The sequence below is a fragment of the Flavobacterium sp. W21_SRS_FM3 genome, assembly GCF_052113625.1.
In the GTDB taxonomy this organism is placed as follows: domain Bacteria; phylum Bacteroidota; class Bacteroidia; order Flavobacteriales; family Flavobacteriaceae; genus Flavobacterium.
Window position 1 is genome coordinate 115,344 of the sequence record NZ_JBGQOD010000003.1, and the last position, 57,671, is coordinate 173,014.

A 57,671-nucleotide genomic window follows, 5' to 3' on the forward strand; every position below is an offset into this window, starting at 1 on the left:
ACTAATGATCAAAAAAGTAGAATGGATGCATTATTTGTATCTGGAGGCGCTAGATCAGGTTTCGGTATCTAATAATAAAAAGCTTAAATAATCTAAAAACTCGCTACATGTTAGCGAGTTTTTTTATATTTATAACCTAAATATAAAAATGATGATTTCATCAAAAATAATATCTAATGGCATCTTAAGAGCCATTGCCACACTGGTTATTGTTAGCTTAGGTCTCTACCTCCTATATCAAATTCAATCTGTTTTAATTTATTTAATTGTATCGCTGATACTTACTCTTATAGGATATCCTATTTTAGATTTTTTAAAAAAACGTTTAAAATTCAACCATACCTTCGCAACTATTGTGACCGTCTTTCTGTTTGTAGTTATTATAGCAGGCTTTATAATGATGTTTGTGCCTTTAATAATAAATCAAGGAGCTAATCTCTCACTTCTTAACACAAGTGAAATAGAGCAAAATTCAATCCAATTAATTAATCAGATAAATAGCTTTTTTGAAAGTCATCATATCGATTCTTCAAAAATTTTAAAAGAAGCTGATATCACTTCCAAAATTAATTTTAAGCTAATTCCTAACTTCTTAAATGCGATTGTAGGAATGCTTAGTAGTTTTGGTATGGCCTTAGCTTCTATTCTATTCATAACCTTCTTCTTTCTTAAAGACCGCAAGTCTTTTATCAAAACAGCAAGGCAATTAATACCGGACAGTCATGAAGATCAAATATTAAATTCTATTGAAAAAATTAACCAATTACTATCACGCTATTTTATAGGTTTATTAATTCAGCTCTTTATTGTTTTCGTTTTATACTTAATCATATTACTTATTTTTGGCATCCCTAATCCTATAGTGATTGCATTTCTTTGTGCCGTTTTAAATATCATTCCTTACATAGGACCGCTAATCGCATCTTTACTAGCAGCTGCATTAACTATGCTAGCCAATTTAGGGAGTGATTTTCAAAGTGAAATTTTACCAACAACAATATATGTACTTATAGGATTCTGGATTGTGCAAATTATTGATAACAACTTATCACAGCCCATCATTTTTTCTAAAAGTGTCAGTTCACATCCACTAGAAATCTTTTTAGTAATTTTAATTGCGGGGTTTCTATTTGGCGTTTTAGGAATGATCGTTGCGGTACCTCTTTTTACGATGATAAAAGTTGTTGCCAAAGAATTCTTTCCAGAAAACAAAGTAATACAGTTACTCACAAAAAATATTTAATCTTGGATCAAAAGTTATTAGATAAGAAGGTACAGGAATTTATATCTGCACAGGTGACGACCCCTATTGCAAAATTAGCACTTCAAAAAAACCCTTTTCCTGATATTGAATGGGTAGCACTAGTAAAACAAATTGAAGCAAAAGCCAAAGCGAAAGATAAACTTCCGAGATGGTTCGAAACAGAAAATATTATTTACCCTTCAAAAATTTCGGTAGAACAAACTTCTTCTGAGAGGACAGCTGAATATAAAAGTACTCTAGTCAATGGTGAAAATTTAATTGATTTGACCGGTGGTTTTGGTGTTGATGATTACTACTTTTCTAAAGAAGTAAACCAAGTGGTTCATTGTGAAATAAACAGTGAATTATCGGCTATCGTTAAACATAATTTCGAGCAGTTAAAATGCCAAAACATTCAGTGTTATCAAGGAGATAGCATAGAGACACTCCAAAAATTAAATACAAAATGGGACTGGATTTACATTGATCCTTCAAGACGTAGCGACATAAAAGGCAAAGTGTTTCTTTTAAAGGACTGCTTGCCTAATGTACCTGAACATCTCGATACCTATTTTAAACATACCACATCTATACTGATAAAAACAGCCCCATTATTAGACATCGCTGCAGGCCTATCAGAATTAAAAAACGTAAAAACAGTTCATATTGTCGCCTTAGAAAACGAAGTCAAAGAACTTTTATGGGAGCTGCATAAAAATTATCAGGGTAAAGTTGAAATTAAGACTGCCAATATATTAAAAGATAAAATTGATTATTTTGATTTCACTATAACTACTGAAGAAAACATTCCTAGCTATTCTTTGCCTCAAAAATTTTTATACGAACCTAATAGTGCTATTATGAAATCAGGTGGTTTTAACGAAGTGGCAATACAATATCAATTAAGTAAATTACACAAACACTCCCATCTCTATACCTCTGATAATTTAGTATCATTTTCAGGTAGAGTTTTTGAAATCATAAATTGCTTTCCTTACACTAAGCCAGAAATGAAATCCTATTTAGAGAATGGTAAAGCAAATGTTACTACGCGAAATTTTCCAGAAACCGTAGAAAATATTCGAAAAAAATGGAAAATTAAAGACGGAGGAAATATATATTCTTTCTTTACAACTGATGAAAATAACAATAAAATAGTTTTAATTTGCAACAAAATATCCTAAAATGAAACAGCTTCTTATTATCGCCTTCCTTTTTATATCTAATTTAATTTTTTCACAAAAACCATGTGATTATAGTGTGAATATCAGTGACAGTCTGGGTACCTACAAAGTAACCAAAGAGTACATGATTTCTGAAAAACATTTTGCTGGAAACTCAAATTATATCTTTTTTTCTTTAGCATCTACTGATGGCCTGCCTACATTAAATGTTCAGTTTATTCAAAAAAGTAAAGAATTTATGAAGGCTAATTGCTTTGATAAAAACTCTAAATTATACTTACAGCTACAAAATGGAAAAGTAATTACGTTATTGCATATAGATCAAGAAAATTGCGGCAGCATGATTCGCGATGACAAAGGATTTGATAATAGAGTAATGACAGGAATATTTATGTTTGTAAAAGGTAGTTTTGAAGAACTTAAAAAATCACCTATTTCATTAATGAGAATAAAATCTTTGACAGAAAGTAACGATTACGTAATTCAAAAGGAGTTCACCTCTGAATTAAATAGTCAAGTGTACCACCCTGAAAATTATTTTATTGATGCTATAAACTGTATTGAATAGTTAGTTGCAGTTCCACTTTTCATTAGCTACTTTATCCTTTAATCCTACTTTTAAATTGTAGTGCCACCATTCTGAGTCAAATGAATTAAAACCAGACGACAGCATCACTGATTTCAATAACTGCCTATTAGATTTAATTTTTTTAGATAGATTAAGGTAATCATGGCTAGCTTCAATCCCGAAAAAGTCAAACGAGGTACCCATGTCTAGTTCTTTTCCAAAACGATCTACTAAAGTGATGTCAACAGCTCCTCCTCTATTGTGGATAGAACCTTTAGCAGGATCAGCTACATACTTAGGATTTGAAACTATTTCCCACATTTTTTTTTGAATATCCAGCGGGCGATAGCAATCATATATTTTGATTCGGTAGCCTTTTTTAGTAAATTTTTTATTTGCTTCAACAAAAGCTTTTACTGTTTTAAGACGTAAATAACATTCGGCACATTCATAGACTTTAGCCTTTAGAAAATTGTCCTCAGTGGCATATTTCATATCATAGACAAAATCATTACTGTAGTCCTTCAGATTGACAAAGGTGGTATCATTTACTGCTGCTGCAGTTTTTGTATTTGTGTTTAGACTTTGCTGGGCTTTACAAGACCAAAATACAGAACAACTCACTAAGAGTACAAAAATATTGCGATAGGTATTCATAACTAGTATTTTATTTTTAAAAGTAACTAAACTAAATAGTTTTTAAAAGAAATAGCTGTTTTTATTGTAACCAAGTCACTTTATCCTCGATTGCACCGGGAGTTCTATCGGGTGATGGCGTGTGATAATACCCCATATAGAAAAAGCCTAAACATTTTTCACCATCCTTAAAATCAAAAAAGCTTCCCATTTCATCAATTAAAGCAGGTGAACTCCAGTAGGAACCTATCTCTAAATCAGTAGCCACTAACCACATATTTTGAACAGCCATTGCTACCGCTGCTACTTCTTCCCATTCCGGTACCCTTTCTTTTGCATCTTTTTGCATACAAATTGCAATGATAGCTGCTGCTTTCTTAGGGTTCTCTTTTAGTTTGTTGTATTTAAATTCAGAAAATGTAGTTGCCGTCTCTTTGAATTTTTCAGCTAAAAACTCCCCCAATCTTGCTTTAGCGTCACCAGAAATCACTTTAAAACGCCAAGGTTCTGTTTTCTTGTGTGTAGGCGCCCAATTTGCCGCTGCTAAAATTTGATTAATTATATCTTTGGGTATTTCCTTATCAATATATTGATCGGGCATTACTGATCTTCTCGCCCTTATAAGCTTCTGTATTTCCATACTATTATAATCTATATTTTATTATGTATTTTATTTATTCAACCCCACCAAAACATAAATATTTAATCTCTTGGTAATCCTCCATTCCATACTTAGAACCTTCTCTTCCAAAACCGCTTTCTTTAATACCTCCAAAGGGAGCGACAGTTGTAGATATAAGTCCTGTATTTATACCCACCATTCCATATTCTAATGCTTCAGCTACTCGCCAAATTTTGGCATAATCTCTTCCGTAAAAATAAGATGCTAAGCCAAAAGGAGTATCATTGGCTTGGTCGATAACCTCTTCTTCGGTTTTGAATTTAAAAATGGAAGCTACAGGTCCAAAAATTTCTTCATGAAACAACAGCATATCCTTATTAACATTTGTCAAAATAGTAGGTTCAAATACAAGTGAGTCCGGAATTCTTTTCCCGCCAATTACTAAATTTGCACCTTTGCTTCGAGCATCTTTTACAATTTCTTCTACAAATGCAACCGCTTTTTCTTCTATTAATGGCCCTATAATAACATCTTTTTCAAACCCATTACCAATCTTCATTTCTTTGACCCTAGCCGTCAACTTTTTGACAAAACTGCCATAAACCGATTCTTGCACATAAAATCTATTTGTACATACACAGGTTTGGCCTGCATTTCTATATTTAGAAATCATCGCACCTTCTACAGCTGCATCAATATCAGCATCTTCAAAAACGATGAAAGGTGCATTTCCTCCTAGTTCCATAGAAACTTTCTTAACTGTCGCAGCGCATTGTGCTAACAATATTTTTCCAACAGCTGTTGAGCCTGTGAAAGATAATTTTTTTACAATTGTACTCTTACACAATTCTTTCCCTATCAAGCTAGAGTCGCTCCCTGTTACAATATTAATCACTCCAGCTGGAATTCCAGCCTCTTCTGCTAAAACTGCTAAAGCCAGCGCAGACAAAGGTGTTAACTTTGGAGGTTTAATAACGACAGTACAACCTGCAGCTAGAGCAGGTGCCACCTTTCTTGTAATCATTGCGTTTGGAAAATTCCAAGGCGTAATCAGAGCCACTACTCCAATGGGTTGTTTTAACGTTATAATTCTTTTATCTCTTTGATGTCCAGGGATAACGTCTCCATACCCTCTACGAGCTTCCTCAGAAAACCATTCTACAAAAGAAGCTCCGTATTTAATCTCTCCAATTGCTTCTTGTAATGGTTTACCTTGCTCCCAAGTCAGTATTTTACCTAAATCCTCAGCATGCTCAATCTGTAAATCAAACCATTTCCTTAGTAACCCAGCCCGTTCTGTTGCAGAGGTTTTTTTCCAGTCAATAAATGCAGTATTAGCCTTTTCTATAGCTTTTTGGACTTCGATAGCACTACAGTCAGCTACATTGGCAATCACTTCATTGTTAAAAGGATTTTTAACTTCAAAAGTTAATTGTGAGTTAGCTGCTACCCATTGACCATTAATAAATGCTTTGTCTCTAAGAAGTTTTGGATTATTTAATTTCATACGTAACCATTTAAAATAATTAATAGCAATAGAAGAAATGTTTATCTGGCCTAATTCAGCTAATTCCTCCTTTTATGTAAAAATAAATCCCTTTTGTTATTATAAATACTTTTAGCAGTTAAACTATTCCTAAAACTGCTTTACAGTATCTACACCATCAGAGCTTTTTCATTTGGACTAGTTACAAATTATTTAGAAAATTAATTTTCCCACTAGCCATTGTACAGTTACCAATTCTCCACTATTCCTTGTGAACAAAAAAAATATCATAATGCGGGAAACCGTATTCAAGCAACAATCGAAAGTAGTACTTTTGAAGCTCTAGATAGAACAACTTTAAGCCAATAGTTAATTTCTAAATAATAAAAGTAAAAAAATATAGTATATGTTTACAAAAGTGATAATTGCTGATGATATTGATTTTAATGATGTAGGCGCAGCTCAAGTACTGAAAGAACTTAACGTAGCCACAATCGATTATGCTAAATACTGTGATGAAGCCTTGTTAAAAATAAAAAAATCATTTATTGATAATGAACCATACGAGTTACTCATAACCGATTTATCGTTCAAAGCGGACCATCAAGTAAATAAACTGAATTCTGGAGAAGAGTTAATAGATGAAGTGAAAAAATTGTTTCCTTCTATAAAAATTATTGCATTCTCCATTGAAGACAGGCCTTATAAAATTAAACTTTTATTTGATCAGTTTCATATTGACGGCTATGTAATGAAAGGACGAAATACAATCTCTGAACTTAAAACTGCTATAACAAAAGCTTTTTTAAATGACACGCTTACTAAAACACCAGAACTCAATCATATCTTACAAGACAAGACTACAAACGAGATAAACGATTATGATGTGCAGATAATTAAACACCTGTCATGGGGAATTGCGCAGGAAAAAATGGAAGAAGAGTTTAAGAAAGCCGGAATTACTCCTCACAGTAAAAGCTCCATTGAAAAACACATTAACAAACTCAAGATATATTTTAAAGCTAATAACACAGTACATCTTGTAGCAATGGCAAAAGACTTAGGCATAATTTAAATAACCTCATACAAACTAAAAAACTCCTATGGGAGTTTTTTGTTTATTCATAACAGTACTTCTTTTCCAGTTTTCTAATTGTCATTGCTAATGCAAAAGTATAAAATACAAAAAACCCACTGAAAACAGTGGGTTTTTAAGTGAAGGCAGAAGGATTCGAACCTTCGACCGCCTGCTTAGAAGGCAGGTGCTCTATCCAGCTGAGCTATGCCTCCATTGCTCGTGTAAATAATCTAGTCGGGGTGGCAGGATTCGAACCTGCGGCCTCCTGCTCCCAAAGCAGGCGCGATAACCGAGCTACGCTACACCCCGAAAAACAAAACATTCTTTTTTAATATTTTACATCCCTATAAAATAATAAGCGGAGGGACAGGGACTCGAACCCTGGCACCGATCACTCGATGACAGTTTAGCAAACTGCTCCATTACCACTCTGGCACCCCTCCAAGCTCAGAGAACGTGTCTCGTTTTGCGGTTGCAAACTTAAGACATGTTTGAGTTTCTCACAACTATTTTTGCGATTTTTTTTAATGTTTTTGCACATTATTTTAAAAACTATTCACAATCAAACATATAGCAACAAATTAATTTTAGTTTTATTTTAATCAAAATATAATACGGCGATGAAAATCAGATTTTGTCCAAAAATGTTTAAATTTGCTACATAAACCAACATTATATAAGTTATGAACAAAAGAGTTGTTATCGTTTCTGCCGTTAGGACACCTATCGGAAGTTTTATGGGGGGATTATCTACAGTATCAGCACCAAAATTAGGGGCTATTGCTATTAAAGGAGCTTTAGATAAAATAAATTTAGATCCAAAATTAGTTGATGAAGTTTTTATGGGCAACGTAGTTCAGGCTGGTGTAGGACAAGCTCCTGCGCGTCAAGCAGCTATTTATGCTGGCTTAGCCGAAACTGTTGCTTGCACTACCATAAATAAAGTTTGCGCTTCTGGAATGAAGTCGGTTATGCATGCAGCACAAGCTATTCAATGTGGCGATGCTGAAATTGTTGTAGCAGGTGGTATGGAAAACATGAGTATGATTCCGCATTACATGCATTTACGTACAGCAACAAAATTTGGTCCAGCAACTATGGTTGATGGAATGCAAAAAGACGGACTTACAGATGCCTATGACAACAACGCAATGGGAGTTTGCGCTGACTTATGTGCTTCTGAATACAAGTTCAGTAGAGAAGATCAAGATAATTACGCTATTCAATCATACAACCGTTCGGCTACAGCTTGGGAAGCTGGGAAATTTGACAATGAAATCGTTCCCGTTGCCGTTCCACAAAGAAAAGGAGATCCTATAATCATCTCTAAAGATGAAGAATTTACCAATGTTAAAATTGACAGAATCCCTACACTTAACGCTGTTTTCACAAAAGAAGGAACAGTTACTGCAGCTAATGCCTCAACAATAAATGATGGTGCAGCAGCACTAATATTAATGAGCGAAGAAAAAGCATTAGAATTAGGTTTAAAACCTTTAGCTTATATAAAAAGTTATGCTGATGCGGCACAGGAACCAAAATGGTTTACAACAAGTCCATCAAAAGCATTACCAAAAGCACTAGACAAAGCTGGAATTTCAATCAACGATGTTGACTATTTTGAGTTTAACGAAGCTTTTGCTATTGTAGGTTTAGCCAATTCAAAAATCCTAGGATTAGATAATGATAAAGTAAACGTTAATGGTGGTGCTGTTTCATTGGGTCATCCTTTAGGATGCTCAGGAGCTAGAATCATTGTTACCTTATTAAATGTTCTAGAACAAAACAACGCTAAAGTTGGAGCCGCAGCCATTTGTAATGGAGGTGGAGGAGCTTCTGCTATTATTATTGAAAGAGCCTAAATAATTATAAATTTTCGGAGTAATGCTTTTGATACAATTAAATTTAAAGCATTGCTCCAAACTCATAAAGAAAGTTAAATGTTCGGAATTTGTAATCTGGCTATAATCCCACTTCGCTTCGAAGCAAGTGATAAAAGCGAAATTGTTTCTCAACTACTATTTGGAGAACATTTTAAAGTTATAGAACAATCAAAACAGTGGTATCGCATAAAAATGGGATATGATGGCTATGAAGGCTGGATTGACTCTAAACAATGCCAACTTATTTCTGAAACCAATTACAACTTACTATCTGAGGATACTATAATTTTGAATGCTGATTTGATCGAATACATCACCGGTCCATCAAATTTATTAATGCCTATTCCATTAGGTTCTTCATTATCCTTTTTAAACCATAGTGAAATCAATACGGCTAAATTTGATTTTGAAGGAACTAAGGTAAATGGAGTAAAAGAGAAGAAACACCTTATCAACACTTCTTTCTTATATCTAAATGCACCCTATTTATGGGGAGGCAAAACTCCTTTTGGAATTGACTGTTCTGGTTTCACACAAATGGTTTACAAACTTAATGGTTATAAGCTTTTAAGAGACGCATCAGAACAAGCAACTCAAGGAGAAGCTTTAAGTTTTATTGAAGAAAGTGAGCCTGGGGATTTGGCCTTTTTTGATAATGACGAAGGAAACATTATCCATGTAGGCATTATTATGGAGAACAACTACATCATTCACGCTAGTGGAAAAGTAAGAATCGACAGGCTAGATCATCTAGGAATCTACAATGCCGAAACTAATAAACACACGCACAAGCTTAGAGTTATTAAGAAAATAATTTAATCATAAAAAAAACCTATCTTATTCAGATAGGTTTTTTTTATATTCAATCAATTAGAACTATTGATTCATTTTAGCTTCTAATGCTTTTTTCTCAGCAGTCATTTCTAATGCACTGTAAACCCCTAAAAGAGTTCTTGATACATCTTCATTTTTTGGATCCACTTCTAGAGCTTTAACAAGGTAAGGTATCGCTCCTTTAAAAACATTTTGTCTTTGTGTTTTCAAAACAGCATAACGCTTCATGTCTTTATCAGAAGTTCCTAATTTATTCATTTCATCAATAATTGGCTTTTCGTTTTCTAACTTCAAAGCTGCCATATTAATATAAGCATTCAAATATTTAGGGTTAATTTCAATTGCTTTAGCATAATACTTTTCAGCATCAGCAGTATTTTTAGCATTTGCACTAAGTACACCTAAATTAAAGATCAAATCAGCATCGTTTGGATTTTGAACCAATACTTCGTTGATTAACTTTTTATATGTTTCATAATCTTTAGTCTCTAAATATAAATTAGCCTCTGTTAAAAGTAATGAAGAATCCTCAGGATTAGCTTTTCTAGCATCAGCAATCGCTTTTTTAGCCTCATCAATTTTACCGTTTTGAACCAAAATCAAAGCAATATTTTTATATATTTCTCCTCTTTTAGAAGGTAAAACCTCTGTTGTTGGCTTTTCGTGAGTTCCCATTTTCACCATTCTATCTCTCTCTTGAGCAGTTTTAAAAAGATCCTCTTCTCCAGACAGTTTATTTACTGCTAAATAATTAGTTCCTTTTCCAGAATAGTTCATTGTTTTTAACTCATTATACAACTTCAACGCATTATCATAATCTTGTGCATTAATGTAAGTAGATGCAGCGTAATACAAGTTTAAGGTGTCTTTTTTATCTAATAAATAAGCATCGTATAATTTCTTAGCACCTGTTGCATGCTTCTCCGCTTTTGAATCAGCAATAGCATTGTTAATCAATTTGTATTTGATTTTTGTAATAGAGTTAGCTGCCTCAGTTGAATACTTAGATTTACCTGAAGCTTTTTCAGCATCAATTAAATTCAAATAAGCTGCAGAAGCTAGCGACAAGTTTTTATCTGCTTCGATATTTTTATCAGCTAATTCTAAATAAGCATTTCCTTTTACAAAGAAAAACTGCGCTTTCTCAGAATCAGATGCATTTGCAATTAGCGATTCAGCCCCTTGTAAAATAGTTACAGCCTCTTTAGCTTCTCCTTTTTTAAGAGCTTTCTCAGCAGCTTTGATTTCATCTTTTTGAGCAAAAGTAGCTACTGATACCAATAAAGCTGATGCAAGTATTACATATTTACCTTTCATAATATTCCCTTTTTGTTTAAAATTATTCTTTTTTATTATTAATTATATTAAGCGTCATCGTCTGAATCGTCTTCCTCTTCATCGATTTCATCCTCTTCCACTTCGTCTTCTTCTGAATCATCATCATCGTCATCTGATCCTTCATCGACTAACTCTTCTAAAACAGGTTTAACTCTTTCTATTACCTCTACTTCGACAACATTACCATCTTCATCAACGATAACTTCTTCAACATCATCTTTCATTACCTTAGTTACAGCTGCAATAGAATCTTTACCTTTTAAGTTAATCAGTTTCACACCTTGAGTAGCGCGACCCATAACACGTAAGTCCTCAATAGCCATTCTAATTGTTAAACCTGATTTATTAATAATCATTAAATCATCAGCATCCGTTACAGCATTAATAGAAATCAATTGTCCCGTTTTCTCAGTAATGTTTAATGTTTTCACACCTTTACCTCCACGGTTTGTAATACGGTACACATCTTCTCCGTCTTCATCAACTAATTTAGTACGTTTTCCGTAACCGTTTTCTGTAACGACTAAAACTTGAGAATCATTTACTGCATCTTTATCTACAGTAACCATGCCAATCACTTCATCGTTATCATCCTTAAGCGAAATTCCACGTACTCCAGAAGCTGTTCTTCCCATTGGACGTGTCTTAGTTTCTTCAAAACGAACTAATTTCCCTGACTTAACAGCAAGGATGATTTGGCTTTCGCCATTCGTTAATTTTGCTTCTAATAACTCATCTCCTTCTTTAATAGTAATCGCAGCAACACCATTAACTCTCGGTTTAGAATATTTCTCTAAAGAAGTTTTCTTTACTTGACCTTTCTTAGTTACCATAACTAAGTTATGACTCTTAATATAATCTTGGTCTTTTAAATCTTGAGTACAGATAAATGCTTTTACTTTATCGTCGCTCTCAATATTAATAAGATTTTGAATTGCTCTACCTTTAGCTGTTTTATTTCCTTCTGGTATTTCATAAACACGCATCCAGAAACATTTTCCTTTTTGGGTAAAGAACATCATATATTGATGGTTAGTCGCCACAAACATGTGTTCTAAGAAATCTTGATCTCTTGTTCCTGCACTTTTTTGCCCTACTCCACCTCTATTTTGAGTTTTGTATTCAGATAAATTAGTACGTTTAATATATCCTGCATGCGAAATTGTAATTACAACATTTTCATCCGCAATTAAATCTTCGATACTTACATCTCCGCCCGAATATTCAATTATAGAACGACGCTCATCTCCGTATTTCTCTCTAATTTCTTCTAACTCTTCTTTGATTAAAGCAATTCTCAAATTAACATCAGCTAATAAAGCTCTTAAATGATCAATCAATTTCATGATCTCATCATACTCTGCTCTTAACTTGTCTTGTTCTAGACCCGTTAATTGACGCAAACGCATTTCTACGATTGCTCTAGCCTGAATATCAGATAATTTGAATCTCTCAATTAATTTCTCTCTAGCTTGCTCTGTGTTTTTAGATGCTTTGATTAACGCAATTACTTCATCAATATTATCCGATGCAATAATCAAGCCTTCTAATATATGAGCTCTTTCTTCTGCTTTGCGCAATTCAAACTGCGTTCTACGAGTTACCACATCGTGACGGTGCTCAACAAAATAATGAATCATATCTTTAAGATTCAACATTTGTGGACGACCTTTCACTAAGGCAATATTATTGACACTAAAAGAAGATTGTAATTGTGTGTATTTATATAAGGTATTTAAAACAACATTAGGAGTTGCATCACGTTTTAAGATATAAACGATACGCATACCATTTCTATCTGACTCATCACGAATATTCGCAATTCCTTCAATTTTTTTATCATTTACTAAGTCGGCAGTACGTTTGATCATATCTGCTTTATTCACTTGGTAAGGTATTTCTGTTACGATAATACATTCTCTACCATCCACTTCTTCAAAACCAACTTTGGCACGCATTACTACTCTACCTCTACCTGTTTTGAACGCTTCACGTACACCCTCATAACCATATATAACACCACCTGTAGGAAAATCTGGAGCTTTGATATGCGTCATCAACTCATCGATTTCAATATCATTGTTATCCATGTAAGCAAGTGTACCATTGATAACCTCTGTAAGATTGTGTGGTGGCATGTTAGTAGCCATACCAACAGCGATTCCTGTTGCACCATTAATTAATAAGGTAGGAACACGTGTGGGCATTACTTTTGGCTCATACAAAGTATCATCAAAGTTCAGTTGAAAATCAACAGTTTCCTTTTCGATATCAGCCATTATTTCTTCTGAAATCTTACGCATTCTAGCCTCAGTATAACGCATCGCAGCTGGGCTATCACCATCTACAGATCCAAAGTTACCTTGACCATCAACTAATAAATAACGCAAACTCCATTCTTGAGCCATACGAACCATGGCATCATAAACAGAGGTATCTCCGTGTGGGTGATACTTTCCTAAAACTTCTCCGACAATTCTAGCGGATTTTTTATGGGCTTTATTTGAAAAAACTCCTAAATCATACATTCCGTAAAGAACTCTTCGATGTACAGGTTTTAAACCATCTCTAACATCTGGAAGCGCTCTTGATACAATTACTGACATCGAATAATCAATGTAAGCTGATTTCATTTCATCTTCTATGTTAATAGGAATTAACTTTTCTCCTTCAGACATAAGTTGTTATATTAAAAAATTATATTAGTTTCAAAACGTGCCAATATACGGCTTTTTGAAATTTTTGAAAGCTTTTTGAACTACAAATTTAAATGATTTATTAACAAAATTATCCCTGCTTTTGTTTACTAATTTTAATCTTATATTAGCTTATTTCCTCTTTTTTTTGTCAATTAGCTGACAGATGATGTTAAGGAACGGTTTTTGTTTTTAAACTACTAATTCACTAAATTTACATTTACTAAATATATATTATGGATGATAATTTTTCACCAAGAGTAAAAGATGTTATTACCTACAGTAAAGAAGAAGCTTTACGACTGGGTCATGACTTCATTGGAACCGAACATTTAATGCTGGGCATTCTTAGGGATGGTAACGGCAAAGCAATACAAATACTTAATAACCTATCTGTAGACCTAGATCATTTGCGTAGAAAGGTAGAAATACTAAGCCCTGCAACACCAGGAACAGATATAAATTCAGAGAAAAAAAACCTACACTTAACACGTCAAGCAGAACGAGCACTTAAGACAACTTTTCTAGAAGCAAAAGTTTTTCAAAGTTCTTCTGTTAGCACTGCGCATTTATTGTTATGCATTTTAAGAAACGAAAACGATCCAACAACCAAGCTACTTAATAAACTTAAAATTGATTATGATGTAGCCAAAGAACAATATATAAATATGACACCTAACGAAGAAGAATTCTTGGAAAATTTACCAAGAGCAACAGACTCATATAACGATGACTTAGGACAAGATGACAGTCTTAAAGAAGGTAATTTTAATAATCCCGCCAATAAATCTAATAAGAAGTCCAAAACACCTGTTTTAGATAATTTTGGTCGTGATTTAACAGAAATGGCCGAGGAAGGAAAACTAGATCCAGTTGTAGGTCGTGAGAAAGAAATTGAACGTGTTTGCCAAATTCTAAGCAGACGTAAAAAGAACAATCCATTACTAATTGGAGAGCCTGGTGTGGGTAAATCTGCCATAGCCGAAGGTTTAGCGTTACGTATCATTCAAAAGAAAGTTTCTCGCATCTTATTCAATAAACGCGTAGTAACTCTTGATCTTGCCAGTTTAGTTGCTGGAACAAAATATAGAGGACAGTTTGAAGAACGCATGAAAGCGGTAATGAATGAATTAGAAAAAAATGATGATATCATTCTTTTTATTGACGAAATCCATACTATCGTAGGAGCTGGTGGAGCTACAGGTTCACTAGATGCATCTAATATGTTCAAGCCAGCATTAGCTAGAGGAGAAATTCAATGTATTGGTGCCACAACATTAGACGAATACAGACAGTATATTGAAAAAGATGGCGCGTTAGAGAGACGTTTCCAAAAAATTATTGTAGAACCAACTTCTGTTGAAGAAACGATAACAATATTAAACAACATAAAAAATAAATACGAAGATCACCACAATGTTATTTATTCACAAGAAGCAATTGAAGCTTGTGTTAAATTAACTGATCGTTATATGTCAGAACGCTTTTTACCAGACAAGGCTATTGATGCCTTAGACGAGGCAGGCTCTCGCGTTCACATTACTAATATTGAGGTTCCTAAAAAGATTCTCGATTTAGAACGTCAACTGGAAGAAATTCGTGAGTTAAAAAATGCTGTTGTTAAAAAGCAAAAATATGAAGAAGCGGCTAAACTTAGAGATGATGAAAAACGCATTGAAAAAGAACTAGCCATTGCCCAAGAACAATGGGAAGAAGATGCTAAAAACAATAGAATTCAAGTAACTGAAGATAATGTTGCTGATGTTGTTTCTATGATGACAGGGATTCCTGTGAATCGTATTGCACAAACAGAAAGCAACAAATTAGCCAAACTACCTGAGCTTATTGAAAGCAAAGTTGTAGGTCAAAAAGAAGCCGTTTTAAAAATTGCTCGTTCAATTCAAAGAAATAGAGCAGGTTTAAAAGACCCTAACAGACCTATTGGTTCATTTATCTTCTTGGGACAAACTGGAGTTGGTAAAACACAACTAGCTAAAGTTTTAGCCAAAGAATTATTCGACTCTGAAGATGCTTTAGTTCGTATTGACATGAGTGAATACATGGAGAAATTTGCCATTTCACGATTAGTGGGAGCGCCTCCAGGATATGTAGGTTATGAAGAAGGAGGACAATTAACTGAAAAAGTTAGAAGAAAGCCTTATGCAGTAGTACTACTGGATGAGATTGAAAAAGCACATCCAGATGTTTTCAACATGTTATTACAAGTGCTTGACGATGGTTATTTAACTGATAGTTTAGGTCGAAAAATTGACTTTAAAAACACGATTATCATCATGACTTCTAACGTAGGAGCGAGACAACTGAAAGACTTTGGTCAAGGGGTTGGTTTTGGAACTGCTGCCAAAGTTGCGCAAGCAGATGACAATTCGAAAAGTATCATTGAAAATGCTCTAAAGAAAACATTTGCTCCTGAATTTTTAAATAGAATTGATGATGTAATCGTATTTAATGCATTAGAGAAACATGATATTGATTTAATTATCGAAATTGAATTGAAAAAACTGTATGCTCGTATTGCTGAATTAGGTTACCAATTAAAATTATCTGATAAAGCAAAAGCATTTATTGCTGAGAAAGGTTTCGATAAGCAATTTGGCGCAAGACCACTTAAAAGAGCAATCCAGAAATACGTTGAAGATGCATTAGCTGAAGAAATTATAACTTCAAAAATTGCTTCTGGTGATGAAATATTTATGGATATTGAAGAAGGAGCTCAAGAATTAACCGTAAAAGTTCACAAAGCTGAAGAGCCTACAAACTTGCCTTAAAATAGAATTAAACAATTAATAACAAACCCGTTACGTTTTTATAAGCTAACGGGTTTATTCTTTACATAAATTCGCCTTATTTTTAAAAACAAATATTTACATTTGATTTTTATAAAACTGAATTAACAAAATCTATATATGTCTTTAAACAAAGTTATCCTGGGTAGTGAAGAGTGGTGTTCGTTTCCGGAATTAGGTATTCCAACGATAAAAGCTCGTGTAGATTCAGGTGCAAAAACATCTGCGCTGCATGCAATTAACATTGCTCCTTTTATTAAAAACGATACTAACTGGGTTAAGTTTGATATCAACCCGATACAAAACAATCTTAAAACCGTTATTCATTGCGAGGCTCCTTTAGTAGATAAAAGAATAGTAAAAAGCTCTAGTGGATTTAGAGAACAACGCTATGTTATCCAGACTTCCTTAGAAATTGGCGATTCTAAGTGGCCAATTGAAATGACACTTACCAATCGTGACTCGATGGGTTTTAGAATGCTTTTAGGTAGAGAAGCCATGAGCGGAAGAGTTCTTGTTGATCCTGAAAAGCAATATCTTTTAGGACAACCAACCACCGATAATTTAAAAGAATTATATAAAAATTCAGAGAAAGCCACTACGGGACTACGTATTGGAGTTTTGGCAAGTAATCCTGAATTATATAGTAACAAACGTATCATGGAAGCGGGAGAAATGCGTGGTCATGAAATGCACTTTTTGAATATCAAAGAATGTTATATGCGTTTAGATGCGCAAACTCCTGAAATTCATTATAGAGGCGGAATCATATTAAATCAATTTGATGCAATAATCCCTAGAATTAGACCAAGTATTACTTTTTACGGTTGTGCGTTAACACGTCAGTTTGAAGCATTAAAAGTATACAGTTTAAATTCAGCAAATGCGATTACACAGTCCAGAGATAAATTATTTTCACTTCAACTACTTTTAAATAGTGGTATTGGGATTCCTACTACAGGATTTGCAAACTCACCACTGGATACTAATGATTTGATTAAGATGGTTGGAGGTTCGCCTTTAATCGTGAAATTATTAGAAGGAACACAAGGAAAAGGTGTAGTTCTTGCTGAGACTAAAAAAGCTGCTGAGAGTGTGATTAATGCTTTCAAAAGCGTCAATGCTAACATCTTAGTGCAAGAGTTCATCAAAGAGGCTAATGGTAAAGATTTGCGTCTATTTGTAATTGATGGAAAAGTGGTGGCCACGATACAACGTGAGGCGATGCCTGGTGAATTTAGAGCAAATATTCATTTAGGTGGAACGGCTTCTGTTATTAAAGCCACTCCTGAAGAGAAAAAGATTGCTATCAAAGCAGCCAAAGCGATGGACTTAAAAGTTGCTGGAGTAGATATCATTCGTTCTTCAAAAGGGCCATTGCTATTAGAAGTGAATTCTTCTCCCGGTCTAGAAGGAATTGAAGGAGCAACTAATAAAGATATAGCTGGAGAAATGATCAAAGCCATTGAAAAAAACTTCAAAACAAGATTATAAATTATTCGATTTTATAAAATAATAGCAACAATCTAAACTTAAAAAAGTGGATCAATACCTCGATATTATTTTTCGCAGTGCTATGGTCTACTTTTTTATGGTTATAGCCTTACGCGTTTTTGGGAAGAAAGAATTATCCCAACTCAATACTACTGATGTCATTTTGATATTACTCATTAGTAATTCCGTTCAAAATGCCATGGTAGGTGCTAATGACAGTCTGTATGGCGGCCTTGTTGCAGCTACTGCCCTATTTACTATAAATTTTGCTTTGAAAAAGCTAATGTTTAGGTTTCCACAGCTTAATAGTTTTATTCAAAACAAACCTGAGATACTAGTTCACAACGGTACCTTAGAATTCAAAACCTTAAGCCGACTCAATATTACCTCTGAAGAGTTAAGGGAAGCCATGAGAGAACATGGCGTAGAACATTTTAAAGAAGTAAAATTAGCCATGTTAGAAGTAGATGGTAACATCAGTATTATTACTGGTAATGATCAATTAAAGCAAACCCATTATAAGCGAAAGAAAAAGGCCAAAAAAACCATACGTTAATAAATGGCTAGCGTATTTATTAGTTTTATAATAAAAAAAAAAGCATCCAAGTTTACTATAAAACTTGGATGCTTTTTTATTTTTAAAGTAGTAATGCTATCTAGATAAATACACTTAGTATATAATACACTAAAGCTGCTAACAGACCCGAAACTGGTATTGTCAAGACCCAAGCCCAAAGTAAACTTACCGTAACACCCCAACGCACAGCAGAGACACGTTTTGTCAAACCAACTCCAATGATTGATCCTGTAATGGTATGTGTTGTACTTACAGGCACCTTAAAATGCTCTGTAAAGTAAAGCGTCAAAGCTCCAGCTGTTTCAGCTGCTACACCTTCAAACGAGGTTACTTTTGTGATTTTAGAACCCATTGTTTTAACAATTTTCCATCCTCCACTTAGTGTTCCTACAGCAATTGCGGTATAACAAGCTAGCGGAATCCATTCTGGCATCACTCCTTTTATTCCTTTTTCATCATTAGGCAACACCACTTGTAACCATTCTGGCAGACTTATAATATCTACACCACTAGTTTTAATATAAACTGCTACAGCTGCAGCGATAATCCCCATTACTTTTTGCGAATCATTTCCACCATGCCCTAAACTAAAAGCTGCTGACGATAACAACTGCATTTTTTTCAATACAGCATCGGCTCTATGTAAATTTAAGCTACTAAATACTAATGCAAAAACTGACATCGATAAAATGATAAAAGCAACTAAAAACCATTTTATATTATGTGATTCAAATAGAACACTCCAAAAAACAGAGCTTGCAAATCTTGGGTTTTCTATTTTGTCGAAAGGAACCATTTGATTATAAACAAATACAATAGACGCAACCATTAAAGCGATAGTAAACAATTTTGGAAGAATTGTTTTCTTAGAAGCATTTAGCAACCAAATAGATATAAAATACGACATTACTGCTCCTAAAAGCGGCGCCAACACAATAAATGCAATGATAATAACAACTCCAGAAGGCATACCACCCTCTTTTCCTGCTTTGTACCAACTTACAATATTGTACCAATGTTTGATGTGTTCTACTCCATCTTCAACAATAACATAATCAGAAAAACCATGTACTGCAATAGCATGAGCAATAGCGGCTCCTGCAAATCCACCAATTAATGTGTGTGAAGAACTGGATGGAATTCCTTGCCACCAAGTAATTAAATTCCAAATGATTGCCGCAACAACTCCCGCAAGAATCACTGTCAAATTTATTTGACTAGCATCGGCTGTTTTTGCAACTGTATTAGCAACACCTAAACCAAAAACCCAATACGCCAAGAAGTTAAAAAAGGCGGCCCAAAGAACAGCTTGAAATGGCGAAAGTACTTTGGTGGCAACTACAGTAGCAATGGCATTTGCAGCATCGTGAAAACCATTGATGTAATCAAAAATCAAAGCCAATACTATAATAACTATAAGTAGAGTAAACATATTTTTAATTGAAAGATTGAGAAATTTTCGAAATTCTTAAGAATGTTTAACCGCAATTGATTCTAACACACTTGCAACACTTTTACATTTATCAGTAGCTGTTTCTAGAACAGATAATACTTCTTTGTACTTAATAATGTTTTTTGCATCTGTTTCGTTTTCGAAAATTTCAAAAACCGCTTTATTATAAACGGTATCTGACTTATTTTCTAATTTGCTAATTCTAGCACAAGCAGCAGTAATACTTGGAATGTTTTTTAAATTTCTCAATTCTTTTACTGCCGTATCGATATTTTGACAAGCTTCAAGATTGATTTCGGTTAATTTTCTAATTGATTTCGTAATTTTATCTACCTGGTACAAACGCATGATACTTGATGCTCCATGCAAACGATCGGCCACATTATCAATTGAAGTAATCAAGGAGTGAATATCTTCTCTATCAAAAGGAGTGATAAAATTTCTACTCAGCTCTAGATTAGTTTGGCGTGTTATATCCTCACCTCTTTGCTCTAATGTATCAATTTTAGCAAAAAGCTCTTCTCTTTCCTTCAATGGAAGATTAACTGCTTCGTGCAAATTAGAAGCTAATTCAATTAAATTACTTGATGCTTCTTCAAAAAGAGGAAAGAATTTTTTATCTTTCGGTACTAAAAACTGGAAAAGACTATTTAATGACATTTGTTATGTTTTTTTAAGGACGCAAATTTAGTTGATTTTTTTATTCGAAAACTAATCTAATTCAATAATTCATCTTCTATTTGAAAACTGTTTAAAAAGGCCACGGTTTTCTCTATGTCATAATGTAAGATTCTGTCTTCTTTAACTATAGCAACTTCTTCGCGATAAGCAGTTAAAAACATCTCTATAAAATCACTGGATTGCAAAGGTCTTCTGTAGTGAACCGCTTGAGAGGCATTCATTAATTCAATCGCTAAAATACGCTCTAAATTATCCATAACGCGCAACGCTTTTGTAGCGCCATTAGCTCCCATACTAACATGATCTTCTTGACCATTACTAGATACAATACTATCTACACTGGATGGTGTTGCTAATTGTTTGTTTTGACTAGCTATACTTGCAGCGGTGTATTGCGGAATCATAAAACCGGAATTCAAACCAGGATTATCCACTAAAAAGGCAGGCAGATTACGCAATCCTGATATTAATTGATAAGTTCTTCTTTCCGAAATACTTCCTAATTCTGCCAAAGCAATAGCCATAAAGTCTAGGGCTAAAGCCAAAGGTTGTCCGTGGAAATTACCACCCGAAATGATCTCATCGCTATCAATGAATATATTAGGATTGTCTGTAACCGAATTAATTTCTGTTTTAAATACTTTTTTCACATAATCAATCGCATCTTTTGAAGCGCCATGCACTTGAGGAATACATCTAAAAGAATATGGATCTTGGACATGCGTTTTTTCTTGAGCAATGATTTCGCTACCTTCTAAAAATTCTTTAACTCGATCTGCTGTCACAATTTGTCCTTTATGTGGTCTAATGAAATGAATCAACTCATGGAAAGGCTCTATTCTTCCGTCGAAACCTTCTAATGAGATCGCTCCAATTAAATCAGCCAAATAAGAGAATTTCTTCGCCTTCATTAAAATATGGGCGCCATAAGCACTCATAAATTGTGTCCCGTTCAATAAAGCCAAACCTTCTTTGGACTTTAACACAATAGGTTCCCAATTAAAATGTTGCATTACAACGCTGGTATGCACTTTTTTTCCTTCAAAATAGACTTCGCCTTCTCCTAACAATGGCAAAGATAAATGCGCTAATGGCGCTAAATCTCCTGAAGCTCCTAGAGATCCTTGTGTATAAATAACTGGTAAAACATCATTATTGTAAAAAGCGATTAGGCGTTCTACGGTTTGTGTTTGTATTCCTGAATGACCATAGCTTAACGACTGTATCTTTAACAACAACATTAATTTTACAATAGCCAGAGGCACTTCCTCCCCTGTTCCGCAGGAATGTGATTTTACAAGGTTTTCTTGTAGCTTAGAAAGGTTTTCATTCGAAATTTTGACATTACAAAGCGACCCAAAACCTGTGTTTATTCCATATATTGGAGCAGAATGTGATGCCATCTTTTGATCTAAATATTCACGACATTTTTGAATATTAACTTTAGCTTCTTCTGATAGTGCTAAACTTTTATGTTGACTAATAATTTCCTGAACGATTTCTAGCGAAAGAATTTCAGTACTTATATAATGTGTATTATCCATTAGGTTTTCCATTTTGAGTGCCAAAATTCAATAAATCAATATTAATAAACAACATATATTACTTATAATTTAAAATTCAGCTTGAAATAAAGCTCTTTTCTAAAATTCCTTCATTTATACTACAAAAAAATACAAACAGATTTAGTGTCTATAGTAGCATCATTTTTATCTCTAAAATCAGTAGCTATCGCTGCAACTAAATAGAGAACGTTTCAAATCATAGCTATTCAGGCAAGTATTTCAACACTACAAAATTGCCGAAAATTAGGATTTACAACCTATTTAAATAGTTGAGATAAGAGTTAAATTATCAATCGTCTTTATAAAATGCCTTTATTATAAGAAATATGGAACATGACAAAGATATAATGCTGATTTTTAAAATATTCGCAAAAAGGCCCCAACTGTTTTTTGCTCTTTATAAAAAGATGTATTTTTGAAAAACACAATGAAAAGCAATAGCACTACATATCACTCTTCGATAAAGACTCTAATTTTAGGGGGCACTGCTGTTACAACTACTTTTACTACAACTACTACTACCCCTTAGGGGTATACATTATTACATATAGTCCTATTTTATAGTTGTTTCTTTTAAGAAATAAAAATCCTTGGGTGAATAAAAAAAATCCCCTTTTTCAAAATCAAAATGCACAATATGAAAGTATTAAAATTTGGCGGAACTTCCGTAGCCAATGCCATAAATATAAAACTAGTCTTAAATATCGTACAACAGCAAGCGAAACAAGACCAATTAATCGTAGTGGTTTCTGCACTTAGTAAAGTAACCGACTTGCTGCAATTAGCCGCAACAATAGCGGCGTCAAATGACGAAAGTTATAAAGAAATCGTTGCCGAAATTGAGAAAAAACACATCGATACTCTTAAAGAGTTAATTCCTGTAAGTGAACAAAGTAGTTTATTAAGTCATGTAAAACGCATCATCAATCACCTGGAAACCTTATTAGATGGTTGTTTCTTATTAGGCGAATTATCAAATAGAACATCTGATACTATTTTAAGTTTTGGAGAATTACTTTCTTCCTATATTATTGCCGAAGCGCTGAAGCAAAACCTTAAAAGTAGCAGCTATAAAGACAGCCGCGAACTAATAAAAACGAATAACAACTTTGGAAAAGCGGCAGTCAATTTTGAAATTACTAACCAACTGATTGCTTATTTCTATGATGAAAATGATGCTCAAGTAGTAATTATGCCCGGTTTTGTAGCAGCGACACAAGAAGGAATCACAACTACCTTAGGTCGTGGTGGCTCTGATTACACAGCAGCAATTATAGCTGGAGCGCTAAATGCAACTGAATTAGAAATATGGACAGACGTAAACGGTATGTTCACTGCCAATCCAAAAGTGGTGAAGCAAGCGCAACCTATTGCTAACATTTCGTATCAAGAAGCGATGGAATTATCGCATTTTGGCGCCAAAGTGTTATACCCACCAACAATCCAACCTGTTTTAAGAAAAAACATTCCAATTCTAATTAAAAACACTTTTGAGCCAGAAGCCGAAGGAACTTTTATTTCGAATAATGCTGTTGCAAATGGCAATCCGGTAAAAGGAATCAGTCATATTGACAACATCACTTTGATTACGTTAGAAGGCCCTGGAATGATTGGTGTTTTAGGTTCTTCAAAAAGATTGTTTGAAACGTTATCACTGGCTAATGTCAATGTTATTTTTATTACCCAAGCCTCATCAGAACATTCTATCTGTATCGGAATTTTGAATTCAGATGCGCATGCCGCTGAAGAAGCCATCAATAAAGCCTTTGAAATTGAAATATTACAAAACAAAATCGAAGCTTGTATCGTAGAAAAAGATTTATGTATCATTGCTTTGGTTGGTGAAAACATGAAAAACCACCAAGGATTGAGCGGAAAAATGTTTAGTACGTTAGGTAAAAACAATGTGAATATTCGCGCGATTGCTCAAGGTGCTTCCGAAAGAAATATATCGGCAGTTATTAATGAGCGAGATGTGAAAAAAGCCTTGAACACACTTCACGAACGCTTTTTTGAAGACAATACTAAACAATTGAACCTCTTTGTAATGGGTGTGGGTAATGTAGGAGAAAAATTCATTGACCAAATCAACCAACAAAAGAAATATTTAAAAGACAACCTAAAAATAAACCTGAGAGTGATTGCCTTGGCTAATTCTAGAAAAATGCTTTTTGATGAAGAGGGTATTGATTTAAAATCTTGGCAAAACAACCTAGACCAAGCTGAAAAAGCAGATCCACAATTGTTCATCGAGCAGGTGAAGAACCTTAATTTACGTAACAGTATTTTTGTAGACATCACAGCAAACGAAAGCGTTTCTCAAACCTATGCTCAATATTTAAGAGAAAGTGTTGCCGTGGTAACTTGTAATAAAATTGCCTGTTCATCGGCGTTTGACAATTATAAAAACCTAAAAAGTTTATCTCGAAGATACAATGCTCCATTCTTGTTTGAAACGAATGTTGGTGCAGGATTACCGATTATTGATACGGTTAAAAACTTAGTAGCATCTGGTGATAAAGTGAATAAAATTCGAGCCGTTTTATCAGGTAGTTTGAACTTTATCTTCAACAATTTTGATGCAAATCATTCTTTTCATGATGTAGTAAAAGAAGCTGGTGTACAGGGATTTACTGAGCCTGATCCAAAGATTGATTTGAGCGGAATAGACGTTGCTAGAAAAATCCTGATTTTAATTCGCGAAAGCGGTTATAAAATGGAAATTGAAGAGATTGAAAATAAATCTTTCCTTCCTGTTGCCTGTATGGAAACTGTAAATAATGAAGAATTCTTTAAATCTTTGATTGAACATGCTGCTCATTTTGAAGGAATTTTGGCAGAGGCCAATGCCAAAGACAGCCGTTTAAAATTTGTTGCGCAATTTGAAGATGGAAAAGCTAGCGTTGGTTTACAATTCATCCCAAAAGACCATCCTTTTTACAACTTAGAAGGAAAAGACAATATCGTATTGTTTTACACTGATCGTTATGTCGACCAACCTTTATTGATAAAAGGTGCGGGTGCTGGAGCTGCAGTTACCGCTTCGGGGATTTTTGCAGATGTGATTAGGATTGGAAATATATAATTAGTCGTAAAGTCGAATGTCAGAAAGTCTGAAAGACACAAAAGGAACTTTTAGACAATTTATACGACTTTGCCACTTTAAGACTTTAGACTTTAGACTTTAAGACTCATAACATGAATAAAATAAAAATATTTTGCCCCGCAACCATTGCTAATCTCTCTTGTGGATTTGATGTCCTTGGATTGTGTTTAGACAATGTGGGTGACGAAATGATTATTCGAAAATCAGATCAAAAAGGAATTCGTATCACTAAATTAGTCGGTGCCGATTTGCCATTAGAAACCGAAAAAAATGTAGCTGGAGTTGCGGCATTAGCGATGCTAGAAGCGTTAAATTCAGATGCGGGATTTGATATCGAAATCTACAAAAACATCAAAGCCGGAAGCGGAATTGGGAGTAGCGCTGCCAGTTCAGCGGGTGCGGTTTTTGGAATCAATGAATTGTTAGGAAGACCTTTCGAAATTAAAGATTTGGTTCCCTTTGCGATGCAAGGCGAAAAACTAGCTTGTGGTAACGCTCATGCAGATAATGTTGCACCTGCTCTACTGGGCGGATTTACATTAGTAAGAAGTTATAGTCCGCTTGATATTATTAAAATCGAAAGTCCATCAGAATTATACGCCACAGTAGTGCATCCTCAAATAGAATTAAAAACATCCGATGCGCGCTCGGTTTTAAAACAAACGGTTTCCCTAAAAAGCGCTATCATGCAATGGGGAAACGTAGGCGGATTAATTGCTGGTTTGTATACTAAAGATTACGAATTGATTGGTCGCTCATTGCATGACGAAATTGTCGAGCCTTTGCGATCCGTACTGATTCCGGGATTTGATTTAATCAAACAAACTGCTTTAGAAAATGGAGCTTTGGGTTCTGGAATATCGGGTTCTGGGCCTTCTATTTTTGCTTTGAGCAAAGGAGAAACCACCGCAAATAAAATCGCCAAAGCCATGAGTGCTGTTTATGACGAGATGAAATTACCATATGAGATTCATGTTTCAAAAGTGAATCCCGATGGCGTGAGGATTTTATAATACCGAGTCAGATACCAAAATGGATCAGTGAAATAATAGCCGCAGATTCACTGATTTTTAAAAATTATTTTTAATCTGTGAATCTGCGGTAAAAGATTTAAGAAAATATAAGTTACAATGAAATACTACAGTTTAAACCATAACGCACCAAAAGTTTCTTTTCAAGAAGCAGTAATACAAGGATTAGCAAGCGATAAAGGATTGTACTTTCCGGAATCGATAACACCTTTACCTCAAGATTTTTTTGATACTATCGAAAATCTTAGTAACGAGGAAATTGCTTTTCAAGCAATTCGCCAATTTGTAGGCGATGAAATTGCGGAAAGCCAACTAAAAGAAATCATTGCCGAAACACTGTGTTTTGATTTCCCGATTGTAGAAGTGGAAAAAGGCATTTATTCCCTTGAATTATTTCATGGTCCTACAATGGCTTTTAAGGATGTGGGTGCCCGATTTATGTCGCGCTGTTTAGGCTACTTTAACAAAGATAAAAAAGACAGTAAAAATACCGTTTTGGTGGCAACCTCTGGAGATACAGGTGGAGCGGTTGCTAGCGGATTCCTAGGTGTTACTGGCGTTGAAGTCATTATTCTCTACCCTTCTGGGAAGGTGAGTGACATTCAAGAACGTCAATTGACCACTTTGGGACAAAATATTAGAGCACTAGAAGTAGACGGCGTTTTTGATGATTGCCAGGATATGGTTAAAAAAGCCTTCTTAGATGAAAGCTTAAAACATCACAATCTGACTTCGGCGAATTCAATTAATATTGCACGCTGGTTGCCACAGATGTTTTATTTCTTCTTTGCCTATAAAGCATTAAAAAAACAAAATAAACCGTTGGTTTTCTCTTGTCCAAGTGGGAATTTCGGAAATATTTGCGCTGGAATTATCGCCAAAAAAATGGGCTTGCCAGTAGCACATTTTGTAGCATCTACAAACGTAAATGACACCGTTCCTCGTTTCTTAGAAAACGGAATTTACGATCCTAAACCGTCCAAAGCAACGATTTCGAATGCGATGGATGTAGGAAATCCATCTAACTTCATTCGTATTCAGGAAATGTATCAAAATGATTTAGAGCAGTTCAAAAAGGATTTTTCTTCTTTTACCTTCTCAGATGCTGAAACTTTAGAAGCCATGAAAACCATTTACAATACTGACGGTTATATAGCAGAACCACATGGAGCTGTTGGTTATTTAGGATTGAAAAAAGAATTAGAAAACCACCCAAATGCACTTGGTATTTTCTTAGAAACCGCGCATCCAATCAAGTTTTTGGATACGGTAGAACCCACATTAAACGTAAAGCTGCCTATTCCTGCACAAATAGAAAGTGTTATGAACAAGGAAAAAGTAAGTACTAAGATTAAAACCTACGAGCAGTTTAAAGCGTTTTTAGGATAAGACTTAAATAACATTTAAATATACAAACGACTGGAGAGTGATTTTCAGTCGTTTTTTTATGATTTATTTGGGCATGCCGCTACTTCCACTCCGTTGCAGTAGCGTCGGGCTGTACGTTGCAATCTCCCGAAGAAAAATCGGGAGGATTTCCACTGCCATCCCTCATGCGAAAAAAGAGCAACTACAATTATATCAAGAATATCATGCAGTACAGGAACAGCCCATTAAAGCCTATTTGAGGCCCAGATACAGTGCAAAAAATTAGATCAATTTAGTGGATCAAACTTACTCAGTTAAATCTTATTGGAATAAAGAATCCTTTAGCTATTTATTTAACATATAATGAGATTTTATACTGAAAATACATCTTATAAAGCGAGATATATTATCTCTATATTTGTTTAGAAACGGCAACTCAGTAGCGACAATCTACCTCCAAGTGGGTGGATTGTCGCTATTTTATAGACACTATAAATAGGTTATGGGTAAGGCGGCCAAAATTGCGCTGAAACCTCAGCTCCCCAAAATGTAGCACGCTGCGAAAATGTCTCTAACGTTGAGAAATTTAAAAGTTTTATTGTATCCGAAATTGTCAAAAAAATCTTCTGACTTTTACAAACAAAACATACTTCCTAAGTGTCTATACATTACCCAGCCATGCTAGCTGCTCTATATCCAAAATTGTCTGCAACGTTTAATCAGCAACAAAAGTCAGGAGACTTAGATAGCTTCTTATATACTAGTAAAATTTTAAAATTTTGCAAATTTAGGAGGCATTGCGAAGCGGAGCAATGATAATTGGTGAAACAGTAATAAGATTCGAAAAAAATAAGGACTAAAAACTGTTTTAAGCTAGCGGAAATTTAGGGGAATTACCGTTTTTTTATCGTATTTTGGTTCAGCCGAAAATAATCGTATGCGTAAGTTTCAAACATTTAGAACCGCGAGAACGTCGGCGACAATTTTGAGAAAAACGAGATAATATAATATTTTAAAAGTATAAATTATGCTGAAATTTTGGTTAATTGCTATTTTGATTTTTATTGTTTCAACATATATATTGTCGAAATTTACGTTGAAATCAAACAGAGAAGAAACTGGTGAACGAATTTGGAGATTTGGGAATGGAAGGTCTGTTTATTGGCGCATACTTACTTTGTGCAGTTTTGGAATAACTGTTGTTATAATGCTTATTATGCATTGGATTGGAATTCCTATTATTTAAAATAAGTGATTTAAGAGTAAATAAATGCAGACATTCTTTTCTTGAAAATAAAACTAAATAAAACTACCACCAACATACGTTGATTCCGATTGCAGAATATTGTAGAATTGCAGTTTTAATACGTATTATCTTTTCACCAAAAATACTCGTCTTCGAAGTCAGCAACAATCGCAAGCGCGGGAAGGTTGGCACGAATAAGTATTCGAGGCAAAAAATAAAAATCCCGTTTTGGGAACTTTTTTTATTATCTTTGAAAAAAATTAATTCATTTGAGAGTAATCGCTAAAAAAATATTACAAGATTTTTGGGAGATACACGGTGATTGTGAACAACAATTAAAATCATGGTTTCAGGAAGCAAGTACCGCTGAATGGAAAAACCCAAATCAAATAAAATTAGATTATCCTAGCGCTAGTATATTAAATGAAAATAGAATAGTTTTCAATATTAAAGGAAATAATTATAGATTGATTGTTAAGGTAACTTATGAATATCAAATGATTTGGATTAGATTTATTGGAACACATGCAGAATATGACAAGGTTAATGCAGATGAAATTTAAATAATATGGAAATCAAACCTATAAAAACAGAAAACGATTACAATCAAGCTTTACAAAGACTTGAAGTAATCTTCGATGCAAAAAATGGCTCTGCCGAAGGAGACGAACTTGAGGTGCTCGGTATTTTAATTGACAAATATGAAAATGAAAAATTTCCTATCAGCTTACCAGATCCCATTGAAGCAATTAAATTTAGAATGGAACAAATGGGTTACAATCAAAATGATTTAGCAAATATTGTAGGTTTGAAAAGTCGTGCAAGCGAAATTTTAAACCGAAAAAGAAAGCTTTCCTTGGAAATGATAAGAAAATTACACGAAAGTCTACATATACCAACTGACGTTTTAATTCAATCTTATTAAAAGTACTTCACTAAAATACGACTGTAGGGAGTTATGAATTTAGGGTAATTACCCAGCTCTTCAAAGAGTTGCATACTACGCAAACATCTCTGACTATGCGCAATTTAAATGTTTTTATTTAAACTGAAATCATCAAAAAAGTCTCATGACTTTTACAAACAAAACATACTTTCTAACTATCTATACATTACTCAGCCAGTCGGGAAGTTTTGTGAAGCGATGAAGCCCTAGTTGTTCAATCAAAAACTTTCATTATACAACAAATAGGCTAGGGAAACTTAGTCAGAATTTTTATTCAATACGGGAATGGAAGTAGGAATTGCGTGAGGGATAGCAGCTAGCTACCGAAGTAGCGTGTATAGCCCGACAGTATTGCTACAAGGGGCTTTATCAACGCAAAGCTAAGTAAGCCCCTTGATGGAATGCTGGCACGCCCAAATAATTCATTTTAGAATTGAAAAACTATTTTTTTAAGTCCATTGTTAACGATAGCACCTCTACTTTCCTTTGAATGAATTTAATGATTTTTTAGCTAATGCAAAGTATAGGTGAGCAGCCCGCTTGTGAACACAAACAAAAGCGAATAAACATGATCTAAAAAAGCACGGGCAAGATGCTCATCCAGCTCCGTAAATATCATAAACGCTATTCCCTTCCTTATAGAACTGCTTTTTTCTTTGCAAAATGAAGTGTATTATCCGAGGTTATCGCCTACTTGTTTTTTTGCCCTCATAACTTTTCTTATATTTGAAATACGATTGACGTCACGCTATAAATAATTAGGTTTTTCAACATCTTAGACGCTAATCTTTCATAAACCTAAATCCGTTTTTACAAGCGGTAAATTATTTACACTACTAATTTATTTTAGAAGTAATAAAAACGTTTATTAGGAATAATACAACTCCGTAATTAACTACTATGCAGCAAAAAAACGATTCCCATACAAGTCCAGAATACGCTCTTTCCTTTCAAAAAAAGGTATGGATTACAACCGCAATAATTGCTTTTACAGTTTGTTTATTATTAATTTTTAAAGCGACTTTCAGTGTTTTTATATTAATACTAGCGGGAACGCTGATATCCATCTTTTTTAGAGGAGTAAGCGACTTTATAAAACGCAAAACAAAATGGAAAGAGAAAGTCTGCGTCATCATTTCGATTTTGGGAACCTTACTCATAGTGGCAGGATTATTTTGGTTAATTGGCGCGAAGGTGCAGACACAAGTCAATGATCTAGTGGAAACTTTGCCTAAAACTATCGAGAATGTGCAACAGAAAATGAACAATAGTGCACTAGGGGAAGCAATCATTGATAAACTATCTACTAAAAAATCAACAGATAAATTTCAGGTTTTTGCAGGCCAGTTTTTTCAATCTACTTTTGGCGTATTTGCAGATGTCTATGTAATTCTGTTTATTGCCATATTCTTTACCGTAGCACCACAAACGTACATTAATGGCTTAGTACAATTAATTCCTGTAAAGGGACAAAAGAAAGCAAATGAGGTCATTGATAAATTAAGCAGGCAGTTGCGCAACTGGTTAAAAGGAAAATTATTCTCAATGTTTATCGTCTTTGTACTTACAGCGATAGGATTAGCTGTCATCGGTATACCGCTTTGGCTGGTATTAGCGCTTTTGGCAGGTCTAATAAGTTTTATACCTAACTTCGGACCGTTACTGGCTTTAATACCCGCTGTCTTGGTGGCACTGATGCAAAGTCCACAAACGGCGCTCCTAGTTGTGGGATTGTATGCGTTTATTCAATTTGTTGAAAGTAACTTTATTACTACGCTGGTGCAACAAAAATTACTAGACCTCCCTCCAGCACTAATCATCATTGCACAGCTGCTGATGGGAGCCTTAACTGGTGGCTGGGGTTTAATTCTAGCAACACCCATAATCGTTATTGTCATTGTATTAGTTCAAGAATTGTACATCAAAGAACGAGAACAGTAAAAGCTGTATTTAAAATTTCTATTTCAGAATATGGATAATAGAATGCTGCTGTTATTTTGATTTTCTTATTGAACTTCTAAAAAATGGGAAAAGTTGGTTGTTCGAAAGCTACTTATACTCCTATAAACTCAAATCAAAAGCCAATAATCGTATTTAACGGCGCTATTCCTATAATAATGATTAATTTTACAATAAACATTAAATACACAATAGCACGATGAAAAAACTAAAACTAATTGCTCTTGCAATGATCATGGTTAGCGCAGTAAGCTGTAAAGATGCTAACAAGAGTACTGAGGAGACTACTACTGATATCCAAACTACTGAAACAACCACCGCTGGAAATTATAGTGTCATAAATGACTCTACCAAAGTGAGTTTTGTTGCTTACAAAACCACTGATAAAGTAGCTGTAGGAGGAAAGTTTAAAGAAATTAACCTAACAGATACAAAGCAAGGAAAAACAGCATTAGAAGCTTTGAATGGTACAAAATTTAGTATTCCGGTAAGTAGTTTATTTACTAATGATGCGTCAGGAACTAGAGATCCTAAAATTTTAAAATTCTTTTTTGGAGTGATGAAAAATAGCGAACTTATCTCTGGGGAGTTTAAAGTTGCTGGCGATAATAGCTGTTCGATTGATGTGACCTTAAACGGACAAACAGCAAACATTCCTTTACAATATACTACTACTAGTGATACTAAATTGTCTTTTGACGGTGTTATGAATTTAGAAAAATGGGATGGTTTAGCGGCTGTTGCTTCAATTAACAAAGCCTGTGAAGCCTTGCACACGGGTACAGATGGTGTCAGTAAAACTTGGAGCGAAGTAGCGGTTCACGCCGATGTTGTATTCAACAAGATGTAAAAATATATAGTTTATGCTATAAAAAAAGCTCCTCACATTTTACTAATTGAGGAGCTTTTTTATTTTTTATCGAATTTGAATTACATGCCTTTGAAATCAAATTTTTGTCCACCAATAGAGGCTTCATACATCAGTCCGCCTTTTTGCATAGTAAAAACCATCACGCCATCAGTATATTTTACGTTTGCAGAAGCACCTTCAGTGGCAGCAACTGCAGAGGCTTGTGCTGAAAATTCAAAACGACTCGCTTTGAAACGCTCTAACTCTGATTTGCTTTCAAAAAAGATGACTTCACGATAGGCTTGTCCTCCGGCTTGAAAACCAATACTTAGCTGAGACAACTTTGCCATTCCAACTATGGCACCATCTTCGTAAACCACTCCGTTACCAGCAGCAGCACCAATACCTAAACCTCCTTTTCCTACATTTGGAAAAATAACATATCCAGCTGCATTGTCAAACAGACTCTGCATCAGGGCATCGCTTTTTATAAATTCTACTTTCGCTGCCTTACTATCCGCTATAATTTTTGCTTTTTTAGAACTTGATTGTCCGAACATAGGGCTAATTGTTAGCATTAAAGCCACCATAATCAACCCGATACTATTTAATTTTTTCATGATTATTTTTTATTTAGGATTACTCTTTTTTTACTTTACTCAAAGATAAAACATTTATAGCTTTTAAGGGCAAACTATCTGAATAACAATGTTATAACATTGTAATCTAGTGTTACACTCTAGTCACCTAATTCCTTCTAAAACACTAATTTTCCGTTCGTTACTGCGTTTTTGTTTTTTCAAAACGGCGTAAGGGATTGCGGCGATATCCTTTATTTTTTTTAAATAAAGATTAAGCCAAAAGCCCGACCCCAAAGCTGTAGTGATTCTCTTTAATGTGTTATCTTTCTGCTTTGGGGTTACGCCCAAAACAGCGCACTACTACAGTTTTTACTACAGTTATCCATCAGGTAATCAATGCCCCTGATCTGATTAGTAAACTGTCAAAATAATTATTAAGTTTGATTGAGAATTTAAAACTACTATGAACAACACGAGCAAATCCTTTTATGTAGGTAGCCGAATACTAACTATTGATGACCCTAAAAATGGTCTTTCGTTTGCTGCTGTACTGCACTACCCTGCGCTAGAAAAAAGTACAACAGTTCGCTTTGGTCCCTACTTAATGGATGTATCAGTTGATGCTATAATTGCTCCAGGCGTGTTTCCAGTAGTAATCGTCTCTCACGGTAATAGCGGATCTCCTTTTGTATATCGAACAATCAGTACGCATTTAGCCGCTCGAGGATATATCGTGGCGATGATTGAACATTACGGTAATAACCGCAACGACAATACACTGGCCGACAGTCTTAAAAATCTCGAATACAGACCACTGCATCTCAGTTTCACAATTGATGGGCTAATAAATGACAGTGAAATCAAACCACATTGTGATACTGATAAAATTGCGGTTATAGGACATTCTTTTGGTGGGTATACTGCATTAGCAGCTGCTGGCGGTTCACCTTATGCCAGGACAGGCGAATTGATTAGCACCAAAAAAGACTCCCGAATTAAAGCCTTAATCTTGATGGCTCCCGCAGCTGGGTATTTTAGTCCTGAAAAGGCATTGCAAGAAGTCAACATCCCTATATTGCTGTACACTGCTTCTGAAGATATTTATACTCCTAAACAGTGGACTTCAGCTGTGATCCTAAAAGGTGTTCCAAACACCGAAAATGTAATAGTTAAAGAAATAAAGAACGCAGGACACTTCTCATTTCTTAGTCCGTTTCCAGAGGCAATGGCGAATCCTAATTTCCTGCCAGCAACAGATCCTGAGGGATTTGACAGAGCGGCTTTTCACCAGGAACTTCCTGTAGCTATTTTACATTTTTTAAATGAAAAATTAGGTATCGAATAATGGCTCTTTTTTTATCTTTGAAAAATTAAATTCAGCATTCACTATAGCGCAAAACTTACTAATGATTACAAAAGCAACACTACAAGACGTTTCTCCATTAACTATTTTGATAAACTCAGCGTATCGCGGAGAAACTTCTAAAAAAGGTTGGACTACCGAAGCCAACTTACTAGAAGGCAAGCGTACAGATGAGCAGGAGTTAACCGAAATTCTACAAGATGAAAAAAGCACTATTCTAAAATTCACAGAAGACAAGCAAATTTTAGGTTGTGTCTTGCTGATTGAAAAAGAATCGAAACTCTATTTAGGAATGCTTACTGTAAATCCTGAACTGCAAAATAGCGGCATTGGTAAAAAATTGTTGGCCGAAGCAGATCTACACGCCCACAAACTAGGATTATCCAAGATTGTAATGACAGTGATATCGGCAAGGGAAGAGCTGATTGCTTGGTACGAGCGTCATGGTTTTGAAGATACTGGAGAACGAGAAGCATTCCCAGTGAGTGACATTCATATTCCGATTGTAGATCAAAAATTAGAGTTTATGGTTTTAGAGAAAACTATCGGATAAAAAATAAGGCGACAAAATGCATTGGCCGCCTTTACTCTTGCATTTTAAAGCACTAGTTCTTCAAATAAGCGCTGGACTGTTTGATCTAAATCATCACAAATTCCCGGATGTGGCCTGGAAGTTTGGATGACCGAACTACGCAAGGCGGTTAACCAACGAAAGCGCGACGGAATATCCATCATAGCTATTGGTCCGCCCTCTTTACTACCATGAGCCACTTTCTCGAAAGCGTTGATATTAGCTTGAATTTGCACTACATCAGCCTCCGCATCTAGAGCTATAATTTTTTCTAGCGGCACTAAATGCTTAACTTTTATAAATTTGGCTTTTTTGCAAAATAGAATAATCCCTACATTCAGGAATTCTTCGCGTTCTACCCTAGGCACAACCCGAATGACAGCATACTCATATAAGTTTTTCTCTTGCATTTTGTGCTTCCTTTATAAAAATTTCTGAATGGTTTAATCTAGTTAATAGGAACTGCAGATAGACATTTCGCAATTCAGTTGGAGTGGCTTCAACATCTTCCCACTGCAACCACTCTTCTGGAATTAAATCTACAATAGCAGTTAATACTTCTGTGCTTAGTAATTTCCTGAATGCCGCATCGGTTGCTTCTAATGCAATTGCTTGAGGCAACAACACATGGTCTTTGATTAGTGCAAACGGGCTTTGCGCATGCTTTTCCCAGTTGGTCCAGGAATGATGAAAATAGAGACTCGCACCGTGATCAATAAGCCATAATTCCTTATGCCATATCAACATATTGGTATTTCTAAATGTCCTGTCAACATTAGTGATATAGGCATCCAGCCATACAATTTGTGAAGCCAGTACGGGATCAACAACGGTAACAACGGGATCGAAATTAATAGCACCTGATAGAAAATGAAGCGCCAGATTCATTCCTTGACTTCCTTGCAGTAAATCTTGAATTTCCTCATCGGCCTCCGTTCGTCCAAAAGCTTCGTCTAGATTAGCAAAAACCAATTCGGGCATTTTCATTCCCAAAGCACGGGCAATCTCTCCACCAATTAACTCGGCGATTAAGGCTTTGACACCATGACCGGCACCTCTAAATTTAAGGACATATTTAAAATCATCATCGGCTTCCGCCAAAGCAGGCAAAGAGCCGCCTTCGCGCAAAGGCGTGATGTACCGCGTAACATTTACGGTTCGAAGATTGAAGTTGGTTTTCATATTCGGAATTTACTGAAGTACAAACTTACAAATAAGTTGAGTTGATTACCTACTTCAGTTAAAATTACTGTTGCATTTCTAAACTTAAAATATTGTTATGTAAAAGCCTCCATTATTTCGAAGAATATAAATAGAATGAAATTACAATTGTGAGTATTATTCCACATTAGCTAGATAATTAATTTATTAATAAGAATTTCCTTTATATTTGATTAACCTTAAAAATCAACCGATGAAGAAGAGTATTTATTTATTGCTACTTTTAGTTTTTGCCTCGTTTACCACTTCAAATGAGATAATAACACTCTCAGGAAAAATCACAAATACAGAGAATGGCCAAATTACCATTAAAGGACAATCGTTTGAGAAAGAAATCAAGTTAAAAGCTGACGGGACTTTTTCAGAAAATATAAGGATTGCATACGATGGAATTTACAGTCTTGAAACTGGTAAAAACAGCATGCCGATCTATTTCTCAAAAGGAACAAAATTAAATCTTATCGCTGACGATAAGGCTTTTAATACAACCTTAAAATATACCGGAACAGGAAGTATAGAGAATCAATATATTGCCGAAAAATCTATTATAACTTCTCAAATTTCAGATGAAGAATTGTATAAACTAGATGAACCAGAGTTCTTAAAAAAAGTCAATGAAATTAAAACTGCTATTTCAGCATTGTATAATAAAACTAAATTCTCTAATACTTATTTTAAAGAAAAAGAGGTTGCAGACATTCATTATTTAGAGCAGAAACACTTTTTAAATTACAAATATTTACATGCTTATCATGCCCATTTGAATGGATTTGAAGTTTCTGATAAATTTCCAGAATTTGACGAGAAAATAGATTTGGACAATGATGCTGATTTTTTGTTTTCAAATTACTATAAAGAAATTACCTTCCGTAAATTCTTCGAAAATATTAAAGGTGATGGTAAAAGCTTTTTTGTTTCTCTTAAGGATGCAATTCCAGAAATCAAAGCACTTAAAAGTCAAAACATAAAAAACAGTTTAATTGAATATAATATAAATGATATTAATATTGAAAATTCGAACTACGAACAACTATATAACGAATATATTTCTATTACAAATGATCCAAAATTAATTGAGAAACTAACCTTTTATTTTAATAATGTAAATGCATTAGTGCCTGGCAAACCGTCTCCAAAATTCGATTATGAAAACCAAAAAGGTGGAAAAACCTCTTTAGAAAGCCTAAAAGGAAAATATATTTATATTGATGTTTGGGCGACCTGGTGTGGCCCTTGTCTTCAAGAAGTACCATTCCTGCAAAAAGTGGAAGAACAATATCGTGGTAAAAATATTGAGTTCGTCAGCATTTCAGTTGACAACATAAAAGACCAGGAAAAATGGAGTAATCTTGTAAACACAAAACATTTGGGAGGCATTCAATTATTGGCAGATAAGGACTTAAGTTCTGACTTTATTAAACAATATGGTATTTTAGCAATTCCCAGATTTATTCTTATTGATCCAAATGGTAATATCGTAAATCACGATGCTCCTAGACCATCAGATTCTAGTTTAATTGATCTTTTCAACGAATTGAAAATATAAGATTTACTAAAGCCCTTTTATAAGGGCTTTTAATTTGTAATACTCAAAAATGCTTTCCCAAGATACTTAATAATATCTGAAGCAATGAAAGACTGATAGCCCGTTTCAGGCAGAGCAATATCTGCGGTTAAACCATGAAGATAAACTCCTAAAATGGCAGCATCCAATGGTTCATAAGCTTGTGCCAATAAACTGCAGATTATCCCAGTAAGTACATCACCACTACCCGCAGTTGCCAAGGCAGCATTTCCGGTTGTGTTTTTATAAACATTTTCCCCATCAATAATATGTGTGGGGGCTCCTTTCATGACGATAATCAAATTATATTGTTTAGAAAAGGCAATTGTTTTATCGAATTTATCTTCTTCTGAATGCCATTTACCTATTAAACGTTCTAATTCTTTGGGATGTGGCGTTAGGATTGTTTTGGGTTGTAATAATACCAACAACTCTTTGTTATTTGACAAAATATTCAACGCATCAGCATCGATTACTAAAGGCACTGTATTGGTTTTTAAGAAATTATGAACAGCTTTTTGAGTTTCACTTTCTTGTCCTAAACCTGGACCAATCGCAATGGCTTGTGGTTTTATGTCGAATGTGATATTCGAAATGTATTCCTCACTTTCATCAGTAAGCGTCATTACTTCAGGATTTGAAATTTGCAAAATTTCGTAACCACATTCAGGAACGTAGGCCGTTACTAGTCCGCAACCCGTTTTGAGACAGGATTTTGACGCTAGAACAGCCGCTCCTATCTTCCCATAACTTCCAGCTATAATTAATGCGTGCCCTTGGATCCCTTTGTGCGTATGAGAATCAATTGGTTTATAACGTTTTTGGATTTCACTTTTATTGATAAAAATGGGTTGTCTCATTTTTGAATTATTTATTTAAAAATACAAAATAAATTAGGAAACGAAAGTCCCTAGCCCAGATTGAAATGGAAATCCTTTTTATTTTTTCTTTAAAAATAAAAAGATTATAATGTAAAGCTGGAAATAGCTCCTAAACGCTACTGAATTTACATATTTGATGCCTTAAATATGATAATTTTTCAATAAATTAGCCACTTCAAATTTTATAACCATACACAATGAAAAATACTGCGCTTACGCACATACATGAAAGTTTGGGAGCAAAAATGCTTCCGTTTGCTGGATACAATATGCCAATTACTTACGAAGGGATTAATGCTGAACATGAAACGGTACGAAATGACGTAGGGGTTTTTGATGTTTCGCACATGGGAGAATTTTTACTTACTGGTCCAAACGCTTTGGCTTTGATCCAAAAAGTAACTTCAAATGATGCGTCAGTATTGACTGTAGGTAGAGCGCAATATTCTTGTTTACCAAACAATGACGGTGGTGTCGTAGATGATTTAATTATCTATAAAATGAAAGAAGAGCAGTATTTATTAGTTGTAAATGCTTCTAATATTGAAAAAGACTGGAACTGGATTTCATCTCATAATGACTTAGGAGTGGACATGAAAGATCTTTCGGAAGATTACTCTTTACTAGCCATTCAGGGACCAAAAGCAGTTGAAGCGATGCAATCGTTGTCTTCAATAGATCTTTCTGCTATCAAATATTATCATTTTGAAGTGGCTGATTTTGCTGGAATTGACAATGTAATTATCTCTGCAACTGGTTATACAGGTTCAGGTGGATTTGAAATTTACTGTAAAAATAGTGAAGTAGAACAAATATGGAACAAAGTTTTTGAGGCTGGAGCAGCTTTCGCAATCAAACCTATTGGTTTGGCAGCGAGAGATACGTTGCGTCTTGAAATGGGTTTCTGTTTGTACGGAAATGATATTAGCGACACGACTTCTCCGCTTGAAGCAGGATTGGGCTGGATTACTAAATTCACTAAAGAATTCACCAATTCTGAAAACTTGAAAAAGCAAAAAGAAGAAGGACTTACTAGAAAATTAGTGGCTTTTGAAATGCAAGAACGTGCCGTACCAAGACATGATTACGAAATTGTAGATGGAACTGGAGCTGTGATTGGGATTGTAACTTCCGGAACAATGTCGCCTTCCATGAATAAAGGTATTGGTCTTGGTTATGTAACTGTCGCTAATAGCGCCCTGGATAACGATATTTATATCCGTATTAGAAAAAAAGATGTACCAGCAAAAGTGGTGAAATTGCCATTTTACAAGAAATAAAATAAATAATTAGCTGTACCGCTAAAACACTAGTTCACCTTTTTACCCATTTTGGGTATTAACTATGAACTAGCGTTTTAGCGGTTTTTTATTGGGTATAGCTTTATAATCTGTATAAACAGTAGCTGCTTTATACCGCTTTGTGTAACTTTAGGGTTAAATTAAATAATCTCTCTACTTTTTTAATCCACGGTGTCGAAATGAATAAATTTTCACTTGTCTTTTTACTAACTACATTTTCGCTATTTGCTCAAAATGAAGTTAAAACATGCGAAATACTTTCTCAGATACATACGTTAATTCAAAAAGAACACCTCAATCCTAAGGCTGTAGATGACAGCCTATCAGTTTATGTTTTTGACGGTTTCATTGATTATTTAGATCCTTTGAGGGTGATTTTCCTAAAATCAGAATACGATTTACTTTCTCAAAAGTACCGTTTAAACATTGATAATGCTATCAATACTCACAACTGCCATTTTATAACAGATATAGTTTCTATCTATAGGAATGACCTGCTAAGAAACCAAGCAACTTTAGAGAAAATAGACGTTAATCCTATCGATTATGATTTTAAGGATACTGTGCGATTCTACAAAAAGATATTTCCAATCTACCTTTTAGAAAACAGTGTCGAAAAGGTGCTGAAGAAAAAAATAAGGTATGAAATTCTAGAAGAAATTGCTTCAACCACTAAGAATGTAGATTCTATTAATTTTCTTTTTACTAAAATGGAACGGCAGACCAAAAATAAAATCATAGAAAATGAAATTTGTAAAATAAATACTCTTTTACAAAGCGACACGGCATTAACGCAGGCATTTTACAATCTTTTTTGTAGTTATTTTGATCCACATACCGCGTTTTTTAGTACTGATTCTAAGTCCACTTTCTTAGCTTCCTTATCCAAAGAGCATCTTTCTTTAGGGCTCAATATGATGCTAAATGAAAACAACGAAATTATTATTTACGATGTGGACCCAAACGGCCCGGCTTTTCGAACTGGAAAAATTCAAAAGGGTGATCAAATAATTGCTGTTTCTAATTTTAATGAATCTGTACAAGTATCCTGTGCGACATTAGAGTCTATCGCTACTTTAATACAGTCCGAAAACAATGCTAAGATCCTGTTGACACTTAGGCGGAATTCTGGAAAAAACTTTGAAGTTTTAGTCGAAAAGCAAACCATCAGAGATGAAGGGAATACCGTTTATAGCTTTGTTGTAGAACAAAACAAGAATAAATACGGTTATATAAAAATTCCTAGTTTTTATGGAGATATTGAAGGAGACAGCGGAAAAGGCTGTGCCGAAGATACTGCCTTAGAAATTATAAAGCTACAAAAAGATGCTGTAAAAGGAATTGTAATTGATCTGGTGGACAACGGAGGAGGTTCTATGGAAGAGGCCATTAAACTCGCAGGAATGTTTATTGACGCTGGACCTATATCTATCGTTATTGATAATAAATTGACCAATAACATTATCTATGCTCCTTATAAAGGAATGCTTTACAAAGCGCCTATCGTCATTCTTGTTAACAGTAACTCGGCTTCTGCTAGTGAATTTTTCACTGCCATCATGCAGGATTACAAAAGAGGACTAGTTTTAGGGAGTAGAACAGTCGGTAAAGCGACAATGCAAAGCATTTTTCCCTTAAGCACCATTAATAATGAAAACTTTATTAAAGTAACCATCAATAAATTTTACAGCATTACGGGCAAAAGCCATCAAGGAGTCGGAATTACTCCTGATGTTCTACTACCAGAATTGTACGAAAATATTATACCTAAAGAGGATAGTTTTCCCACGGCTTTTAAAAATGATAGCATCACTACATTTACAAAACCTAATCCTTATTTAAAAGAAAAACAATTTAATGAAATTGTAAAAAACTGTCAGAACAGAATAGCGATAAATCCCTATTTCACGCAGCTAAAACAGTTAAATCAGAAAATAGCGCTGTCATTAAAACAAACACGATTAGCAGTTCCCATTACCATCACCAATGTGTTTGATGAGCAGCTTGCCGTTAACAAAGTCTGGGATGAAATTAATTCGCTACAAAACGCGGTGAATAATTTCAAGATTTACAATTCTACCATTAATAGCTATCTTTTATCCCTTTATCCCAATCAAAAAAACAGCAACAACCTACAATTAGACAACTTAAAAAAGAATCCTTATTTGAATGAGGCCATATCAATACTAGAAGAATTTAATTCTTATAAAAAATACGCAAATTAAGTTAATTTCTTAAAAAAGAAGACTACTTGATTTTGGTTAAAATAACTAATAACTGTATTTTTGCAGTTCAAAATAATAAACTTAGAAATGGGAAGAGCGTTTGAATTCAGAAAAGGTAGAAAAATGAAACGTTGGTCAGCAATGGCTAAAGCATTTACCAGAATTGGAAAAGACATTGTAATGGCCGTTAAGGAGGGTGGACCCAATCCTGAAGCCAACTCAAGATTAAGAGCCGTTATTCAAAATTCAAAGGCAGCAAATATGCCTAAAGAAAATGTGGAACGTGCAATCAAAAAAGCAACTGATAAAGATACAGCCAACTATAAAGAAGTTTTGTTTGAAGGCTATGCTCCTCATGGAATAGCGATTCTTGTGGAAACGGCTACTGATAATAACAATAGAACAGTTGCTAATGTCAGAAGTTATTTTAACAAATGCAACGGGACCATGGGAACACAAGGTTCAGTTGAATTTATGTTTGACCATACTTGTAATTTTAGAATTCCTGCTGAAGGACTTGATGCTGAGGAATTAGAATTAGAATTAATTGATTTTGGAGCAGAAGAAGTTTTTGAAGATGAGGACGGAATTTTAATTTATGCACCTTTCACTAGCTTTGGAACCATCCAAAAAGAATTAGAAAATCGCAATATCGAAATCCTTTCTTCTGGATTTGAAAGAATTCCTCAAATCACTAAAAAGCTATCAGAAGCTGAAATGGCTGATGTAGAAAAATTGATTGAAAAAATGGAAGAAGACGATGACGTTATGAACGTGTATCATACTATGGAAGAAGCATAATACTTCTTTCTTACAATAGATAAAACTCTAGCTTCGGCTGGAGTTTTTTGTTTGAAATTATTTAAAATTTTAAAATCAATTCGCATGTTATTTCTTCTATTAAGTATATTATGTAGCGTTACAGTAGGCGTTATCTTTAAAGTTGCTCGAAAATATACCATTAGTACGACCCAAATCGTAGCTTGGAATTATTCCTTTGCTTTATTGCTTAGTTATGCCTTTTTTAGTTCTAATTTACAAGCTATAGATACAACAGCGCCTTGGGGTATTTATATTCCATTAGGTATTTTATTACCAACTATTTTTTTGTTCTTAGCTGCTTCTATTAAATATATGGGAATTGTAAAAACAGATGCTGCGCAACGGCTTTCGCTCTTTATTCCTATCTTAGCCGCTTGGTTGCTATTTAATGAAGAATTCAATAGCATGAAGCTTATTGCCTTTATTATTGCACTACCCGCTTTACTGCTTATTCTTTCCAAAAAAACAGATAATACTAGTAATAAATGGATTTATCCAACGGTAGTTTTATTTGGTTTTGGAGCGATTGATATTTTGTTTAAGCAAATCGCATTAACCACAAGATTGCCATTTACGAGTTCGTTATTTGTTGTATTTGCAATTTCGTTAGTCATTATGATTGCTGTCATTCTTTATGAATTAGCCGTTAAAAAAGTAAAAATAAATAGTATCAATTTGCTATTGGGAGCTTTAGTGGGTGTTTTTAATTTTGGGAATATTTTATTTTATCTCAAGGCACATCAGGCTTTCGCCAAAAATCCATCTACCGTATTTGCTGCAATGAATATGGGTGTGATTATAGTGGGAAGTCTCGTCGGAATTTTAATTTTTAAAGAGAAAGTTAGCCGTTATAATTATATTGGCTTACTATTAGCTATAATTGCAATAGTGCTTATCACCCTTTCTCAGCTAGTGAATTAATAAACAAAGATGGATTACATCATCTTTATAAGTAGTATATTACCTGCCTAATTGTTTCATAAGTAAGTAAATTGATTCTCACAAAGCAAAGATGGAACTGTGATAGATGAGTATTGTTTTATATTTTTTTACATCATTGCAAGTTCATTATATTTGCTGCTTCTCCGATAAATGAAACAATAAAGAAATGGCAAAATTGCAAGCCATTCACAGGATAATTTTAAAAAAGAGAATTCAGTCTCTTAACATACAGAATACCAAAGGGAAAACGAGCTTTTAAGTCGGTTTTCCAAAGACTATCGTTCTACAGAACGTTTTAAATTATAGCATATATGACAAACAATATTCTAATTGAAAATCAATATAAAAGAAGCAGTTTATTTGAAAAAGAAAATGTTAACTACTTAGTTCGCATTTTAAAGAGATTTAATACCGTCCCAAAAATTAATAACATCAATATTATTACCTCAACAAGTAATCCTACTGTTTTTAAGATTGTACCCAACAAATCGATCATAATTGGCTCCTCATTTTTAGACAAACCCATATTAGCATTAGTATATTTAAGATATGGTATTGAATGGCAGTTGTGGTATAAAGCGTTAAATAACGAAAAAAAAGATGCTGTTTTATGTGATATAGCAGCACTAGAAGTGACTCGTATATTTTATAATTTACTTCCCAAAAACGATAAAGAAAAATTAGAAAATCTTGATTATATTTTAATAAATTTAATCAAAAATGATACTGAATTTAAGACCGAAACTTTGCTAAAACACGAAGAGCTGCAATCTTTCCACGGTTTAGAGACTTCAAACACCCCACTTAAAGAATCTTGGAGACCTATTGTCGAAAATCTAGCAAAACCCACAGAATACTTATTAATGTCTGGAGGAGATCTCAGACTGAATATTGACGAAATTCATTTGCTAAACAAATACGGGTGTCGTCCATTTCCAAGACCTGATGCCTTTACATTTGCTTCATCAACAGCATCCAGCGTTTCTAACTTTGCTTTTGACAAAACAGATAAAGTGAGAAGTATATTAATTAGAAACAGCTTGAAAAATGGTTTTAAAACTACTACAGCAGAATTTTCTGAATTACTAAAAAGCAACCTTAGAAAAATTTTCAAATTGAATGAGGAATGTGAAATTATTTTTTCACCGTCAGGTACTGATTCTTCTCTTCAAATTGCAGCGATTACACAGATTGCTTCTGATAAAGAAATTACACATATTTTAGTAGCCTCTGATGAAACGGGTAGCGGTGTGGCATCTGCATTAAAAGGCTGTCATTTTGAAAACACTACTGCACTTAATTTCCCTATAAAAAAGGGAGATAGAATCGAAGGTTTTAGAGATGTTGATTTAATTAAAATTCCATTCAGAGATGAAAATGGTGCGTTAAAATCGGCTAAGCAATTAGATGAAGAAGTATTTACTGCTGTTTTAAAAACCAAAGATCAAGGCAGACATGTAGTGTTGCATACTATGGATCAGTCAAAATTAGGTTATCAAGCGCCTAGTGACGCCTTTATTAAAAAGCTAAATACGCTCGAAGATTTGTCTATTCAAATAATTGTAGATGGCTCCCAGCTAAGATTAGATCCAAAAGACATACAAAATTATTTAAACAAAGGATATATTGTTACCGTAACAGGTAGTAAATTTTTCACAGGCCCTCCGTATTGTGGCGCCTTAATTCTTCCTAAAAATGTGAATAAATTAATTCACTCTATAAAGAATACATTACCTAAAGGTTTAACCCAATATTACAATCATTCTGACTGGCCTGCTTCTTGGTTCTGTTCCAGTGATTTGTCTGACGGTTATAACTATGGTTCTTATATGCGCTGGAATGCTGCCGTGGTGGAAATGGACCGATATTACAAAACCCCCATTTTATATCGAAATATGGGAATTGAAATGTTTTGCAATTTTGTTGAAGATTCTATACAAGACGCTAGTTTTTTACAGCCTATTTATGGTAACGAAGCTAAAACGAATAGTTATAATAGTAAAGAGTTTGGAATAAGAAACATTCGCACCATTTTTCCTTTCTTCATTCTAAAAGACAATCAGGCGTTATCAGTTGATAAAGTAAAGAAATTATATACTTTATTGAATTCTGATTTGTCCAAACAGTTTGAAGATTCTTCTATAGAAATCATTCGGCTTGCTGCCCAAAAATGCCATATCGGTCAAGCGGTTAATGTAAAATACACTAATGAAATCGAAAGTGCTATATTAAGAATTAGTCTGGGTTCAAGAGTAATTTCTGAAAGTTGGGTCAATAGAGATATTAGTCTCTTTTTTAGAAATATAGAACTGCAAATGAACCAAATCACCATCACTATTAAAAAGATAGAATTAATACTTAGTAATCCTGAATTGTTAGATTAAGTCGCTAAAAATAACCTTTAATAGTCAATAAAAAGCCCCATTTGCACTAGCAAATAGGGCTTTTAAATATATTACTTTAATATTATTTGATCATTTCGATTTTCTGAGCTTCTTCTTCGTTAACACTATCAAAGAAACCTTGTTCGTTCATCCAATCATCGCTAAACACTTTACTCATATAACGAGAACCATGATCTGGGAAAATGGCAATAACATTACTGTTTGCATCAAATTCTCCTTCTTCTGCATACTGCTTGATAGCTTGCATTACTGCTCCAGAAGTATAACCAACAAACAATCCTTCTTTACGAGTAATTTCTCTTGCTGTATGGGCGCTCTCTTCATCAGTTACTTTCATGAACTTATCGATCATGTCAAAATCAGTAGCCGATGGAATCAAGTTTTTACCTAGACCTTCAATTCTGTAAGGATAGATTTCGTCGTTGTCAAATTCTCTTGTTTCATGGTATTTTTTCAATACAGAACCAAATGCGTCAACTCCAAGAATTTTAATATCAGGATTTTGCTCTTTTAAGTATTTTGCCGTTCCAGAGATCGTTCCACCAGTACCACTACAAGCTACTAAATGTGTGATTTTACCGTTTGTTTGTTTCCAAATTTCAGGTCCCGTAGAATTGTAATGCGCGTCAATATTCAATTGATTAAAATACTGATTGATGTAAACAGATCCTTTAGTTTCTTCGTGTAATCTTTTAGCAACATTATAATAAGAACGTTCATCATCTGCAGAAACGTGAGCTGGACATACATATACTTTAGCACCTAAGCTACGTAACATATCGATCTTATCTTTGGATGATTTTGAACTTACAGCAAGAATACAATTGTAGCCTTTGATGATACTTACCATTGCTAAACTAAATCCAGTGTTTCCAGATGTAGTTTCAATGATGGTATCTCCTGGAGATAAAATTCCTTTTTTCTCGGCCTCTTCAATAATATATAACGCGATTCTGTCTTTAGAGGAATGCCCCGGATTAAAAGCTTCTACTTTAGCATAGAAATTACCTTCTAACTTTTCGGTGACTTTGTTTAATTTAATAAGTGGTGTATTACCTATTAATTCTAAAACATTGTTATAAGCATTTATTTCTTCTTTCATAAAAAAATAGTTAATCAAGGCAAATTTTATTCAACCCCGAAACGTTGCAAATTTAACAAAAAATTTTGAATTAGTTTTTAATTTTCTCTAAATCTAATAAAAAGCTGAATTCTTTGGCCAGTTCTTTCAGTGCTTCAAACCTACCTGAAGCCCCACCATGACCTGCATCCATATTGGTATCAAGATACAAAACAGTATCGTCTTTTTTTAGTGTTCGCATCTTTGCCACCCACTTTGCTGGTTCCCAATACTGCACTTGAGAGTCATGTAGACCAGTAGATACATAGATATTTGGGAATTTCTGTTCTTTTAAGTTATCATAAGGCGAGTAAGACTTCATGTACTTATAGTATTTTTTAACATTTGGATTTCCCCATTCATCATATTCACCAGTAGTTAGTGGTATCGAATCATCCAGCATAGTGGTAACAACGTCTACAAAAGGAACTTGCGCAATAACTCCGTTGTATAATTGAGGTGCCATATTAATTATTGCTCCCATCAATAAACCTCCAGCCGAACCACCTTCTGCATACAGATGTTCTGGAGAAGTATATTTATGTTCGATTACATACTTAGAGCAATCTATAAAGTCAGTAAACGTATTTTTCTTTTTAGCTAATTTTCCACCTTCATACCATGGTCTTCCTAAATCTTCTCCTCCTCTAATATGGGCAATTGCATAAACAAATCCTCTATCTAACAAAGAAAGTCGAGTTGATGAAAAATAAGCATCCATAGAATGTCCATAAGAACCATAAGCATACAATAGCAACGGATTTTTCCCATCTTTTTTCAAGCCTTTCCTGTATATCATAGAAATCGGAATTTTAGTTCCGTCTTTGGCTGTAGCCCAAACTCTTTCTTCGTGGTAATTGTTTTTATCAAATTTTCCACCAAGTACTTCTTGTTCTTTCTTGACTTCTTTAACTTTAGTTTTCATGTTGAAATCAATCACTGACGAAGGAGTTGCCAAAGACTGGTAGCCATAACGAAGAATATCAGTATCAAAATCTACATTAGCTGTGGTATACGCGGTATAAGTTTCACTTTCAAAAGGCAAGAAATATTCGGCATCGCCATTCCATGGCATAATTCGGATTCGGTTCAAGCCATTACTTCGTTCAGAAACCACTAAAAAGTCTTTAAAGATGTCTATATCTTCTAGTAATACGTCTTCGCGGTGCATAATAACCTCTACCCAATTTTTTCTATTGGTAGCCTTTTCCGGCGTCTTCATTAGTTTAAAGTTGGTTGCCTTGTCCTTATTTGTTACAATGTAAAAACTTCCTCCATAATAAGAGATACTGTATTCAAGACCGCGCACTCTTTTTTGGAAAACTTTAAATTTCCCGTCAGGGTTATCAGCTAATAAAGTTCTGAACTCTGTAGTTAACGTACTAGAAGCACTTATTAAAATATATTTTTTTGATTTCTCTTTCCCTACTGCTACATCAAACGTATCATCTTCTTCAAAATAAACCAATTCATCTAAAGCAGTTTCTGTACCCAACTTATGTTTCAATACTTTATCTGATCGTAAGGTTTTTGCATCTTGATTAGTATAAAACATTGTTTTATTATCATTTGCCCAAGTTGAGTTCCCAGTAGTATTCTCTATCTTATCTTTTAATACTTCTCCCGTAGTAAGATTCTTAACATGCAAAGTATAAATACGTCTTCCTACTGTATCAATAGCATATGCAGCCATTTCATTGTCAATACTAATGCTTAGACCACTTAACTGAAAGTATTTATGTCCTTGAGCCAAAACATTACAATCAAACATTATTTCTTCTTTTGCCGAAAGGCTTCCTTTTTTTCTAGAATAAATAGGATAATCTTTTCCTTTTTCAAAACGGGTGATGTAGTAATACCCATTGTACAAATAAGGAACTGACTCGTCGTCTTCCTTAATTCGAGCTTTCATCTCTTCAAATAGATCTTTTTGAAAATCTTTAGTATGAGCCGTCATTGCCTCATAATATTCATTTTCTTTAGTAAGGTAATCAATGACTTCAGGATTTTCCCTATCCTTTATCCAGAAATAATTATCGGTTCGTATGTCTCCAAATTTTTCTAAAAGGGTTGGTATTTTCTTTGCAACGGGTGGTTGTATCTTTTCTATCATCTGTAGTAATTTCCTAATTTAAATATTGTTGCAAAAATAAGACAAAGCCAGCGGATAATGTCAGCATCTTTCATCTAATTTGCATTGCTTATTACTGTAAAAATAGTAATTTCGTATTTCAATAACTTTAAAAAAGAGCAAAAATGGATTTAATGGGAATGATGGGAAAACTAAAGGAAACCCAAAATAAAATTGAAGAAACAAAAAAGCGTTTGGATTCTGTTCTTGTTGATGAACAAAGTACTGACGGTTTATTAAAAGTAACAATTACAGCGAATAGAAAAATAAAATCATTAACCATTGCTGATGAATTGTTAGAAGACAAAGAACAACTAGAAGATTACATGATTCTAGTAATGAATAAAGCCATCGAAAAAGCAACTAAGGTAAACGAGGCTGAACTAGATGCTGTTGCCAAAATGGACATGCCAATGATTCCAGGTATGGACAATTTATTTAAATAGTCTAATAAAATAAGTGGTGAATTAGGAGTCTTAGCATCTAGACACATAATTCACCACTCTTTCTTTATAATTTTGACAAAGTTTCCAATACATAAGTATGCATCACTTCTCTGTAATCAAGATGTGTTACCATTCTCAACTTCCCCTGACCCATCGAACTGATTGATATGTTTTTTTGTTTCAATTTTTCAACCAAATCTTTCTCACTGTAATTACTCTTCAAAGTAAAAATTAAAATATTAGTTTCTACAGGTTCTACTTTGGCTACCCATTCTCTAGTACTTAATATTTCTCCAAGCTCTTTGGCTCTTCTATGATCTTCAGCTAGACGACTAATGTTATGATCTAAGGCATATAATCCGGCTGCCGCCAAATAACCAACTTGGCGCATACCGCCACCTAATATCTTACGAATTCTCAATGCTCTGTGAATCGTTGCCTTGTCTCCTAATAAAACAGAACCTATTGGTGCACCTAATCCTTTTGATAAACAGACAGAAATAGTATCAAATAGTTTTCCAAAAGATTTAGGATCTTGCTTTTTGGCAATTAGTGCATTCCAAATTCGGGCACCATCAAGGTGGAATTTTAAATTATTAGCATCACATACAGCCTTTATTTTTTGCAAATCTTCGATTTCATAACAAGCGCCTCCTCCTTTGTTCGTTGTATTTTCCACACAAACTAAGCTCGTTAACGGACTGTGGTAAAATTCAGGATCGTTGATGGCAGCTGCTACTTGCTCTGCTGTTATCATACCGCGATCACCATCTAATAAAGCAAAAGAAACACCGCTGTTAAACGAAGCCCCTCCCCCTTCATACAGATAAACATGAGCATATTTATCAGCAATAATTTGCTCGCCCGGTTGTGTGTGTAGTTTTAAAGCTGCTTGATTAGCCATGGTCCCCGATGGAAAAAATAATCCCGCCTCCATACCAAAAATTTGCGCGATCGTATCTTCTAATTCAATAACAGTTGGATCTTGTTTGTACACATCATCACCTACTTCGGCATTAAACATGTACTGTAACATTTCATATGTGGGCTTAGTAATCGTATCGCTAACTAAATTTATTTCCATATAACCATTTTATATTTATTTAAAAAGACAAGTCACGACTTGCCTCTTCTTAAATTTTCTTATTTTTGTCCAACAAAATTACACAATTTATGACAACTACCGAACAAATAAAAGGTATTGTAGAGCGCCTTGGTGCGTTGAGGAGGTATCTTTGACGTTGATGCCAAACTTATTGAAATTTCTAACGAAGAAGAAAAGACTTTTGCCCCTGATTTCTGGAATAACGCTAAAGAAGCCGAAGCTATTGTAAAGAACCTTCGAAATAAGAAAAAATGGATCGAAGATTACGATAAAGCAGTCGAAATGACTGATGAATTGCAACTTGCTTATGAATTTTATCGCGAAGGCGAACTAACAGCTGAAGAGCTTGACGAGCAATACCATCTTATTGAACAACATCTGGATGCCATTGAGTTCAAAAACATGCTTTCTGACGAAGGGGATACACTAAGCGCTGTGGTACAAATTACCGCTGGTGCTGGTGGAACTGAAAGTTGTGACTGGGCCGAAATGCTCATGCGTATGTACATGATGTGGGGAGAAAAATACGGTTATAAAATAAAAGAACTGAACTTTCAAAAAGGAGATGCTGCTGGAATTAAAACGGTAACACTTGAGTTTGAAGGAGAATATTCTTTTGGGTATCTTAAAGGTGAAAATGGTGTGCATCGATTAGTGCGCATTTCTCCTTTTGACAGCAATGCAAAGAGACATACTTCCTTTGTATCTGTATATGTATATCCTTTGGTTGATGACAGTATCGAAATTGATATTAATCCTGCAGATATCGAAATAACGACATCGCGCTCTAGCGGTGCGGGAGGACAAAATGTGAATAAGGTAGAAACTAAAGTACAGCTTTTTCATAAGCCAACAGGAATTCAGATACAATGTTCTGAGACTAGATCACAGCAAGACAATAGACAGCGTGCTATGCAAATGTTGCGTTCTCAGTTATACGAGATTGAATTAAAAAAGCAACTGGCACAACGCGCCGATATCGAAGCGGGAAAAATGAAAATTGAATGGGGTTCACAAATAAGAAATTATGTGATGCAACCTTATAAATTAGTAAAAGACGTACGTACAGGTTATGAAACCAGTAATGTTGACGGTGTAATGAATGGTGAAATAGACGGATTTTTGAAAGCTTATTTAATGATGATGGGCCAGCGAGAAGAAGAGTAACCAGAAACTGTAATACATATTAAATTTAAAATCCTCTTACATTCATTTAGTGAAAAGTAAGAGGATTTTTATTTTGCAAACAATCACAAGCCATCTATTAATTCCTGCAAATTGCCCATAATAATAACTGGGTTTTGTTTAGGGTCCAGCCAACTAATTACTGTTTTCATGTTTTCCTCATCAATCGCAACACAACCCGCAGTATAAGAAGGTTTTTTTGTAGCCAAATGAAAAAAGATGGCACTTCCTTTTCCTTTTATGACAGGATCTGTATTGTATTCAATCACCATGCAGTATTTATAAGCATCATTCTTTAATAGTAAATTCTCGTAGGATTTAGCATCCGTAGATCCATTTACATAGGTGTTGTATTGATCTGAATTGGGATCATCAATCCACTTATCTTCGGCAGTAGTTTGCTGATTTTCTAAAAGTGTCTTGGTTTGTTTCTCATATGAAAACAGTTTTCCTAATCGAAATATACCTGTTGGTGACTTTCCGTCGCCCTCTCTTTTTTCTGAAGATCTTGCAAAACCTTTTTTACCAATTCCAGCCGAAACTGGTCCTTGCTTTAAACGCCAAAGACCGTCTTTTTTCTCTAAGGCGACAAATTGCGCCGAATAACTTTCTATTTGATTATTATAAACAACTAACAGCTGCTTACTATTTTCTAACTTATTGCTATTGCTTGCTGCAATCAATAAAGCGTTTTCTATCATAGGCTTAGTTATTTGTCCTTGTAGCATACCATATAACAACATACCCGAAAAGAACAAGAATCGATTTAAAAACTTCATAAGCTACTGGGATTTATTTTGATTATTTAACAGCACATTAGTATGCTCTACTACTTTACAAAAATACTACTTTTATCAGTTAAAGCTTTAGGCTTTATTTATATTGCTGGCAACATCTTACAATCCTAATTTAGCAATAGTAGCGTTACACTACCTTAATTTTATTTAAAAACAACTGTTTTCTGTAGGATTTTTTTGTTTATTTTTGGTCTACTTAATTATTACATTTTATGAAAAAATCGCTAGTACTAATTGTTCTATTTTTATCATTAACATTCTACGGACAAAAGAAAGTATATTTTACAGAGGATTTTAAAGAGTTAGCTTCCCCAGATGGAGCCATGTTTTACAGTACTTACAAAGACAGCTTAAAAGGTGTACAGAGAGATACATACTATATGAATGGAGTAAAAAGAAATAGCATCTATTTTACAAATTATAAAAAACGATTAATTGACGGTGTTTCTTATGAATGGAACAGTGACGGTACTTTAATTAAAAAAGAAACTTGGGAAAAGGGTAAACAACAGGGTGTATCGCAAACGTATTATGCTAACGGTCAACTAAAGCGCACAGAAACTTACGATAATAATAAGTTTGTAGATGGTCATTGTTATAATGATGAGGGACAAGAAATTGAATTTTATCCATATTATATAAAACCTGATTTTCCTGGAGGAATAAAGGAGTTTTATAAATATGTGGCAAAAAACTTCAAATCTCCGAATGCTTCAAAAGGCAAAATAATAGTAGGTTTCGTAGTTGAATTAGATGGCTCTTTAAAAGATTTTAACATAATACAAGGATTTAATCGCGATATGAATATTGAAGCGTTGCGAGTTTTAGTTCACAGTCCATCATGGATTCCTGGGAAAATTGATGGTAAAGACGCTCGAGTTAAATTTACTATTCCAATAACTATAAAATAATTCGTACCAAAGAATCTACCAAAGAACTTTATTTACTGAAATAAAGTTCTTTTATTTTACAACCATTCGATCAGTGAAACACCAACTCCAATAGTAGTTTGCTTATTATTATAGTCTACTAATGTTTCTCCATATCCTTGAGAGATCAAAAGGTGACCTTTTAAATTACCTTGTATAGGATAAGACCAGGAGAAAGTAGCACTCCCTTTAGAATTTGAATTAAAGTTTAAATTATGATTGCCTTTAAATGAAAATACATTACCGTTTTTAGCATAAATAATATTTAGATCACCTCTGCCTATATACTCAGCAATATCTGGATTATCATCTTTGGAAGCTCTTAAACGGAACCAAGGCCTAATATAAACACTCCAGTTGTCTTTTTCAAATCCTGCATGAAAAATTACTCTATTCCAACTTCTCGAGAGGGGCAAACTTTTCCCATTAGATTCATGATTAAAAGCTACACCAGCCATTTTCATTTTGAAACCAAATAATTTAAAATTCATCGGAAAATTGAGAATGACTTCAGGTTCATAGTTAATTTCTCTAAAAGGTCTGGAAAGACTATTATTATAAATTTGCCAATGTGATACTTGTGTATAAGCTACCCATAAATCACCTTGTCCCCAGAATATATCTTGCATTACTTTAGTTTTAAAACTAAGCTGAAAACGAGCTTCGATATTATTATAATCTACACCATCCTCAGCAACATAGTCAGGATTTAAGTTTCCTGATTGTGGTTGCTCATTCGGTTTATTAGACCACCGCACTGGCAAAACATATATTGGTTTATAAGGAGTTACTAAAAATGTTCCTCTAACAGAGCTACTGTCTAATTCCCATCTTTCTGACATGGTTCTCAGCTGAGTCTTATTATTAAACAAAGCTTGTACTTGAGCACTAGCATGATTGCAAAAAAAGAAAAGTAGTAAATAGGCGGCTTTTATGGAGATGGATTTCATACTGTTCAATAAAATTATTTTGCAAAAGTAAACCATCAAATAATATCAAAGTTATATTATTAAGCTCTTAAGTTGTAGCTCTATCATTTTTAAAGCTGTTAAAGAACCCGCAAATATTAGGAATTATAACACTAAATTGTTTTATTTGAAAACTATTAACAGCTAATCCCAAATATATTTAATGAAATCCTATTCAATACAAGAAATAAATGATATTTTAAAAGGAGTAATTGTGGGCAACACCTCCCAAAATATAACAGCACCAGAACAACTTGAAGTAGCTTCAAATACTGAAATCACATTTATTGGTAACAAAAAATATGAAAAACTTTGGGCTGATTCTAATGCCGCCGTTGCAGTTGTAAATGAAGATATTTCTATAGAACCTGGAGCTAATAGAGCTTTCATTAAAGTTAAAAATGCCGACTTAGCTATGTCTCAAGTCTTATCCCTTTTTGCCCCACCTACACCTTTATTTAATAGCACAATCCACCCTACAGCGGTGATAGATGTGACGGCATCTATTGGTAATGGATCAAGAATTGGTGCTGGATGTTATATAGGACCAAATGTAAAAATTACTGAAAATGTAACGGTATATCCTAATGTTACTATTTTAGACGAATGTACTATTGGTGACAATACAGTAATTTGGTCAGGCACCGTAATAAGAGAGCGTTGTCATATTGGTTCAGACTGTATTATTCATCCTAATGCTACTATCGGAGCCGATGGTTTTGGTTTTCGACCTTGTGCCGAAAGAGGTTTGGTCAAAATTCCGCAAATTGGAAATGTTATTATAGGAAATAGTGTCGAAATTGGAGCTAATAGTTGCGTCGATAGAGGTAAATTTAGTTCTACTATTTTAGGTGATGGTTGTAAAATTGATAATCTAGTTCAAATAGGACACAATAGTAAACTAGGACGTTTTTGTATCATGGCTGGAAACAGCGGACTTGCAGGTTCTGTAACTTTAGGTGATGGTGTTATCATCGGTGGAAGCGCTTCTATAAAAGACCACACAACCATAGGTAGCGGAGCAATCGTAGGCGCAGGCTCAGGTGTTACAGGAGATATTGCTGCTGGAAAAACCATGCTTGGTTATCCTGCTGTAGAAGCTCGTGACGCATTAAAACAATGGGCAATCTTAAAAAGATTAGTCAATGAATCCAAAAAATAAACACTGCATTTAGCCGACTATTTTTAGTAAATAAATACCCTAAATGGGAATTATAATATCAAAAAAGAAAACAGATTTTAAATTTGTTTTCTTTTTTGCATTTATAGCAATAGAAATCATTTATTTCAATGATTTTTGTATTTTAGCTGATAAAATTCCTTCAAAAAATTACAATCTCATGGATTTAAACTTCAATAAAAACGAAGATCATAATAAACTTTTATTATCCCAATTAAAACAGCAATACACTAAAGTAAAATTAGGTGGTGGAGAGAAAAGAATTCAGAAACTTCATACTGAAGGAAAGATGACTGCAAGGGAGCGTATCGATTATTTACTGGACAACAAGGCAAAATCAATAGAGATAGGTGCCTTTGTTGGTGAAGGTATGTATAAGGAACATGGAGGCTGCCCCTCTGGAGGAGTTGTTGTCAAAATAGGGTATATAAAAGGCAAGCAATGCATTGTTGTTGCTAATGATGCTACTGTTAAAGCAGGTGCTTGGTTTCCTATTACCGCAAAGAAAAATCTAAGAGCACAAGAAATTGCAATGGAAAATAGGCTGCCCATTATCTACCTTGTGGATAGCGCAGGTGTTTATTTGCCTATGCAAGATGAAATTTTCCCTGACAAAGAGCATTTTGGACGTATATTTAGAAATAACGCTCAAATGAGTAGTATGGGAATTACGCAAATATCGGCAATTATGGGAAGCTGTGTTGCTGGTGGTGCTTATTTACCTATAATGAGTGACGAAGCTATCATTGTAGACAAAACAGGAAGTATTTTCTTAGCGGGTAGTTACTTAGTAAAAGCGGCTATTGGTGAAACCATCGACAATGAAAGTTTAGGTGGTGCCACGACGCATTGTGAAATTTCTGGTGTGACAGATTATAAGGCTAAGGACGACAAAGATGCATTAGATAAAATTAAAAATATTGTCGATAAAATTGGTGATTACGATAAAGCAGGATTTAGCCGTATAAAAGCACTAAAACCAGCATTAGACGAAAAAGAAATTTACGGGATTTTACCTAAAGCAAGAAACGAACAATACGACATGATGGACATCATCAATCGTTTAGTAGACAACTCGGAGTTTGAAGCTTATAAAGAGGGCTATGGTCAAACTATTATTACAGGCTATGCCAGAATTGATGGCTGGGCAGTAGGTATTGTTGCCAATCAAAGAAAAGTGGTTAAAACTAAAAAAGGCGAAATGCAATTTGGTGGTGTTATCTACTCTGATAGTGCCGATAAAGCGACTCGCTTTATCGCTAATTGCAATCAGAAAAAAATTC

The 57,671-nt window shown here is 34.3% G+C and carries 47 protein-coding genes and 3 tRNA genes (2 of these 50 cut by a window edge); 30 read left to right on the forward strand and 20 right to left on the reverse strand.

All coding sequences use genetic code 11. The features are described from left to right. The 4 genes from ACEN2K_RS06765 to ACEN2K_RS06780 form a co-directional block, all read left to right on the forward strand. A protein-coding gene (locus ACEN2K_RS06765) for a zinc metalloprotease (RefSeq protein ID WP_441758570.1) crosses the window boundary here: on the forward strand, positions 1-72 show its final stretch. Its footprint begins 879 nt before the window's first position; the window shows 72 of its 951 coding nt (coding positions 880-951); its start codon lies off the left edge, out of view; it ends in the stop codon at positions 70-72. A gap of 79 nt (positions 73-151) precedes the next feature. Then, complete coding sequence (locus tag ACEN2K_RS06770; protein ID WP_441758801.1) at positions 152-1,243, forward strand: AI-2E family transporter; 1,092 nt, start codon at positions 152-154, stop codon at positions 1,241-1,243. A gap of 2 nt (positions 1,244-1,245) precedes the next feature. After that, the gene (locus ACEN2K_RS06775) at positions 1,246-2,427 is read left to right on the forward strand and encodes a THUMP-like domain-containing protein (protein ID WP_441758571.1); all 1,182 of its coding nucleotides are present in this window, start codon (positions 1,246-1,248) and stop codon (positions 2,425-2,427) included. A 1-nt stretch (position 2,428) separates the two neighbouring features. Beyond that, positions 2,429-2,995 (forward strand): hypothetical protein, encoded by a 567-nt coding sequence (locus ACEN2K_RS06780; protein WP_441758572.1) that lies wholly within the window; start codon positions 2,429-2,431, stop codon positions 2,993-2,995. On the opposite strand, the gene ACEN2K_RS06785 is transcribed toward ACEN2K_RS06780, so the two are convergent. The 3 genes from ACEN2K_RS06785 to ACEN2K_RS06795 all read right to left on the reverse strand — a co-directional run bounded on the left by ACEN2K_RS06785 (position 2,996) and on the right by ACEN2K_RS06795 (position 5,760). Continuing rightward, a complete protein-coding gene (locus ACEN2K_RS06785; RefSeq protein WP_441758573.1) occupies positions 2,996-3,652 on the reverse strand; it encodes a M15 family metallopeptidase in 657 nt (218 codons plus the stop codon). A gap of 61 nt (positions 3,653-3,713) precedes the next feature. After that, positions 3,714-4,271 carry a nitroreductase family protein gene (locus tag ACEN2K_RS06790; RefSeq protein ID WP_441758574.1) on the reverse strand — a complete coding sequence of 186 codons (558 nt, stop codon included), beginning with the start codon at positions 4,269-4,271 and terminating at the stop codon, positions 3,714-3,716. A gap of 34 nt (positions 4,272-4,305) precedes the next feature. After that, positions 4,306-5,760, reverse strand: coding sequence for an NAD-dependent succinate-semialdehyde dehydrogenase (locus tag ACEN2K_RS06795; RefSeq protein WP_441758575.1), 1,455 nt, complete (start codon positions 5,758-5,760; stop codon positions 4,306-4,308). Positions 5,761-6,145: 385 nt separating this feature from the next. On the opposite strand from ACEN2K_RS06795, the gene ACEN2K_RS06800 reads away from it, so the two are divergent. Continuing rightward, the gene (locus tag ACEN2K_RS06800; RefSeq protein ID WP_441758576.1) at positions 6,146-6,814 is read left to right on the forward strand and encodes a response regulator; all 669 of its coding nucleotides are present in this window, start codon (positions 6,146-6,148) and stop codon (positions 6,812-6,814) included. Between the two features lie 141 nt (positions 6,815-6,955). Here ACEN2K_RS06800 and ACEN2K_RS06805 read toward each other — a convergent pair. The 3 genes from ACEN2K_RS06805 to ACEN2K_RS06815 form a co-directional block, all read right to left on the reverse strand. Further along, a tRNA-Arg gene (locus ACEN2K_RS06805) sits at positions 6,956-7,029 on the reverse strand. Between the two features lie 22 nt (positions 7,030-7,051). Further along, positions 7,052-7,126: transfer RNA gene (locus tag ACEN2K_RS06810), tRNA-Pro, on the reverse strand. Positions 7,127-7,176: 50 nt separating this feature from the next. Further along, positions 7,177-7,260, reverse strand: a tRNA-Ser gene (locus tag ACEN2K_RS06815). Between the two features lie 240 nt (positions 7,261-7,500). Here ACEN2K_RS06815 and ACEN2K_RS06820 point away from each other — a divergent pair. Both ACEN2K_RS06820 and ACEN2K_RS06825 read left to right on the forward strand, forming a co-directional pair. After that, complete coding sequence (locus ACEN2K_RS06820; protein WP_441758577.1) at positions 7,501-8,679, forward strand: acetyl-CoA C-acyltransferase; 1,179 nt, start codon at positions 7,501-7,503, stop codon at positions 8,677-8,679. Positions 8,680-8,757: 78 nt separating this feature from the next. Then, positions 8,758-9,519: a C40 family peptidase gene (locus ACEN2K_RS06825; RefSeq protein ID WP_441758578.1), complete on the forward strand. Its 762-nt coding sequence runs from the start codon at positions 8,758-8,760 to the stop codon at positions 9,517-9,519. Between the two features lie 57 nt (positions 9,520-9,576). Here the strand turns inward: ACEN2K_RS06825 and ACEN2K_RS06830 are convergent, their stop codons facing one another. Continuing rightward, a complete protein-coding gene (locus tag ACEN2K_RS06830; RefSeq protein ID WP_441758579.1) occupies positions 9,577-10,851 on the reverse strand; it encodes a tetratricopeptide repeat protein in 1,275 nt (424 codons plus the stop codon). Positions 10,852-10,898: 47 nt separating this feature from the next. Continuing rightward, positions 10,899-13,550: a DNA gyrase subunit A gene (gene gyrA / locus ACEN2K_RS06835; protein WP_441758580.1), complete on the reverse strand. Its 2,652-nt coding sequence runs from the start codon at positions 13,548-13,550 to the stop codon at positions 10,899-10,901. A 254-nt stretch (positions 13,551-13,804) separates the two neighbouring features. On the opposite strand from gyrA, the gene ACEN2K_RS06840 reads away from it, so the two are divergent. The 3 genes from ACEN2K_RS06840 (at position 13,805) to ACEN2K_RS06850 (ending at position 18,425) form a co-directional block, all read left to right on the forward strand. After that, on the forward strand, positions 13,805-16,357 hold the full coding sequence (locus ACEN2K_RS06840; protein WP_441758581.1) for an ATP-dependent Clp protease ATP-binding subunit: 2,553 nt from the start codon (positions 13,805-13,807) through the stop codon (positions 16,355-16,357). A 138-nt stretch (positions 16,358-16,495) separates the two neighbouring features. Further along, positions 16,496-17,869 (forward strand): 30S ribosomal protein S6--L-glutamate ligase, encoded by a 1,374-nt coding sequence (gene rimK / locus ACEN2K_RS06845; protein ID WP_441758582.1) that lies wholly within the window; start codon positions 16,496-16,498, stop codon positions 17,867-17,869. 46 nt (positions 17,870-17,915) lie between these two features. Then, complete coding sequence (locus ACEN2K_RS06850; protein ID WP_441758583.1) at positions 17,916-18,425, forward strand: DUF421 domain-containing protein; 510 nt, start codon at positions 17,916-17,918, stop codon at positions 18,423-18,425. 100 nt (positions 18,426-18,525) lie between these two features. On the opposite strand, the gene ACEN2K_RS06855 is transcribed toward ACEN2K_RS06850, so the two are convergent. From ACEN2K_RS06855 to hutH, 3 genes are read right to left on the reverse strand one after another with little or no spacing between them, the layout of a single operon-like run. Then, positions 18,526-19,878 (reverse strand): anion permease, encoded by a 1,353-nt coding sequence (locus ACEN2K_RS06855; RefSeq protein WP_441758584.1) that lies wholly within the window; start codon positions 19,876-19,878, stop codon positions 18,526-18,528. Positions 19,879-19,914: 36 nt separating this feature from the next. Further along, the gene (locus tag ACEN2K_RS06860) at positions 19,915-20,559 is read right to left on the reverse strand and encodes a DUF47 domain-containing protein (protein ID WP_441758585.1); all 645 of its coding nucleotides are present in this window, start codon (positions 20,557-20,559) and stop codon (positions 19,915-19,917) included. Between the two features lie 56 nt (positions 20,560-20,615). Further along, positions 20,616-22,124: a histidine ammonia-lyase gene (gene hutH / locus ACEN2K_RS06865; protein WP_441758586.1), complete on the reverse strand. Its 1,509-nt coding sequence runs from the start codon at positions 22,122-22,124 to the stop codon at positions 20,616-20,618. Positions 22,125-22,782: 658 nt separating this feature from the next. Between hutH and thrA the strand changes: the two genes are divergently transcribed. The 7 genes from thrA (at position 22,783) to ACEN2K_RS06900 (ending at position 32,651) form a co-directional block, all read left to right on the forward strand. Then, positions 22,783-25,230, forward strand: a complete 2,448-nt coding sequence (gene thrA, locus ACEN2K_RS06870) for a bifunctional aspartate kinase/homoserine dehydrogenase I (protein WP_441758587.1) — start codon at positions 22,783-22,785, stop codon at positions 25,228-25,230. 113 nt (positions 25,231-25,343) lie between these two features. Beyond that, a complete protein-coding gene (locus tag ACEN2K_RS06875) occupies positions 25,344-26,264 on the forward strand; it encodes a homoserine kinase (protein WP_441758588.1) in 921 nt (306 codons plus the stop codon). A 117-nt stretch (positions 26,265-26,381) separates the two neighbouring features. Continuing rightward, positions 26,382-27,671 (forward strand): threonine synthase, encoded by a 1,290-nt coding sequence (gene thrC, locus ACEN2K_RS06880; protein ID WP_441758589.1) that lies wholly within the window; start codon positions 26,382-26,384, stop codon positions 27,669-27,671. Positions 27,672-29,165: 1,494 nt separating this feature from the next. Beyond that, positions 29,166-29,459, forward strand: a complete 294-nt coding sequence (locus ACEN2K_RS06885; protein WP_441758590.1) for a type II toxin-antitoxin system HigB family toxin — start codon at positions 29,166-29,168, stop codon at positions 29,457-29,459. A 5-nt stretch (positions 29,460-29,464) separates the two neighbouring features. Beyond that, positions 29,465-29,821, forward strand: coding sequence for a helix-turn-helix domain-containing protein (locus ACEN2K_RS06890; protein WP_441758591.1), 357 nt, complete (start codon positions 29,465-29,467; stop codon positions 29,819-29,821). 921 nt (positions 29,822-30,742) lie between these two features. After that, entirely contained in the window at positions 30,743-31,783 is a 1,041-nt protein-coding gene (locus ACEN2K_RS06895; protein ID WP_441758592.1) for an AI-2E family transporter, read from the forward strand. A 217-nt stretch (positions 31,784-32,000) separates the two neighbouring features. Then, positions 32,001-32,651: a hypothetical protein gene (locus ACEN2K_RS06900; protein WP_441758593.1), complete on the forward strand. Its 651-nt coding sequence runs from the start codon at positions 32,001-32,003 to the stop codon at positions 32,649-32,651. A gap of 80 nt (positions 32,652-32,731) precedes the next feature. On the opposite strand, the gene ACEN2K_RS06905 is transcribed toward ACEN2K_RS06900, so the two are convergent. Then, a complete protein-coding gene (locus ACEN2K_RS06905) occupies positions 32,732-33,271 on the reverse strand; it encodes a YSC84-related protein (RefSeq protein WP_441758594.1) in 540 nt (179 codons plus the stop codon). A gap of 424 nt (positions 33,272-33,695) precedes the next feature. Here ACEN2K_RS06905 and ACEN2K_RS06910 point away from each other — a divergent pair, with 424 nt between their 5' ends. Together ACEN2K_RS06910 and ACEN2K_RS06915 are read left to right on the forward strand one after the other, a co-directional pair. Continuing rightward, complete coding sequence (locus ACEN2K_RS06910) at positions 33,696-34,577, forward strand: alpha/beta hydrolase family protein (RefSeq protein ID WP_441758595.1); 882 nt, start codon at positions 33,696-33,698, stop codon at positions 34,575-34,577. Between the two features lie 61 nt (positions 34,578-34,638). After that, positions 34,639-35,148 (forward strand): GNAT family N-acetyltransferase, encoded by a 510-nt coding sequence (locus ACEN2K_RS06915; RefSeq protein WP_441758596.1) that lies wholly within the window; start codon positions 34,639-34,641, stop codon positions 35,146-35,148. A 44-nt stretch (positions 35,149-35,192) separates the two neighbouring features. Here the strand turns inward: ACEN2K_RS06915 and ACEN2K_RS06920 are convergent, their stop codons facing one another. Beyond that, entirely contained in the window at positions 35,193-35,576 is a 384-nt protein-coding gene (locus ACEN2K_RS06920; RefSeq protein WP_441758597.1) for a DUF3037 domain-containing protein, read from the reverse strand. Then, positions 35,554-36,348: a HipA family kinase gene (locus ACEN2K_RS06925; protein ID WP_441758598.1), complete on the reverse strand. Its 795-nt coding sequence runs from the start codon at positions 36,346-36,348 to the stop codon at positions 35,554-35,556. The genes ACEN2K_RS06920 and ACEN2K_RS06925 overlap by 23 nt, the downstream gene beginning before the upstream one ends. Positions 36,349-36,580: 232 nt before the next feature. On the opposite strand from ACEN2K_RS06925, the gene ACEN2K_RS06930 reads away from it, so the two are divergent. Continuing rightward, a complete protein-coding gene (locus ACEN2K_RS06930; RefSeq protein WP_441758599.1) occupies positions 36,581-37,933 on the forward strand; it encodes a TlpA family protein disulfide reductase in 1,353 nt (450 codons plus the stop codon). Positions 37,934-37,962: 29 nt separating this feature from the next. Here ACEN2K_RS06930 and ACEN2K_RS06935 read toward each other — a convergent pair whose 3' ends face one another. Next, complete coding sequence (locus ACEN2K_RS06935) at positions 37,963-38,811, reverse strand: NAD(P)H-hydrate dehydratase (RefSeq protein WP_441758600.1); 849 nt, start codon at positions 38,809-38,811, stop codon at positions 37,963-37,965. A 218-nt stretch (positions 38,812-39,029) separates the two neighbouring features. Here ACEN2K_RS06935 and gcvT point away from each other — a divergent pair, with 218 nt between their 5' ends. From gcvT to ACEN2K_RS06960, 5 genes are all read left to right on the forward strand, one after another. Beyond that, positions 39,030-40,112, forward strand: a complete 1,083-nt coding sequence (gene gcvT / locus ACEN2K_RS06940) for a glycine cleavage system aminomethyltransferase GcvT (RefSeq protein ID WP_441758601.1) — start codon at positions 39,030-39,032, stop codon at positions 40,110-40,112. Positions 40,113-40,312: 200 nt separating this feature from the next. Next, positions 40,313-42,358: a S41 family peptidase gene (locus ACEN2K_RS06945; protein WP_441758602.1), complete on the forward strand. Its 2,046-nt coding sequence runs from the start codon at positions 40,313-40,315 to the stop codon at positions 42,356-42,358. Positions 42,359-42,445: 87 nt separating this feature from the next. Then, a complete protein-coding gene (locus ACEN2K_RS06950; RefSeq protein ID WP_441758603.1) occupies positions 42,446-43,159 on the forward strand; it encodes a YebC/PmpR family DNA-binding transcriptional regulator in 714 nt (237 codons plus the stop codon). 84 nt (positions 43,160-43,243) lie between these two features. Next, the gene (locus tag ACEN2K_RS06955) at positions 43,244-44,101 is read left to right on the forward strand and encodes an EamA family transporter (RefSeq protein WP_441758604.1); all 858 of its coding nucleotides are present in this window, start codon (positions 43,244-43,246) and stop codon (positions 44,099-44,101) included. 332 nt (positions 44,102-44,433) lie between these two features. Beyond that, the gene (locus tag ACEN2K_RS06960; RefSeq protein ID WP_441758605.1) at positions 44,434-46,506 is read left to right on the forward strand and encodes a hypothetical protein; all 2,073 of its coding nucleotides are present in this window, start codon (positions 44,434-44,436) and stop codon (positions 46,504-46,506) included. A gap of 82 nt (positions 46,507-46,588) precedes the next feature. Here ACEN2K_RS06960 and ACEN2K_RS06965 read toward each other — a convergent pair whose 3' ends face one another. Beyond that, the gene (locus ACEN2K_RS06965) at positions 46,589-47,629 is read right to left on the reverse strand and encodes a PLP-dependent cysteine synthase family protein (protein WP_441758606.1); all 1,041 of its coding nucleotides are present in this window, start codon (positions 47,627-47,629) and stop codon (positions 46,589-46,591) included. A 70-nt stretch (positions 47,630-47,699) separates the two neighbouring features. Continuing rightward, positions 47,700-49,760 carry a S9 family peptidase gene (locus ACEN2K_RS06970; RefSeq protein WP_441758607.1) on the reverse strand — a complete coding sequence of 687 codons (2,061 nt, stop codon included), beginning with the start codon at positions 49,758-49,760 and terminating at the stop codon, positions 47,700-47,702. 143 nt (positions 49,761-49,903) lie between these two features. On the opposite strand from ACEN2K_RS06970, the gene ACEN2K_RS06975 reads away from it, so the two are divergent. Next, on the forward strand, positions 49,904-50,224 hold the full coding sequence (locus ACEN2K_RS06975; protein WP_441758608.1) for a YbaB/EbfC family nucleoid-associated protein: 321 nt from the start codon (positions 49,904-49,906) through the stop codon (positions 50,222-50,224). 64 nt (positions 50,225-50,288) lie between these two features. Here the strand turns inward: ACEN2K_RS06975 and ACEN2K_RS06980 are convergent, their stop codons facing one another. Continuing rightward, a complete protein-coding gene (locus ACEN2K_RS06980) occupies positions 50,289-51,308 on the reverse strand; it encodes a threonine aldolase family protein (RefSeq protein WP_441758609.1) in 1,020 nt (339 codons plus the stop codon). An 89-nt stretch (positions 51,309-51,397) separates the two neighbouring features. On the opposite strand from ACEN2K_RS06980, the gene prfB reads away from it, so the two are divergent. Then, positions 51,398-52,496, forward strand: a protein-coding gene (gene prfB, locus ACEN2K_RS06985) for a peptide chain release factor 2 (protein ID WP_441758610.1) whose coding sequence is annotated in 2 segments (ribosomal slippage) — positions 51,398-51,460 and positions 51,462-52,496 — 1,098 coding nt in all. Because the reading frame shifts where the segments join, the coding sequence is not laid out codon by codon here. Positions 52,497-52,579: 83 nt separating this feature from the next. Here prfB and ACEN2K_RS06990 read toward each other — a convergent pair. Beyond that, positions 52,580-53,293 (reverse strand): L,D-transpeptidase family protein, encoded by a 714-nt coding sequence (locus ACEN2K_RS06990; RefSeq protein ID WP_441758611.1) that lies wholly within the window; start codon positions 53,291-53,293, stop codon positions 52,580-52,582. Positions 53,294-53,523: 230 nt separating this feature from the next. Between ACEN2K_RS06990 and ACEN2K_RS06995 the strand changes: the two genes are divergently transcribed. After that, positions 53,524-54,222, forward strand: coding sequence for a hypothetical protein (locus ACEN2K_RS06995; protein ID WP_441758612.1), 699 nt, complete (start codon positions 53,524-53,526; stop codon positions 54,220-54,222). Positions 54,223-54,278: 56 nt separating this feature from the next. On the opposite strand, the gene ACEN2K_RS07000 is transcribed toward ACEN2K_RS06995, so the two are convergent. Continuing rightward, positions 54,279-55,190, reverse strand: coding sequence for a phospholipase A (locus ACEN2K_RS07000; RefSeq protein ID WP_441758613.1), 912 nt, complete (start codon positions 55,188-55,190; stop codon positions 54,279-54,281). A 181-nt stretch (positions 55,191-55,371) separates the two neighbouring features. Here ACEN2K_RS07000 and lpxD point away from each other — a divergent pair, with 181 nt between their 5' ends. Next, entirely contained in the window at positions 55,372-56,370 is a 999-nt protein-coding gene (gene lpxD / locus ACEN2K_RS07005; RefSeq protein WP_441758614.1) for a UDP-3-O-(3-hydroxymyristoyl)glucosamine N-acyltransferase, read from the forward strand. A 178-nt stretch (positions 56,371-56,548) separates the two neighbouring features. Next, on the forward strand, positions 56,549-57,671 hold the 5' portion of the coding sequence (locus tag ACEN2K_RS07010) for an acyl-CoA carboxylase subunit beta (protein WP_441758802.1). Its footprint extends 506 nt past the window's final position; the window shows 1,123 of its 1,629 coding nt (coding positions 1-1,123); its start codon is at positions 56,549-56,551; its stop codon lies beyond the right edge, outside the window.

Excerpts from the sequence above, each read along its gene's own strand:
- ACEN2K_RS06770 (WP_441758801.1), top strand. The coding sequence starts at position 152 with ATGATTTCATCAAAAATAATATCTAATGGCATCTTAAGAGCCATTGCC.
- ACEN2K_RS06780 (WP_441758572.1), top strand. The coding sequence starts at position 2,429 with ATGAAACAGCTTCTTATTATCGCCTTCCTTTTTATATCTAATTTAATT.
- ACEN2K_RS06785 (WP_441758573.1), bottom strand. The coding sequence starts at position 3,652 with ATGAATACCTATCGCAATATTTTTGTACTCTTAGTGAGTTGTTCTGTA.
- ACEN2K_RS06790 (WP_441758574.1), bottom strand. The coding sequence starts at position 4,271 with ATGGAAATACAGAAGCTTATAAGGGCGAGAAGATCAGTAATGCCCGAT.
- ACEN2K_RS06795 (WP_441758575.1), bottom strand. The coding sequence starts at position 5,760 with ATGAAATTAAATAATCCAAAACTTCTTAGAGACAAAGCATTTATTAAT.
- ACEN2K_RS06800 (WP_441758576.1), top strand. The coding sequence starts at position 6,146 with ATGTTTACAAAAGTGATAATTGCTGATGATATTGATTTTAATGATGTA.
- ACEN2K_RS06820 (WP_441758577.1), top strand. The coding sequence starts at position 7,501 with ATGAACAAAAGAGTTGTTATCGTTTCTGCCGTTAGGACACCTATCGGA.
- ACEN2K_RS06825 (WP_441758578.1), top strand. The coding sequence starts at position 8,758 with ATGTTCGGAATTTGTAATCTGGCTATAATCCCACTTCGCTTCGAAGCA.
- ACEN2K_RS06830 (WP_441758579.1), bottom strand. The coding sequence starts at position 10,851 with ATGAAAGGTAAATATGTAATACTTGCATCAGCTTTATTGGTATCAGTA.
- gyrA (WP_441758580.1), bottom strand. The coding sequence starts at position 13,550 with ATGTCTGAAGGAGAAAAGTTAATTCCTATTAACATAGAAGATGAAATG.
- ACEN2K_RS06840 (WP_441758581.1), top strand. The coding sequence starts at position 13,805 with ATGGATGATAATTTTTCACCAAGAGTAAAAGATGTTATTACCTACAGT.
- rimK (WP_441758582.1), top strand. The coding sequence starts at position 16,496 with ATGTCTTTAAACAAAGTTATCCTGGGTAGTGAAGAGTGGTGTTCGTTT.
- ACEN2K_RS06855 (WP_441758584.1), bottom strand. The coding sequence starts at position 19,878 with ATGTTTACTCTACTTATAGTTATTATAGTATTGGCTTTGATTTTTGAT.
- ACEN2K_RS06860 (WP_441758585.1), bottom strand. The coding sequence starts at position 20,559 with ATGTCATTAAATAGTCTTTTCCAGTTTTTAGTACCGAAAGATAAAAAA.
- hutH (WP_441758586.1), bottom strand. The coding sequence starts at position 22,124 with ATGGATAATACACATTATATAAGTACTGAAATTCTTTCGCTAGAAATC.
- thrA (WP_441758587.1), top strand. The coding sequence starts at position 22,783 with ATGAAAGTATTAAAATTTGGCGGAACTTCCGTAGCCAATGCCATAAAT.
- ACEN2K_RS06875 (WP_441758588.1), top strand. The coding sequence starts at position 25,344 with ATGAATAAAATAAAAATATTTTGCCCCGCAACCATTGCTAATCTCTCT.
- thrC (WP_441758589.1), top strand. The coding sequence starts at position 26,382 with ATGAAATACTACAGTTTAAACCATAACGCACCAAAAGTTTCTTTTCAA.
- ACEN2K_RS06890 (WP_441758591.1), top strand. The coding sequence starts at position 29,465 with ATGGAAATCAAACCTATAAAAACAGAAAACGATTACAATCAAGCTTTA.
- ACEN2K_RS06895 (WP_441758592.1), top strand. The coding sequence starts at position 30,743 with ATGCAGCAAAAAAACGATTCCCATACAAGTCCAGAATACGCTCTTTCC.
- ACEN2K_RS06900 (WP_441758593.1), top strand. The coding sequence starts at position 32,001 with ATGAAAAAACTAAAACTAATTGCTCTTGCAATGATCATGGTTAGCGCA.
- ACEN2K_RS06905 (WP_441758594.1), bottom strand. The coding sequence starts at position 33,271 with ATGAAAAAATTAAATAGTATCGGGTTGATTATGGTGGCTTTAATGCTA.
- ACEN2K_RS06910 (WP_441758595.1), top strand. The coding sequence starts at position 33,696 with ATGAACAACACGAGCAAATCCTTTTATGTAGGTAGCCGAATACTAACT.
- ACEN2K_RS06915 (WP_441758596.1), top strand. The coding sequence starts at position 34,639 with ATGATTACAAAAGCAACACTACAAGACGTTTCTCCATTAACTATTTTG.
- ACEN2K_RS06920 (WP_441758597.1), bottom strand. The coding sequence starts at position 35,576 with ATGCAAGAGAAAAACTTATATGAGTATGCTGTCATTCGGGTTGTGCCT.
- ACEN2K_RS06925 (WP_441758598.1), bottom strand. The coding sequence starts at position 36,348 with ATGAAAACCAACTTCAATCTTCGAACCGTAAATGTTACGCGGTACATC.
- ACEN2K_RS06930 (WP_441758599.1), top strand. The coding sequence starts at position 36,581 with ATGAAGAAGAGTATTTATTTATTGCTACTTTTAGTTTTTGCCTCGTTT.
- ACEN2K_RS06935 (WP_441758600.1), bottom strand. The coding sequence starts at position 38,811 with ATGAGACAACCCATTTTTATCAATAAAAGTGAAATCCAAAAACGTTAT.
- gcvT (WP_441758601.1), top strand. The coding sequence starts at position 39,030 with ATGAAAAATACTGCGCTTACGCACATACATGAAAGTTTGGGAGCAAAA.
- ACEN2K_RS06945 (WP_441758602.1), top strand. The coding sequence starts at position 40,313 with ATGAATAAATTTTCACTTGTCTTTTTACTAACTACATTTTCGCTATTT.
- ACEN2K_RS06950 (WP_441758603.1), top strand. The coding sequence starts at position 42,446 with ATGGGAAGAGCGTTTGAATTCAGAAAAGGTAGAAAAATGAAACGTTGG.
- ACEN2K_RS06955 (WP_441758604.1), top strand. The coding sequence starts at position 43,244 with ATGTTATTTCTTCTATTAAGTATATTATGTAGCGTTACAGTAGGCGTT.
- ACEN2K_RS06960 (WP_441758605.1), top strand. The coding sequence starts at position 44,434 with ATGACAAACAATATTCTAATTGAAAATCAATATAAAAGAAGCAGTTTA.
- ACEN2K_RS06965 (WP_441758606.1), bottom strand. The coding sequence starts at position 47,629 with ATGAAAGAAGAAATAAATGCTTATAACAATGTTTTAGAATTAATAGGT.
- ACEN2K_RS06970 (WP_441758607.1), bottom strand. The coding sequence starts at position 49,760 with ATGATAGAAAAGATACAACCACCCGTTGCAAAGAAAATACCAACCCTT.
- ACEN2K_RS06975 (WP_441758608.1), top strand. The coding sequence starts at position 49,904 with ATGGATTTAATGGGAATGATGGGAAAACTAAAGGAAACCCAAAATAAA.
- ACEN2K_RS06980 (WP_441758609.1), bottom strand. The coding sequence starts at position 51,308 with ATGGAAATAAATTTAGTTAGCGATACGATTACTAAGCCCACATATGAA.
- ACEN2K_RS06990 (WP_441758611.1), bottom strand. The coding sequence starts at position 53,293 with ATGAAGTTTTTAAATCGATTCTTGTTCTTTTCGGGTATGTTGTTATAT.
- ACEN2K_RS06995 (WP_441758612.1), top strand. The coding sequence starts at position 53,524 with ATGAAAAAATCGCTAGTACTAATTGTTCTATTTTTATCATTAACATTC.
- ACEN2K_RS07000 (WP_441758613.1), bottom strand. The coding sequence starts at position 55,190 with ATGAAATCCATCTCCATAAAAGCCGCCTATTTACTACTTTTCTTTTTT.
- lpxD (WP_441758614.1), top strand. The coding sequence starts at position 55,372 with ATGAAATCCTATTCAATACAAGAAATAAATGATATTTTAAAAGGAGTA.